General features: G+C 72.1%; 47 protein-coding genes and 1 pseudogene. 16 read left to right on the top strand and 32 right to left on the bottom strand.

Annotation, left to right across the window (positions count from 1 at the left end; all coding sequences use genetic code 11):
- Positions 1-14: 14 nt before the first annotated feature.
- Entirely contained in the window at positions 15-455 is a 441-nt protein-coding gene (locus AB0B35_RS33620) for a VOC family protein (RefSeq protein WP_361053329.1), read from the top strand.
- 72 nt (positions 456-527) lie between these two features.
- Here the strand turns inward: AB0B35_RS33620 and AB0B35_RS33615 are convergent, their stop codons facing one another.
- The gene (locus AB0B35_RS33615; RefSeq protein ID WP_361053326.1) at positions 528-1,559 is read right to left on the bottom strand and encodes a hypothetical protein; all 1,032 of its coding nucleotides are present in this window, start codon (positions 1,557-1,559) and stop codon (positions 528-530) included.
- A 239-nt stretch (positions 1,560-1,798) separates the two neighbouring features.
- On the opposite strand from AB0B35_RS33615, the gene AB0B35_RS33610 reads away from it, so the two are divergent.
- Positions 1,799-4,933 carry an AAA family ATPase gene (locus AB0B35_RS33610; protein WP_361053381.1) on the top strand — a complete coding sequence of 1,045 codons (3,135 nt, stop codon included), beginning with the start codon at positions 1,799-1,801 and terminating at the stop codon, positions 4,931-4,933.
- A 22-nt stretch (positions 4,934-4,955) separates the two neighbouring features.
- Here the strand turns inward: AB0B35_RS33610 and AB0B35_RS33605 are convergent, their stop codons facing one another.
- The 3 genes and pseudogenes from AB0B35_RS33605 to AB0B35_RS33595 form a co-directional block, all read right to left on the bottom strand.
- A complete protein-coding gene (locus AB0B35_RS33605; protein ID WP_361053323.1) occupies positions 4,956-5,804 on the bottom strand; it encodes an ABC transporter permease in 849 nt (282 codons plus the stop codon).
- A 67-nt stretch (positions 5,805-5,871) separates the two neighbouring features.
- The gene (locus AB0B35_RS33600; protein WP_361053320.1) at positions 5,872-6,861 is read right to left on the bottom strand and encodes an ATP-binding cassette domain-containing protein; all 990 of its coding nucleotides are present in this window, start codon (positions 6,859-6,861) and stop codon (positions 5,872-5,874) included.
- A 156-nt stretch (positions 6,862-7,017) separates the two neighbouring features.
- Positions 7,018-8,808: pseudogene (locus AB0B35_RS33595) on the bottom strand (family 43 glycosylhydrolase); the annotation flags it as partial.
- A 370-nt stretch (positions 8,809-9,178) separates the two neighbouring features.
- Between AB0B35_RS33595 and AB0B35_RS33590 the strand changes: the two are divergent.
- On the top strand, positions 9,179-9,853 hold the full coding sequence (locus tag AB0B35_RS33590) for an alpha/beta fold hydrolase (protein ID WP_361053317.1): 675 nt from the start codon (positions 9,179-9,181) through the stop codon (positions 9,851-9,853).
- Positions 9,854-9,907: 54 nt separating this feature from the next.
- On the opposite strand, the gene AB0B35_RS33585 is transcribed toward AB0B35_RS33590, so the two are convergent.
- The 5 genes from AB0B35_RS33585 to AB0B35_RS33565 all read right to left on the bottom strand — a co-directional run bounded on the left by AB0B35_RS33585 (position 9,908) and on the right by AB0B35_RS33565 (position 17,563).
- Positions 9,908-11,794: a hypothetical protein gene (locus AB0B35_RS33585; protein WP_361053314.1), complete on the bottom strand. Its 1,887-nt coding sequence runs from the start codon at positions 11,792-11,794 to the stop codon at positions 9,908-9,910.
- Entirely contained in the window at positions 11,779-12,522 is a 744-nt protein-coding gene (locus tag AB0B35_RS33580) for an ABC transporter ATP-binding protein (protein ID WP_361053378.1), read from the bottom strand. The genes AB0B35_RS33585 and AB0B35_RS33580 overlap by 16 nt, the downstream gene beginning before the upstream one ends.
- 26 nt (positions 12,523-12,548) lie before the next feature.
- Entirely contained in the window at positions 12,549-12,905 is a 357-nt protein-coding gene (locus AB0B35_RS33575; RefSeq protein ID WP_361053312.1) for a CU044_2847 family protein, read from the bottom strand.
- A 2-nt stretch (positions 12,906-12,907) separates the two neighbouring features.
- Complete coding sequence (locus AB0B35_RS33570) at positions 12,908-17,029, bottom strand: trypsin-like peptidase domain-containing protein (protein ID WP_361053308.1); 4,122 nt, start codon at positions 17,027-17,029, stop codon at positions 12,908-12,910.
- 99 nt (positions 17,030-17,128) lie between these two features.
- Complete coding sequence (locus tag AB0B35_RS33565) at positions 17,129-17,563, bottom strand: nitroreductase family deazaflavin-dependent oxidoreductase (RefSeq protein ID WP_361053305.1); 435 nt, start codon at positions 17,561-17,563, stop codon at positions 17,129-17,131.
- Between the two features lie 263 nt (positions 17,564-17,826).
- Here AB0B35_RS33565 and AB0B35_RS33560 point away from each other — a divergent pair, with 263 nt between their 5' ends.
- Complete coding sequence (locus tag AB0B35_RS33560; protein ID WP_361053302.1) at positions 17,827-20,184, top strand: FdhF/YdeP family oxidoreductase; 2,358 nt, start codon at positions 17,827-17,829, stop codon at positions 20,182-20,184.
- 3 nt (positions 20,185-20,187) lie between these two features.
- Here the strand turns inward: AB0B35_RS33560 and AB0B35_RS33555 are convergent, their stop codons facing one another.
- A complete protein-coding gene (locus tag AB0B35_RS33555; RefSeq protein WP_360535470.1) occupies positions 20,188-20,550 on the bottom strand; it encodes a helix-turn-helix domain-containing protein in 363 nt (120 codons plus the stop codon).
- Positions 20,551-20,662: 112 nt separating this feature from the next.
- On the opposite strand from AB0B35_RS33555, the gene AB0B35_RS33550 reads away from it, so the two are divergent.
- Positions 20,663-21,247, top strand: coding sequence for an NAD(P)H-dependent oxidoreductase (locus AB0B35_RS33550; RefSeq protein ID WP_361053299.1), 585 nt, complete (start codon positions 20,663-20,665; stop codon positions 21,245-21,247).
- 35 nt (positions 21,248-21,282) lie between these two features.
- Here the strand turns inward: AB0B35_RS33550 and AB0B35_RS33545 are convergent, their stop codons facing one another.
- The 3 genes from AB0B35_RS33545 to AB0B35_RS33535 all read right to left on the bottom strand — a co-directional run bounded on the left by AB0B35_RS33545 (position 21,283) and on the right by AB0B35_RS33535 (position 23,725).
- Positions 21,283-21,771: a hemerythrin domain-containing protein gene (locus AB0B35_RS33545; protein ID WP_361053296.1), complete on the bottom strand. Its 489-nt coding sequence runs from the start codon at positions 21,769-21,771 to the stop codon at positions 21,283-21,285.
- A gap of 130 nt (positions 21,772-21,901) precedes the next feature.
- Positions 21,902-22,396, bottom strand: a complete 495-nt coding sequence (locus AB0B35_RS33540) for a GNAT family N-acetyltransferase (protein WP_361053293.1) — start codon at positions 22,394-22,396, stop codon at positions 21,902-21,904.
- A gap of 219 nt (positions 22,397-22,615) precedes the next feature.
- Entirely contained in the window at positions 22,616-23,725 is a 1,110-nt protein-coding gene (locus AB0B35_RS33535; protein ID WP_361053290.1) for a hypothetical protein, read from the bottom strand.
- A gap of 105 nt (positions 23,726-23,830) precedes the next feature.
- On the opposite strand from AB0B35_RS33535, the gene AB0B35_RS33530 reads away from it, so the two are divergent.
- Together AB0B35_RS33530 and AB0B35_RS33525 are read left to right on the top strand one after the other, a co-directional pair.
- Positions 23,831-24,205, top strand: coding sequence for a PadR family transcriptional regulator (locus AB0B35_RS33530; RefSeq protein WP_361053287.1), 375 nt, complete (start codon positions 23,831-23,833; stop codon positions 24,203-24,205).
- A complete protein-coding gene (locus tag AB0B35_RS33525) occupies positions 24,202-25,569 on the top strand; it encodes a permease prefix domain 1-containing protein (protein WP_361053284.1) in 1,368 nt (455 codons plus the stop codon). Before AB0B35_RS33530 ends, AB0B35_RS33525 begins: the two co-directional genes overlap by 4 nt.
- Before the next feature lie 55 nt (positions 25,570-25,624).
- Here the strand turns inward: AB0B35_RS33525 and AB0B35_RS33520 are convergent, their stop codons facing one another.
- From AB0B35_RS33520 to AB0B35_RS33505, 4 genes are all read right to left on the bottom strand, one after another.
- On the bottom strand, positions 25,625-26,617 hold the full coding sequence (locus AB0B35_RS33520; RefSeq protein WP_361053281.1) for a tyrosinase family protein: 993 nt from the start codon (positions 26,615-26,617) through the stop codon (positions 25,625-25,627).
- A complete protein-coding gene (locus tag AB0B35_RS33515; protein WP_360535339.1) occupies positions 26,614-27,183 on the bottom strand; it encodes a hypothetical protein in 570 nt (189 codons plus the stop codon). Before AB0B35_RS33515 ends, AB0B35_RS33520 begins: the two co-directional genes overlap by 4 nt.
- Before the next feature lie 128 nt (positions 27,184-27,311).
- Positions 27,312-27,872, bottom strand: a complete 561-nt coding sequence (locus tag AB0B35_RS33510) for a GNAT family N-acetyltransferase (protein ID WP_361053278.1) — start codon at positions 27,870-27,872, stop codon at positions 27,312-27,314.
- Positions 27,873-27,933: 61 nt separating this feature from the next.
- Entirely contained in the window at positions 27,934-28,557 is a 624-nt protein-coding gene (locus AB0B35_RS33505) for a LysE family translocator (RefSeq protein ID WP_361053275.1), read from the bottom strand.
- A gap of 70 nt (positions 28,558-28,627) precedes the next feature.
- Here AB0B35_RS33505 and AB0B35_RS33500 point away from each other — a divergent pair, with 70 nt between their 5' ends.
- Positions 28,628-29,563, top strand: a complete 936-nt coding sequence (locus AB0B35_RS33500) for a LysR family transcriptional regulator (protein ID WP_361053272.1) — start codon at positions 28,628-28,630, stop codon at positions 29,561-29,563.
- On the opposite strand, the gene AB0B35_RS33495 is transcribed toward AB0B35_RS33500, so the two are convergent.
- Positions 29,558-31,561 carry a glycogen debranching N-terminal domain-containing protein gene (locus tag AB0B35_RS33495; RefSeq protein WP_361053375.1) on the bottom strand — a complete coding sequence of 668 codons (2,004 nt, stop codon included), beginning with the start codon at positions 31,559-31,561 and terminating at the stop codon, positions 29,558-29,560. The two genes, AB0B35_RS33500 and AB0B35_RS33495, sit on opposite strands and share 6 nt — an antisense overlap.
- A 126-nt stretch (positions 31,562-31,687) precedes the next feature.
- Between AB0B35_RS33495 and argG the strand changes: the two genes are divergently transcribed.
- Positions 31,688-33,139 carry an argininosuccinate synthase gene (gene argG / locus AB0B35_RS33490; RefSeq protein ID WP_361053269.1) on the top strand — a complete coding sequence of 484 codons (1,452 nt, stop codon included), beginning with the start codon at positions 31,688-31,690 and terminating at the stop codon, positions 33,137-33,139.
- A gap of 282 nt (positions 33,140-33,421) precedes the next feature.
- Here the strand turns inward: argG and AB0B35_RS33485 are convergent, their stop codons facing one another.
- A complete protein-coding gene (locus tag AB0B35_RS33485) occupies positions 33,422-35,713 on the bottom strand; it encodes a UvrD-helicase domain-containing protein (RefSeq protein WP_361053265.1) in 2,292 nt (763 codons plus the stop codon).
- A 318-nt stretch (positions 35,714-36,031) separates the two neighbouring features.
- Between AB0B35_RS33485 and AB0B35_RS33480 the strand changes: the two genes are divergently transcribed.
- A complete protein-coding gene (locus AB0B35_RS33480) occupies positions 36,032-36,544 on the top strand; it encodes a winged helix-turn-helix domain-containing protein (protein ID WP_361053262.1) in 513 nt (170 codons plus the stop codon).
- Positions 36,545-36,618: 74 nt separating this feature from the next.
- Here the strand turns inward: AB0B35_RS33480 and AB0B35_RS33475 are convergent, their stop codons facing one another.
- Positions 36,619-40,968: a S8 family serine peptidase gene (locus AB0B35_RS33475; protein ID WP_361053259.1), complete on the bottom strand. Its 4,350-nt coding sequence runs from the start codon at positions 40,966-40,968 to the stop codon at positions 36,619-36,621.
- A 365-nt stretch (positions 40,969-41,333) separates the two neighbouring features.
- On the opposite strand from AB0B35_RS33475, the gene AB0B35_RS33470 reads away from it, so the two are divergent.
- The gene (locus AB0B35_RS33470; RefSeq protein WP_361053256.1) at positions 41,334-41,831 is read left to right on the top strand and encodes a winged helix-turn-helix domain-containing protein; all 498 of its coding nucleotides are present in this window, start codon (positions 41,334-41,336) and stop codon (positions 41,829-41,831) included.
- Positions 41,832-41,970: 139 nt separating this feature from the next.
- On the opposite strand, the gene AB0B35_RS33465 is transcribed toward AB0B35_RS33470, so the two are convergent.
- The 5 genes from AB0B35_RS33465 to AB0B35_RS33445 form a co-directional block, all read right to left on the bottom strand.
- Complete coding sequence (locus AB0B35_RS33465; RefSeq protein WP_361053254.1) at positions 41,971-43,302, bottom strand: YibE/F family protein; 1,332 nt, start codon at positions 43,300-43,302, stop codon at positions 41,971-41,973.
- A gap of 144 nt (positions 43,303-43,446) precedes the next feature.
- The gene (locus tag AB0B35_RS33460; RefSeq protein WP_361053252.1) at positions 43,447-43,860 is read right to left on the bottom strand and encodes an arsenate reductase ArsC; all 414 of its coding nucleotides are present in this window, start codon (positions 43,858-43,860) and stop codon (positions 43,447-43,449) included.
- The gene (locus AB0B35_RS33455) at positions 43,857-44,606 is read right to left on the bottom strand and encodes an MIP/aquaporin family protein (RefSeq protein ID WP_361053250.1); all 750 of its coding nucleotides are present in this window, start codon (positions 44,604-44,606) and stop codon (positions 43,857-43,859) included. The genes AB0B35_RS33460 and AB0B35_RS33455 overlap by 4 nt, the downstream gene beginning before the upstream one ends.
- Complete coding sequence (locus AB0B35_RS33450; protein ID WP_360535316.1) at positions 44,606-44,923, bottom strand: metalloregulator ArsR/SmtB family transcription factor; 318 nt, start codon at positions 44,921-44,923, stop codon at positions 44,606-44,608. Before AB0B35_RS33450 ends, AB0B35_RS33455 begins: the two co-directional genes overlap by 1 nt.
- A gap of 91 nt (positions 44,924-45,014) precedes the next feature.
- Entirely contained in the window at positions 45,015-45,368 is a 354-nt protein-coding gene (locus tag AB0B35_RS33445; protein ID WP_361053247.1) for a metalloregulator ArsR/SmtB family transcription factor, read from the bottom strand.
- A gap of 90 nt (positions 45,369-45,458) precedes the next feature.
- Between AB0B35_RS33445 and AB0B35_RS33440 the strand changes: the two genes are divergently transcribed.
- From AB0B35_RS33440 to AB0B35_RS33430, 3 genes are all read left to right on the top strand, one after another.
- Positions 45,459-45,806: a metalloregulator ArsR/SmtB family transcription factor gene (locus tag AB0B35_RS33440; RefSeq protein WP_361053244.1), complete on the top strand. Its 348-nt coding sequence runs from the start codon at positions 45,459-45,461 to the stop codon at positions 45,804-45,806.
- 228 nt (positions 45,807-46,034) lie between these two features.
- Entirely contained in the window at positions 46,035-47,429 is a 1,395-nt protein-coding gene (locus AB0B35_RS33435) for an FAD-dependent oxidoreductase (RefSeq protein WP_361053242.1), read from the top strand.
- Positions 47,417-48,670: an MFS transporter gene (locus AB0B35_RS33430; protein ID WP_361053239.1), complete on the top strand. Its 1,254-nt coding sequence runs from the start codon at positions 47,417-47,419 to the stop codon at positions 48,668-48,670. Before AB0B35_RS33435 ends, AB0B35_RS33430 begins: the two co-directional genes overlap by 13 nt.
- Here AB0B35_RS33430 and AB0B35_RS33425 read toward each other — a convergent pair.
- The 4 genes from AB0B35_RS33425 to AB0B35_RS33410 are packed head-to-tail and all read right to left on the bottom strand — an operon-like array spanning position 48,624 to position 52,301.
- Positions 48,624-49,436 (bottom strand): hypothetical protein, encoded by an 813-nt coding sequence (locus AB0B35_RS33425; protein ID WP_361053236.1) that lies wholly within the window; start codon positions 49,434-49,436, stop codon positions 48,624-48,626. The genes AB0B35_RS33430 and AB0B35_RS33425 overlap by 47 nt on opposite strands.
- A 43-nt stretch (positions 49,437-49,479) precedes the next feature.
- Positions 49,480-50,202: an NAD(P)-binding domain-containing protein gene (locus tag AB0B35_RS33420; protein WP_361053233.1), complete on the bottom strand. Its 723-nt coding sequence runs from the start codon at positions 50,200-50,202 to the stop codon at positions 49,480-49,482.
- 28 nt (positions 50,203-50,230) lie between these two features.
- Complete coding sequence (locus AB0B35_RS33415) at positions 50,231-51,259, bottom strand: LLM class flavin-dependent oxidoreductase (RefSeq protein WP_360535302.1); 1,029 nt, start codon at positions 51,257-51,259, stop codon at positions 50,231-50,233.
- A complete protein-coding gene (locus AB0B35_RS33410) occupies positions 51,252-52,301 on the bottom strand; it encodes an LLM class flavin-dependent oxidoreductase (protein WP_361053230.1) in 1,050 nt (349 codons plus the stop codon). The genes AB0B35_RS33415 and AB0B35_RS33410 overlap by 8 nt, the downstream gene beginning before the upstream one ends.
- A gap of 88 nt (positions 52,302-52,389) precedes the next feature.
- On the opposite strand from AB0B35_RS33410, the gene AB0B35_RS33405 reads away from it, so the two are divergent.
- Positions 52,390-52,905 (top strand): MarR family winged helix-turn-helix transcriptional regulator, encoded by a 516-nt coding sequence (locus AB0B35_RS33405; RefSeq protein WP_360535298.1) that lies wholly within the window; start codon positions 52,390-52,392, stop codon positions 52,903-52,905.
- 64 nt (positions 52,906-52,969) lie between these two features.
- On the opposite strand, the gene AB0B35_RS33400 is transcribed toward AB0B35_RS33405, so the two are convergent.
- The 3 genes from AB0B35_RS33400 to AB0B35_RS33390 form a co-directional block, all read right to left on the bottom strand.
- A complete protein-coding gene (locus tag AB0B35_RS33400) occupies positions 52,970-53,368 on the bottom strand; it encodes a DUF948 domain-containing protein (RefSeq protein ID WP_360535296.1) in 399 nt (132 codons plus the stop codon).
- A 6-nt stretch (positions 53,369-53,374) separates the two neighbouring features.
- Positions 53,375-53,737 carry a hypothetical protein gene (locus tag AB0B35_RS33395; protein ID WP_361053227.1) on the bottom strand — a complete coding sequence of 121 codons (363 nt, stop codon included), beginning with the start codon at positions 53,735-53,737 and terminating at the stop codon, positions 53,375-53,377.
- 70 nt (positions 53,738-53,807) lie between these two features.
- Complete coding sequence (locus AB0B35_RS33390) at positions 53,808-56,210, bottom strand: MMPL family transporter (RefSeq protein ID WP_361053224.1); 2,403 nt, start codon at positions 56,208-56,210, stop codon at positions 53,808-53,810.
- 255 nt (positions 56,211-56,465) lie between these two features.
- Here AB0B35_RS33390 and AB0B35_RS33385 point away from each other — a divergent pair, with 255 nt between their 5' ends.
- Positions 56,466-57,464, top strand: a complete 999-nt coding sequence (locus AB0B35_RS33385; RefSeq protein WP_360535290.1) for a YihY/virulence factor BrkB family protein — start codon at positions 56,466-56,468, stop codon at positions 57,462-57,464.
- Positions 57,465-57,525 lie beyond the last annotated feature (61 nt).

Raw genomic sequence — 57,525 nt, 5'->3', positions numbered from 1 at the left:
GTTACGGTGCTGCGATGGAACAGCGGATCAGCATCGTCACGCTCGGGGTCGCCGATCTGCCCCGGGCCAGGGCCTTCTACGAGCGGCTCGGCTGGCGGGGCCAGGAGATCGAGCAGACCGTGTTCTTCCAGACCGGCGGCATCGCGGTCGTGCTCTGGGGACGGGACAAGGTCGCCGCCGACGCCGGGGTGCCGGACCGGGGCGGCGACGGCTTCGGCGGCATCACCCTCGCGCACAACGTACGCAGCCGCACCGAGGTCGACGAGATCATGGCGGCGGCGGCCGGGGCCGGGGCGACGGTCACGAAGCCCGCGCAGGAGACCTTCTACGGCGGCTACGCCGGCTTCTTCGCCGATCCCGACGGCCACGTCTGGGAGATCGCGCACAACCCGGGCTTCACGCTGGCCCCGGACGGCTCGCTGATCCTGCCCGACTTCGGCCAGGCCGCCGGCTGACCACCCAGCTCCGACCGAAAGGAAGGGCACCTTCACATCGCCATGCGTTGTAGAAGGTGCCCTTCCTTTCGGTCAGAAGGCGATGAAGCTGTAGAGGGCCAGGTGGTTGGACTTGGTGGTGGGCACGGTGTGGCCGATCGGTGAGGGCTGCACGGTGCCCCGGACGAACAGGTAGTCGATCTTGCTGGAGCCGTTGGTGGCCGCTGTGCCGTAGCCGGTCATGCCGTAGGCACTGAGCGTGCTCGCGGGGATGCCGGTGCGGTTGGCGTCGATGCCGACGATCCGGATCGTGGACGCGTTCAGCAGGGTGGTCGCGTCGGCGCCGAGGTGGATGCCGGTGCCGCCGATGCCCTTGTCGCCGTCGCCGGCGCAGGCGCTCTGCCGGTTCTCCTGCGGCAGGTGCATGGTCGCCACGAACACGCTGGTGCCGGTCGCCTTGATGGTGAACCGGGCGGCGATCGCGCTCGTGCGCTTCCACTTCCACTCGTTGGTACTGCCGTCGTCGTTGTTCGGCGGCTTGTAGAGGGTGCAGCCCGCGCCGTTGTTGTAGGACGTTCCCGGCTTGAGCCAGCCCGCGCTCCAGTACTTGGAGATGTCGCCGGAGGCCAGGCTGAGGCGCTGGGTGTTGTAGACGATGGCGTTGGTCTGCTTCTTCTTCAGGTCGCCCAGGGACTGGTCGTCGCAGCGGTGCGTGCTGCCCCACGGCTCGGGGTCGTCCCAGACCACGATCGCCTTGTACGTGCCCGCCGGGTAGCCGAACTTCGCCGACAGCTGGTCGGCGTACGCGGAGGCCTGCCCGGTGCCGCGGACCTGCTGCACGATGAGGATGTCGGGCGCGACGACGCCGCTGGTGCCGGTGCGCCCGGCGTCGTCGACCAGCATCGAGGTCAGGTGGTCCGGGCCGGAGATCCGGGTGCACGACCCGTCGGAGTTGTTGGTCACCAGGTTCTCGATGTTGTTGTTGTAGACCCGCAGCACGCGATCGGCCACGGCCGCTGCCGGTGCGGGGGCGGCCGACGACGCGGCCGGTGCCGCGACCCCGCCCGCGAGCAGCACCGCCGCGACCGCGGTTACCTGGACGAATCTGCGGTGACGAACCGGCATGGGCTTCCTTCCCGCCGTTGGACAGCCGACCGGCTCACGATGACGGCATTGCCTACATTCGCCCTACATCAGGGCTACAGCGCGGCAACCCCACGGGGAACGGCTCTCGGCGACGCCGCCGGGTGGCGGCCACGCTGTCGGGATGATGTCCGGCCTGGCGGATAGCCTGGTCGGTCTATGGGCATTCGGGGCAGCGAGCCGGCGAGGACCGCGTGGAGGCCGGCGTGAGCGCGGGGCTGATCGGGCGTGCGCATCCGGCGGCGGTGCTGCACGACGAGGTGTCCCGGGCGATGGCCGGGCACGGCGGGCTGGTGCTGGTCGCCGGGGAGGCGGGCATCGGCAAGACGTCCCTGCTCACGGCGGCCATGGCGCAGGCCCGCGCGTCCGGTGCGCTGGTCGTTGCGGGAACCTGCTGGGACGCCGAAAGCGCGCCCGGGTTCTGGCCGTGGACGCAGGTGCTGCGGGCCGTGCGTCGCGGCGTGGGCCAGGCCGACTGGGCGGCGGCGCGGCAGGCCGGCGGGGCCGGGCTGAGCGTGCTGCTCGGCGAGGGCGGCCCGGACGCGAACGACACGGCGCTCGACGGCGAGTTCCCCCTGTTCGACGCGGTCACGAGCGCGTTCGTGGCGCTGTCGCAGCGCCGTCCGCTGGTGGTGGCCCTGGACGACCTGCACTGGGCGGACGCGGCGTCGCTGCGGCTGCTCCGGTTCGCCGCGCAGCACACGTGGTCGGAGCGTGTGCTGCTGATCGGGGCGTACCGCGACGTCGAGGTGGAGGCGCCGAAGCATCCGCTGCGGGCGTTGATGGTGCCGCTGTCGGTGAAGGCGACCACGGTCACGCTGACCGGGCTGGGCCGCGACGAGGTAGCCGAGCTGATGGCGCGTACCACCGGGAAGGCGCCGGCCCCGGCGCTGGCAGAGGAGGTGCACCGGCGCACCGGCGGCAACCCGTTCTTCGTGGAGCAGACGGCGCGGTTGTGGCACAGCGGCGGCAGCCTGCTGGCGGTCGCGCCGGGGGTGCGCGACGCGCTGGACCGCCGGCTGGCGTTGCTGCCCGAGGACGTCACCGCGCTGCTCGCCACGGCCGCGGTGCTCGGCCGAGAGTTCCCGCGGCAGGTCCTCGTGGCGGCGTCGGGCACGCCGGACGCCGGGGTGGACCGGTTGCTGGCGCAGGCCGAGGAGGCCCGGCTGGTCGCCGTGCGCGGCGTCGGACGGTACGGCTTCGCCCACGACCTGGTCCGTGAGGCGCTGCACGACGGGTTGCCCGAGCGGACGCGGCAGGAACTGCACGCGGCGGTGGTGCGAGCGGCCGAGGCCTCGCCGGAGCTGGCCGTCCAGGTGCTGCCCGCCGATCTGGCGCGACACGCCTACCTGGCCGGCCCGCTGCTGGAGCCGGAGATCGCGGTGCGGCGGCTGCTCGCGGCCGCCGCCGACGCGGGCGAGCGGCTGGCCGCCGACGAGGCGATCTCGCACTACCGGCGGGCGCTGGAGCGGGTGCGCGAGCCCGCCCGGCGGGTGCGCGTGCTGATCGAACTGGGCCGCAGCGTCTACCACCTCGGCGACAAGTCGGAGGGCTGGCAGCTGTTCGAGGAGGCTGCCGCGATCGCGCGGGAGACGGGCGACGGCGAGCTGCTGGCCTGGGTGGCGCTGGTCGTGCACCCGCACGGCCGTCCCGGCGGCAGCCGGACCGAGCTGCGGCAGAGCCTGCTGCGGGAGGCGTACCGGCTGCTGATCGGCGAGGGCGCGGAGGCCGCGACCCCCGAGCAGCTGGCGCAGAGCCTGATCGTCCGCACCGAGGCCCTGGCCCGCACCGGTCGCGACGACGAGGCGCTGATGTTCAGCCTGTGGGCGCGCCACGATCTGAACTGGGGGCCGGGCGGCGCCCGTGAGCGTGAGGCGCTTACCGCCGAGATGGAGCAGGTGAGTCGTCGGGCGGCGGACACCGGCACGGAGGCGCTGGCCGCGTCGTTCCGGTGGGTGGCGCTGCTGGAGATGGGCGACCCGGGCTATCTGGAGCAGCTGAGCGTGTTCCTGGCGGCGGCCGAGCGCGACGGCAGCTTGCGGATGCGCATCTCGCAACTCGTCGACCAGGCCGTCATCGACACCATGCGGGGCCGCTTCGCCGAGGCGGAGGAGCTGCTGGCACGGCTGCGCGCCAGCGAGGGCCATCCGCACGCGGACTTCACGTTCATGCAGTACCACCTGGAGTGGGCGCTGGCGATGCAGCGCGGTCGATTCGCCGAGGCGGACCGGCTGCTGGCGCAGCTCGACGTGCAGGACCACCCGTACCTGCCGCTGGTCCAGGCGATCACGGCGGTGGAGCGCGGTGACGTCGGCGAGGCGCTGCGGCTGGTGGCGGCCGCGGAGGCGTACAGCAGGCACGACCCGTACCCGACCTCGGTGACCCGGTTGTGGCTGCGGCTGCGGGCGCAGCTGGCCGCCGCGACGGCGGATCCGGGGCGCTGCGCCGGGGCCCGCGAGGCGCTCGCGCCGTACCGCGGGGAGTGGGCGGTGTCGCTGTGGGGCTGCGACGTGGGCGGCCCGCTGGACCTGTGGCTGGCTGAGGTGAATGCGGCGGAGCGGCGCTGGGACGACGCGGTGGCCGAGTACACGGCGGCCGCGGAGTCGGCCGAGCGGATGCAGGCCGCGCCGTGGGCGGTGCGGGCCCGCGCGGGCCTGGCCCGGGCACTGGCCGCCAGGGACGCTCCGGGCGACGCGTCGACCGCCGCCCGGCTGCGGGAGAAGGTCGCCCGCGAGGCGGCCGAGCTGGACATGGCACACCTGGCCGGGCAACCGCCGTCCCCGCCCGACGGTGCCGCGCCGGAGGCAGGCGCCTGCGAATTCCGCCGGGAGGACGCCACCTGGCGGCTGCGGTACGCCGGCCGGACCGTGCACCTGCCCGACGCCAAGGGTCTGCGCGATCTGCACGAGCTGCTCAGTCACCCGGGCACGGACATCCCGGCGGTGGAGCTCGCCGACCCGCCGGGCGGCCCGGCGGCCCTCGCGGCCCGGCGTTTGGGTGCGGACCCGGTGCTGGACGAAACCGCGAAAGCGCGGTACCGGGAGCGGCTCGAACAGCTCGACGAGGCGCTCGACGCCGCGGCCCGGCGCGACGACCGGGCCCGGCGGGCGGCGCTGGAGTCCGAACGCGACGCGCTGCTGGCCGAGCTGCGGGCGGCCGCGGGGCTGGGCGGGCGTACCCGGCGGCTCGGCGACGACGGCGAGCGCGCCCGCAAGGCGGTCACCGCCCGGATCCGCGACACGCTGCGGCGGCTCGACGAGCTGCACCCGGAGCTGGCCGCGCACCTGCGGGCGAGCGTGTCGACCGGCAACGCCTGCGGCTACCACCCGGACCCGGCACCGCCCTGGCGGCTGTGAGCGCCGCCAGGGCGGTGGACCGTCACCTGCGGTTGTAGCGGTACATGGTCAGCGCGCCGAACACGGCGGTGCACACCACGCTCGCGACCAGCACCCAGGTGATCGCCCCGGCGTCGGGCGCACCGGTCATCACCGAGCGCACCGCCGCCACGAGGTGGGTGATCGGGTTGACGTCCACGAACGCCTGCAGCCAGCCCGGCATCGTGGTGGGCTGCACGAACACGTTGCTGAGGAAGGTCAGCGGGAACAGCACCAGCATGCTGACGCCCATCACCGACTTCTCGCTGCGCAGGATGAGGCCGAGCCAGGTCCAGATCCAGGAGAACGCGAACGAGAACACCACCAGCAGGCCGATCCCGGCCGCCACGCCCATCACGCCGCCGCCGGGCCGGAAGCCCAGCACCAGCCCGACGCCCATGATCACGAGTGCGGCCAGCACGTAGCGCAGCAGGTCGCCGAAGATCATGCCGACCAGCGCGGCGGGCCGCCACACCGCCAGGGTGCGGAAGCGGTCGAAGACGCCCTTCTCGATGTCGGTGTTCAGGCCGACCCCGGTGTACATCGTGATCATGACGACGCTGGTGACCATGATGCCGGGCAGCAGGTACTGCAGGTACTCGCGCGGCGAACCGGCCAGCGCGCCGCCGAACAGGTACGTGAACATCAGCGTCATGATGATCGGGAACATCGTGACGTCGAACAGCTGCTCGGGCACGTGCTTGATCTTCAGCATCGCCCGCCAGCCGAACGTCAGCGACGCCGACAGCGGCCCCGGCCGGCGCGGCTTCTCCCCCGGCGCCAGCACCGCGGCAATGGACTCCGCCGACGGCGTGTAAGCCGACGTCTCAGGTGCGACAGTCGTAGTGCTCATGCCTTCTCCTCGCTTCGCTCGTCGGCGGCATGGTTCGGCAGCCACATGATTCGCTCGCTGCGCTCGCTCATGCCTTCTCCTCCGTCCGGGCGGCCTTGTCGGTCAGGGCCAGGAACACCTCGTCGAGGCTGGGCTGGCCGAGGGAGAACTCGTCGACGACGATGCCCGCCCCGGCCAGCTCCGCCAGGGCCCGAGAACCGGCCGCGGCGGCGTCCACGGCCGCGCCCGAGCCACCGACGCGCGCGGTCAGCGCGACCGGGTCGGCCTCCTGCTGCACGGTCGTGTCCAGCACCTTCGCCAGCAGGCGCTCCGCCTCGGGGCGCTGGGCCGCGTCACGCAGCCGCAGGTGCACGGTGCCCGCCCCGATCGAGGACTTGAGCTGCCCCGGGGTGCCCTCGGCGATCACCTTTCCCTCGTCGATGACCGCGATCCGGCCCGCGAGCTGGTCGGCCTCGTCCAGGTACTGCGTGGTCAGCAGCACCGTGGTGCCCTGCGCCACCACCGCCCGGATGATCTCCCACACCTGGTTGCGGCTGCGCGGGTCCAGGCCCGTCGTCGGCTCGTCCAGGAACAGCAGGTCGGGGGTGTTCAGGATGCTGGCGGCGATGTCGATGCGCCGCCGCATGCCGCCGGAGTACTTCTTGACCTGCCGGTCGGCCGCCTCGGTCAGCCCGAAAGCCGCCAGCAGCTGCGCGGACCGCTCGCGGGCGGCCGGTTTGCGGTATCCGAGCAGCCTGCCCAGCAGGATCAGGTTCTCGGTGCCGGTCAGGTCCTCGTCGACCGAGGCGTACTGGCCGGTCAGGCTGACCCGGGTGCGCACCGCGTCGGCCTCGGTGCGCAGGTCGTGCCCGAACACCCTGGCTTCTCCCCCGTCGGGTCGCAGCAGCGTGGCCAGCATCCGCACCGCCGTGGTCTTGCCCGCCCCGTTGGGCCCGAGCAGGCCGTACACCGTCCCGGCGGGGACCGCCAGGTCGAGCCCGTCCACCGCCCGGGTCTTGCCGAACGTCTTCACCAGCCCGGAGGTCTCCACCGCCAGGCCGGTTCGGTTCACCGCCATCACATTCCTCTCGTCCACCACGTCAACGCGGCCGGCTCGCACGGTGCGGCGACCCCGCCACCCGGTAGGCGCCAGACGCCCCGCCAGATCGGATCTGGCGGGGCGCGGGTGCCCCGCCACCCGGACAACCGAGCAGGCGCGGCAGGCGGAAACGGGTCAGCCGAAGACGCGCAGCTCGTAGACGCGGGTCGCGATGTCGGTGTGCTGGGTGGGTGTGGCCACGTCCAGCCGGACGTACCGGCCGCTGACGGTGACGGGGTGGGTGCTGGTGGCCGCCGTGTTGGCGGTGACGTTGACGGCCTGGGTCCAGGTGACCCCGTCGGCGGACACGGAGATGCTGAACGCCCTGGTGTTGAGGGACGCCGACTCGCCGCCCGCCTGGGCGTGGGCGACCTCGAAGCGGTTGATCGCCCGCGTCGAGCCGAGGTCGACGCGCAGCCAGGCCCCGGTGACTGCGGAGCAGAACTTGTCGGTGTTGCCGCCGTTGACGGTGCCGTTCACGGCCTTCTCCGGGCCTTCGGCTGCCTGGCACGCGGTGGAGCCGGTCGCGGGGCGGCCCTGCGCCAGGTTGGTCCCGGCGCCGACCGGCGGGCCGACCGAGACGTTGTCGAAGGCCGCCGCGGCGTTGAACACCCGCAGCCCCGTGGCGCCGGTGGCGTAGGTGGCGTCCGTGACGTTGATCTTCGGCGTGGCCATGTCGTCGACGTACACCTTGATCGAGGATCCGATCGCGGTCACCCGCAGCCGGTAGGTCGTGCCGACGGCGACGGTCATGGCCGTGGCCTGCAGTTGCGTCCAGTTGTTGTTGACCCGGCCGAGCACGACCCGGCCCGCGGGACTGATGCCGGCGTAGTAGCCGGTGTAGCCGTCGGTGCCGGTGGAGGGGTTGGTGACCCGGAAGACGAGCCCGGCGTCGCCGCCGCCCGAGGTCACGGCCACGTCGGCGTCGTAGGTGAGGTTGCCGAAGTTGGTGTCCAGCAGCGCCTTGCCGCCCAGCGAGTTCGCCGCCGTGTAGCGGCCGCCGGTCGGCGACCAGGAGCCGCCGTAGGTGCGCCAGCCGAGGGCGTTGCCGTCGGCGAAGTTGTCGCGCACCCGCATCGTCACCGGGGCGATCGTGCCGTCGGCGTTGAAGGCCATCCGGTCGTACGCGAGCTGCCGGTGGTTGCCGTCGGTCTCGCTGAGCGGGCGGCGGTGGTAGACGATGTACCAGGTGTCGGTGCCGGGGATGTTGACCACGGAGTTGTGCCCGGAGCCGCGGGCGACGGCGGCGTCCTGGGCGAGCACCTTGCCGAGCCGGGTGAACGGGCCCAGCGGCGAGTTCGCGACGGCGTACGCAACGGAGTAGTCGGGGCCGGTCCAGCCGCCCTCGGACCACATCAGGTAGTACTTTCCGTTGCGCTTGAACATCTGCGGGCCCTCGACGTAGCCCGCGGGAGTGATCTCCTTGTAGACGGTGCCGTCGGTGTGCGTGCCGAGGCTGATCATGTCGGCGTTGAGCTTGACCACGTTCGCGTGGCCCCAGCCGCCGTAGTACAGGTACGCCTGGCCGTCGTCGTCGATGAAGACGTCCTGGTCGATGGGCTGCGCGCCGTTCTGGAACTGCGCGATCAGCGGGCGGCCCAGGGCGTCGGTGTAGGGCCCCTGCGGCTGGGTCGCCACGGCCACGCCGATGCCGCCCAGGCTGCTGTTGTTCTGGATGTCGTTGGCCGCGAAGTACAGGTAGTACCTGCCGTTGCGCTGGATCGGCGCGGGCGCCCACATCGCGTACGCCGCCCAGGAGACGTTCGCCTTGGTCAGCACGTTGGGGTGCTTGGTCCAGTTGACGAGGTCGGTGGACGAGAAGGCGTCCAGGTAGGTCTGCTCGGCGTAGCTCTTCGAGGTGGTCGGGAACACCCAGTAGCGGTCGCCGTAGACGACGGTGTCGGGATCGGCGTACCAGCCGTCGGCGAACGGGTTGCCCGCCTCGCTGGTGGTGTAGTCGGGCGGCACGGCCGAGGCCGCGGGCGCGCCGAGCAGCATCCCGGCAAGGATGGCGAGCACGGTGGCGGCGGCGATGCGGCAGGGACGGTTGCCCATCGGCGGTCTCCCATCAGTGGATCGGGTCGGCTTCGTTCACGTCCGATCCCGATTCAACGGAATCGAACACCCGGGAACGCGAGTGGCCGCCGTGCCACCGGTCGTCACTATACGTCGACACATCGTCACCTGACGATGCCCGAGGTGGATGGCGGACCGGTGATTACACCGATGCAGACGGCGGGGCGCGGCTCCGATGCTCGTTGGCACCACCCGCACCGTCCCGACGAAGGGCTCCCCCATGCGTATCCGCCAACGTCTCATCGCCGCCGGCGCGGCACTGGTCGCCGCCGCGGCACTCGTGGTCGCCCCGGCCTCGCCCGCGAACGCGGCGACCAGCACGCCGGTGATCTTCGTACACGGCTTCATCGGCAACTCGTCGAACTGGACGACCGCCCTGTCGGTCTTCCGGGCCGGCGGCTTCACCCGGCTCTACACGTACGACTACAACTGGGCCGGTTCCAACCAGATCAGCGCCGCCGGCCTGCGGGACAAGGTGAACCAGGTCAAGGCGCAGACCGGCGCGTCGAAGGTCGCCATCGTGAACCACTCGATGGGCGGCCTGGTCACCCGCTGGTACCTGGAGGAGCTGGGCGGCTCGGCCAACGTCAGCCACGTCGCCTCGATCGCCGGCGCCAACCACGGCACCACGTACGCCGGCGCGTGCCTGATCAACGTCTCGTGCATCGAGATGTACCCGGGCTCGCTGTTCCTGCTCGACCTCGCCGACGGTGACGAGACGCCCGGCAGCGCCAGGTACGGCACCTGGTACTCGGCCTGCGACGGCATCATCATCCCGTACACCAGCACCCGCCTGACCGGGGCGAGCAACAACAACGTGCTGTGCGAGACCCACATCGGGTTCCTCACCAACACCAGCGTGCTGACCCAGATCCGCAGCTTCATCGCGGCCTGACCGGCCCGTCGGCGCCGCCCTGCCCGGGGGCGGCGCCGACGTGTGCCGCCGTGCTCAGACCGATTCGAGCTGCTGGTCCTGGCCCGGCGTCGCGCGCGGTTTCCGGCTCGCCTTGATGGCGAGGAAGTACAGGTAGCTGCCGAGCAGGACCATCACGGTGGCGATCGGCCACGCGTACGCGCCGGGCACGTGCATGGCCAGGAACCAGGACTTCACGTCCACGCCGACCAGCAGGAAGATCATCGGCACGAGGCCCTGCGGGAACAGCGCGATCGAGCCCAGTGTCCAGCCGAGCAGCGCGGTGCGGGCCGCACCCTTGGACACCTCGGCACGCTTGGGCAGCTCCGCGCGGGCCGGCCTGCTGCGGCCGGTGCGCATCAGGAAGAGCAGCTCCGGCCCGCCTGCCCGCAGCCGCCCGACCGCGACCCGGCCGAGCCACCAGGCCAGGAAGACGCCGGTGGCCACGCCGACCGGCACACCCGCCCAGAGCAGGAAGACGTCGTCGTACACCGTGCCGAGGGCGAGCACCGTCGCCGCCGGGATGCCCGGCAGCAGTCCGCCCCAGAACATGAGATTGGCCTGGCCGGTCGTGTCACCGTGTTCGAGGGGGTTCTCGGGACGCTTGTGGGCGTCGGGGCCCGGCGCGAGCGCCACCACGGACAGCAGCGCACCCAGCCCCGCACCGCCGCCGAGCATCGCCGGCACGAGGGCCAGCACCCAGGGCCACGCCCAGACCAGCCCGCTCCACGCGGTGAACCCCACCGCCACCGCGAGCGTGACCGGCCCGAAGATCAGCAGGTATGCCAGTTGACGGCCGCGCAGGTCGGCCCGCTCGCTGCCGGTGAGCAGGGTCAGCCACAGCGCCGTGCCGTCCTGCCCGTACAGGTTGGCCACCGACGCGCCCGCCATCAGCGCGAGCGCGGGCGCGGCCCACGGCAGCAGCACCTTCTCCCCGAACGTCAGCGGCAGCGCAGTCGTGCCGAGCGCCCAGGCGAGCGGCACGAACACCGACTGCGTCCGCTGCGGATCGCGCCACCAGGTGCGCAGTTCCTTGCGCAGCACCGCGCCGGTGCGCCCGGCGAACAGGCCCCGGCGCGGCGCGGCAACCCGACGGGAGCCGCGGATGGTCACCCGCGCTCGGCGCGGGGTGCCTAGGCTGCGGCTCCACGCGAGCAGCAGCAGCACGATCAGCAGCACCAGCCCGATCAGCGCGCCCACCGCCGACCACCAGCTGCCCCGGGCTGCCGACTCGACGGCGACCACGCCCCAGCCGGACGGGACGGCGCGCACCGTGCGGGCGAAGCCCGGTCCGAAGCCGGTGTCGAGCACACCGGACACCTGGATCGCGACGGCGACCATCCAGCCGGACTGGGCGAGCACCATCATCGCCGCGATGAGCACGCCGGTGAACGCCGCGCCGGTGCGCGACTTGGCCACCACTCCGAACACGACTGTCGCGACCCTCGACAGCAGCACCACGAACACCAGCTGCAGCACGACCGCAGGGAGCGCGACGAGCACGGATGCGGGGCTGAGCCGGACCGCGTAGCCGACCAGGCTGAGGAACGCCAGCAGGGTCACCGCGGCGGTGACGCCGACGAAGGCCGCGGCGAGCAGGCCGACGGCGAGCCGCCGGCGCGGCACGGGCAGCAGCCCGAAGTGGTCGGCGCGCAGCAGCGTCGAGCCGCCCCAGACCGGCCCGACCACCCAGCCCAGTGCCCACATGAGGTATACGGCGGCGAGCAGGTCGGCGACCACGGTCGGCTGGGCGGGCAGGGCCAGGCCGAGCCATATCGTGGCGGCCGCCAGCGCGAGCCCGAGGACCCCGCCGACGATCATCCAGGCGGCCTTGCCACCGGTCATGGAGTGGCGCATGATCGCCAGTTTCATCCGGATCAGGATGCGCGCCTCGGCCGGCAGGGCGCTCAGGACGCCAGCCACGACAGGCCCTCCCGGTCGCCGGTGTCGACGCCGACGAGCCGGACGAACGCCTCCTCCAGCGTGCCGTCGCCGCGTACGGCGTCGAGTGGGCCGGCTGCCACGACCTGGCCCTTGGCCATCACGGCGACCGTGTCGCACAGCTGCTCGACCAGTGCCATGACGTGGCTGGACAGGATCACCGAACCGCCCGCGGCGACGAACCGCACCAGGATCGACTTGAGCGCGGCCGCCGACACCGGGTCGACCGCCTCGAAAGGTTCGTCGAGCACCAGCAGCCGCGGCCCGTGCAGCAGGGCCGTGGCCAGGCCGATCTTCTTGCGCATGCCGGTCGAGTAGTCGACGACCAGGGTGCGTTCGGCGTCGCCCAGCTCCATGACGTCGAGCAGTTCCTGGACCCGCCCGGTCAGGACGTCGGCGGGAATGCCGCGCAACTGGCCGAGGAACGTCAGCAGCTCCCGTCCGGTGAGGCGTTCGGGCATGGCGAGCCCGTCGGGCAGCACGCCCATGAGCGCCTTCGCCCGGTCCGGGTCCGACCAGACGTCGACGCCCAGCACCTGCGACCGGCCGCCGTCGGGCCGCAGCAGGCCGACCGCCATCGACAGCGCCGTCGTCTTGCCCGCGCCGTTGGGTCCGACGAGCCCGAAGAACGACCCCTGGGGCACGGCCAGGTCGATGTGGTCGACGGCGACGGTGTCGCCGAACGCCTTGTGCAGTGCCGTCAGCCGCAGCGCCGCGGCCGGTTCCGTCTCCACGGTCACTCCCCCGGCTGCCGCGGACCCGGGACCGGGCCGCGCTCCGGGCCGGACCACTCCATGGTCAGGGTCAGATGGCCCTCGCTGGCGGCCTTGGCGATCACCACGCCGGACTCGGCCGTGATCTTGATCCCGATCTCGACGGTGAACTTGTCCGGCCGCCGGGGCAGCGAGCTGACCTGGTCGGTCACCGTCTGGATGACCGGGCGCAGCCGGCTCATCATGGTCTGGAAGCTGTCCCGCGCGGTGGTGATGTGGTCGCCGACCCCGGCCTCGACCAGCTCGTCGCGCTCGCCGTCGCTCGGCTCGACCAGCAGCCGGGTGCCGTCCTCCAGGGTCACTTCGATCAGCGGTTGCATGGTCAGCCTTTCCAGCCGGGGCAGATGTCTTCGTCGTCGGGTTCAGCCGCGGCGGCACGTCGTTCGTCTTCGGTCAGTCCGCGGCCGACCACCTCGCACAGGTGCCGACGCCACTCCTGCGGGTCGAGGACGAACCGCCGCAGGCCGAACTCGACGCCGCTGACGGTCATGGTCGTCGCCGCCCCATCGATGGCGGTGCCGCCCTGCCGGTACTCGTCCAGGTCGTCGGATGTGGGCAGCACCAGTGTGTAGCGCACCGTCGGCCCGGTCACGTCCCAGACCGCGAACTGCTCGCCGCGCTGCAGGTAGACCGTGTCGCCGTGGAAGCTGTGCAGCCGGCAGCAGGCGTTGGCGAGCTGGGGGTTCGCAGGCGGCGCCAGCGTCGCGACGAGCTTCAGCTGTGCGAGGTCGACGATGCCGACCTGGCCCCGTTCGCTGGAGACGGCCAACCGTTCGCCGCGATCGTCGAAGGCCAGCTGCATCACACTGCGGAACTCGTCGAACCGGAACGGGGAACCGTGCTGCTTGCCGGTCTCGGCATTCCACAGCGTGACCACGCCGCCTGACGTGTTCACCGCCAGCAGCTGCCGCTGCTCGTTGTAAGCGCAGGTGCCATTGGGGGCCCGGGTGTCGATGCCCGGCTCCCCGCCCAGATCGACCGGATCCAGCGGGCGCAGGCTCGGATAGTCCCAGCGGTGGATCACACTGCCGTTGAAGTGCACCAGTCTGGTCGCGCTGCGGACCACGCAGGCCCAGCCGAGCCGGGCGCTCGCGGCCTCGCCGGGCCCGCTCGGCGGGGTGGTCAGCTTATGCCGCACCACCGCCGGATCGTGCAGATCGCGCAGCGAGAGGGTGGCGTTGCCGGCGTCGGCGGTGAAAAGGTAGCGGTCGTCGGCGATCAGCACCCGCTCAGTGGGCGGCAGTGCGCTCTCCACACGGCGTCCTGACGGCAGCTGCCACAGCCGGGCCGGAGTAGCCTGCCGGTCGACGGCGAACGGGCCGATCGGGAACGCCCGCCGCGCGCCGGGCGCGACGAGGTCGGCACCCAGTTCGGTGAGCGCGTTGCGCGGTACGTCGGACAGAATGACGCCGCCGTCGGCCGCGTACGCCACGAGCCAGCCGCCGTCGTGCGGCACGGCCACCGGCACCACCCGCTGGTCGGGGCGCTCCCCGCCGAGTCGCGGCAGCGCCAGCACGCCGGTGTCTCCGCTGCCGGTCGCGACGACCTGTACGGCCTGGCTGGCGGAGGTGGCCTCCCACACCAGGCTCAGCAGCACCTCGCCCGCGGGGTCGAAACCGAGCTGGTTGCCGAACACGGCGTTGCACGGTGTCGTCAGTTCGCGCACCTGCCGCATCGCGGGCAGTTCGAACAGCCGCATCGTGCCCTTGCTGGAGAACTTCGGGCAGCGCACCAGCTGCTTGCCATCCGGGCTGACGCCCACGACGTCGTCGCCGATCTGCGCGGTGGCCTTGCCCGCCTTGACGTCCCACACCACGGTGTCGCCGGACGCCGAGGACCTGAGCAGCACGGTGTCGGCGTCGGGGCCGAACCAGGCGTACTGCACCTCGGTCGGCGGCAGCTCGGTCTCGGTGTCGTCACCCAGGTCCCAGATCATCGCCCGGACGGGATCGTCCGCGTGCCGGCTCACCAGCAGCAGCAGCCGCTGACCGGACGGGTCGAATCGCGCGAGCCCCACACCGGTGTACCTGCCGAGCGCCAGGCTCTTCCGGTCACCCTTCTCGTCGATGACCGTCACGCCTTCCGCGCTGCGGTAGGCGATGCGCGTGCCGGTCCGATCGGTGATCACGTCCGAGGCCGACTCGTCGAGAAGGAGGGAGACGGGTCGACCACTGCCGTCGAGCTGCCAGCGGCGCAGCTGGCCGTCTGCGGTGAGCAGCGCCGGCGGGTCGGCGGCGAAGGCGAGGCTGGTCACGTTCGCGGTGTTCGGCAGGATGCGGCTGACCTGATGGAGTTGCGCGTACACCTGGAACAGCGCGCTGGTCGACTCCGACAACGGTTTGTCGTGGTAGGCGGCCAGCGCGGTCAGCGCCGCCTTGTTGAGGTCGATCGAGGTGTACCGCAGCGCCTGCGCCGCCTGGTCGCGCGCGCTTGCATCACGCAGCCGCGCCAGCAGGTCGTCGCTCTGCTCCTGCAGCCGCACCGCGAACACGACCGTCGCCGCCAACAGCAGCACCAGCACCCCGGCCACCGACCGCCACGCCCAGGCGAACCGGCGGCTGCGCTGGCGGCTGGCCAGGATGAAGTCCCGGTCGTCCTGGGTGAGGTCGTCGCCGTTGCTGCGCAGCCAGTTTCGGGCCGCCTCCAGCCGCGAGCCGCGCAGCGGCTCACCCTGCTCGCGGCTGATGCGCAGGGTCTCGTACCACTGCCAGAACTCGGCCGACTCCTTCAGCCAGTCCTCCAGGCGCTGCCAGCGGCGCGTCAGCGCGTCGTGGGTCAGCTCGTAGGTGACCGCCCCGGTGTCGCGGTCCTGCGACGTGACGACGAGCCGGGCGGCGGCCAGTTCCCGCGCGACGGCCAGCATCGGCGCGGTCAGGTCCTGGGCGCGCACGGGACGCCGCAGCGCGGTCCCGGCGGCGGTCGGCTGCACCAGTCGCAGCATCAGCGAGCGCACCGCGGGCAGCTCGGCCTTCGGGACGCGTTCGCGCAGCACCTCCTCGGCGTAGCCGGCGATGACGCCGCCGACCCCGCCGAGGGCGTCGTACGTCTCGTGGGTGAGCACGTCGCCGGGTTCGGACCGCCACAGCCGTTCGAGCAGGAACTCGACCATCGGCAGGGCGCCGGCGGTCGCGCCCGCGTCGGTGAGGATGCGCTCCACCAGCCGAGGTTCGGCAGCGCGGTCCGCCGCCGCGAGCGGCCCCTCGACCGCTTCGCGCAGCGCGTCGCCGGTCAGCGGGGCCAGGTAGGTGATCGCGTGCGTCCACGCCGGGCCGAGCCCGGACAGCGCCGCGGCCTGGTCCAGGAAGTCCGAGCGCAGCGTGACGATGACCCGCACGGTGCGGGTCGACTCCCACAGCGCACGCAGCAGCGCGAACAGCTCGGTGGCCTGCGCGGGGTCGTGGCCGACCAGTTCTTCGAGCTGGTCGACGACGATGACGAGCCGCTGCGCGTACGCCCGGTCCAGGGCCCGGACGACGAGGTCGCCGACGCGCCCCGCGCGCAGGTCGGCGGCGATCTCGGCGGGGGTCGCGTCGGGCAGGTCGAAGGCCCGCGACAGCGCCCGGGTGAGCACGCCCTCGGCGGTGACGCCGGCGGCGACCCGCAGGCCGACGATGACGGCTGGCCGCTCCCGCAGCCGGGGCAGCACTCCGGCGGACAGCAGCGACGACTTGCCGGTGCCGGACGCGCCGTTGAGCACCGTGAACGGCTCCCGCCACACGGTCTCGGCGAGCTCGGCCGCCTCGGTGGCGCGTCCGAAGTAGAGCGAGGCGTCCTGCTCGCGGAACGGCTCCAGGCCGCGGAACGGGCTGTCGTCCCACCGGCCCGGCGGCTCGGCCCAGCCGGCCAGCTCCGGTGCCGCGGCGAGCAGCACGGCCGCGGGCTGGGCGTATGCCGTACGCCGACCGGCCAGCGCCTCCGTCGCGACGATCATGCCGGTCACGGCCTGGCGGTCGTCGTCCCAGACGGGGCCGCCGCTGAAGCCTTGCGTGGCCCAGAAGCCGGCGTTGCGGTCGTCGTCGATCTGCAGCCAGCCCGTGCCCTGCCGGCCGTGCATCGTGCCGACGGCCCACACGCCGTCCGGGTGGTGCTCCGGGAAGCCGAACATCCGGCACCGGTGCCCCCAGGCGTCGGGTTCGTCCACGAGGCGGACCGGTCGCACCCCGTCCGGCGCGGGCGCGGCCAGCCGCAGCACGGCGATGTCGGCCTCCCGTGCGGGCCGCCACACCTCGACGACGGCCGTGCCGGTGGTGCCGGTGGCCCGGAAGCGGACCTCGATCCGCGTGCCCACGCCGGGCTCGGCGGTGCCGCGGGCCAGCAGCTTGGTGAGCACGTGGGCGGCGGTGCAGACCAGGTCGGGCGCGGCCACGAAACCCGCGCCGACCGGGTGGCCGTTCGGGAGATCGATCGACACCACGCTCGCGTGCAGCCGTTGCTCGGCGGACATCCCCGCTCACGCCCCCTCCGCGCCGGTCGGCGGCCCGGCCCGACGAAGGCTCCATATTAGAGGCTCGTCAGGCCGGGCGCGGTCCCGGAGGGCGTACGCTCAGGCCGGGTCGAGGACGAAGACCGGGATCTCGCGGGTGACCTTGCGCTGGTAGTCGGTGTAGGTCGGGAACGCCTCGACGGCCCGGTCCCACCACACCCGACGCTCGTCACCGGTGGCCAGGTGCGCCGTGTACGCCCTGCGGTCCGGCCCGTCCTGCAGCATCACCTCGGGGTCGGCGACGATGTTGTGGTACCAGTCGGGGTTGCTCGGCCGCCCGCCGACCGACGCCACGATGGCGTAGCTGCCCCCGTGCTCGACCCGCATCAGCGGGGTCTTGCGGATCTTCCCGGACCTCGCGCCGCGCATCGTCACGATGACCACGGGCTTGCCCATGATCGTGGTGCCCTTCGTGCCACCGCTCGACTCGTAGGTCTCGACCTGCTTGACCGACATGTCCCAGGTTCCGGGTACGTACTCCCCTGTCAGCTCCATTCGTCACACTTTAGGGCGGACGCAGCCGATCGCGCGGCCGGTGCCCGGGGCGCCATCGGTGTCCTGCTCCGGCGCTGGACGGCCTGGCGAACGGCTCGGTCAGGGCGGGTTTGGCCGAACCTGCCCCGAACCGGGCCGGCGGGCATAAAGTGATCTCCATCTGCGCCGGTCGCCGCCCTGAGGAGGCGGGCCGGTGGCCCGAGTCATGGCACAGACCTCCGGCGCCGACCGGTCCCGGCGGGCGCGCGAGGAAGGCGGATCCGATGGCACCGTCACCCGACCCGGCAGCCGACACCGAGCAGCTGATGATGGGCGCCGTGCCCGGCGCGGCCGCGCTGGGCCGCGGCCCGGTGCCGGACGGCGACCACTCGCGGCACGAGTACCACCACCCGGCGGCGGGCTGGGGTGCGGCGCGCAGTGTCAGCAAAGTGCTGCTGGGCAGCCCGGAACCGGTGGAGGGCATCCGGGCGCTGCTGGTGATGAACCAGGAGGACGGCGGGTTCGACTGTCCCGGCTGCGCCTGGCCGGACGACCCGACCGGCCTGCGGCTGGACATCTGCGAGAACGGCGTCAAGCACGTCACCTGGGAGATGACACCGCCCCGGGCCGACCGCGACTTCTTCGCCGCGCACACCGTCGCCGAGCTGGCCACGTGGACCGACTACGACCTGGAGGCGGTCGGCCGGCTGGCCGAGCCGATGACCTACGACCCGGACACCGACCACTACGTGCCGATCTCCTGGGAGGACGCGTTCGCCCTGGTCGGCAGCACTCTGCGCGGCCTGGGCAGCCCGCACGAGGCGGCGTTCTACACCTCCGGGCGGCTGAGCAACGAGGCCACGTTCCTCTACCAGCTCTGGGTACGCGAGTTCGGCACGAACAACCTGCCGGACTGCTCGAACATGTGCCACGAGGCCAGCGGCCGGGCGCTGACCGCGGCCATCGGCTCCGGCAAGGGCACCACCGACCTGGAGGACTGGGAGCAGGCCGACGCGATCTGGCTGATGGGCGACAACGCGGCCAGCAACGCGCCCCGCATGCTCACCTGGCTGGCCGAGGCCGACCGGCGCGGCGCGGCGCTGGTGCACATCAACCCGCTGATCGAGGCGGCCTCGCGGCGCACCATCGTGCCGCACGAGTTCGTCGACATGGCCACCTTCCGCACCACCCGCACCGGCACCCGTAACGTCCAGGTGCGCATCGGCGGCGACCTGGCCCTGATGCGCGGTGTCGCCAAGGCGGTGCTCGAAGCCGCCGACCGCGACCCGGCCGCGCTCGACCGGGAGTTCATCGACACGCACACGTCCGGGTTCGAGCAGTACCGCGCGGTCGTCGCGGCGACGCCGTGGGCCGACCTCGTGCAGGGCTCGGGCATCGCCGAGGCCGACATCCGCTCGCTGGCCGCGTCGTACCTGGCCTCGCAGCGCGTCATCATCGCGTGGTGCCTCGGGCTGACCCAGCACGAGCACGGCGTGGACACCGTCCGCGAGATCATGAACGTGCTGCTGCTGCGCGGCAACATCGGCCGCCCAGGGGCCGGTCCCGCACCGGTCCGCGGGCACAGCAACGTGCAGGGCAACCGCACCTGCGGCATCGACCACCGGCCGACCCCGGCGTTCCTGGACAAGCTGGCGCAGGTGTGCGGGATCGACCCGCCGCGCGAGCACGGCCTGGGCACCGTGGCGGCGATCGAGGCGATGCAGCGCCGCGAGGTGAAGGTGTTCGTCGCGCTGGGCGGCAACTTCGTGCTGGCCGCGCCCGACCTGCCGCGCACCTTCGAGGCGGTGCGCAACTGCGACCTGACCGTGCAGGTGAGCACCAAACTCAACCGCAGCCACGTGGTGCACGGGCGGCGCGCCCTGATCCTGCCGTGCCTCGGCCGGTCCGAACGCGACGAGCAGGCCGCCGGGGAGCAGGGCGTCACCGTCGAGGACTCGATGGCGATGGTGCACATCTCGTACGGCATGAAGGACCCGGCCTCACCGCACCTGCGCTCGGAGTGCTCGATCCTCGGCGGCATGGCCGGCGCCACCCTGCCCGACAGCCGTACGCCCTGGCAGGACTATGTGGACGACTACGACCGCATCCGCGACACCATGGCACAGGTGCTGCCCGGGTTCGAGGACTTCAACGCCAAGGCCCGCCGCCCGCACGGGTTCCGGCTCGCCCAGCCGGCCCGCGAGCGCACGTTCCTGACGCCGTCGGGGCGGGCCGAGTTCTGGTCCGGGCCGCTGCCCGACGACGTCGACCCCGGCGAGGGCCGGCTGATGCTGACGACGGTGCGCTCGCACGACCAGTTCAACACCAGCATCTACTCCAACGACGACCGCTACCGCGGCGTCAAGGGCATGCGCACGGTCATCTTCATGAACGCCGACGACATGCGCGAACGGGGCCTGTCCGACTTCGACCTGATCGACGTGACCAGCTTCTCCAAGGACGGCACCCGGCGCACCCTGTACGGCTACCGGGCGGTCGAGTACATGGTCCCACCGGGCAACGCGGCCGGCTACATGCCGGAGCTGAACGTGCTGTGCGGCCTCGCCGACATGAGCAGCCAGAGCGAACAGCCGGTCACCAAGCACCTGGTGGTCGAGGTGGTCAAGCAGGCGGCCGCCTGACGGTCACTCCTGGTGTGTGAACACGCCCGGGTTGCGGGCGGTCCAGTCGAACAGCGGCTGCAGCGCGTCCATCAGCTCGACGCCGCGGGCCGTGGGCGTGTACAGGATCTGCACCGGAGTGCTGGGAATGACCTGCCGCTCGACAAGTCCGTGCTGTTCGAGTTCGCGCAGGCGCTGGGTCAGCACGCGGTCGGAGATGCCGTCGGCGAAGGCGCGGTAGTGCCCGAACCGGCGTGCCCCGCGCCGCCCGGCGAGCATGATCATGCCGACCCACCGGCGGCCCAGCAGTTCGAGGACCGGTTGGAAGCCCCGGCAGGCGGCGTCGCTGGCGTCGTGGTGGTCGGGCACGTAGGCGGAGAGCTTCATAGTCACTTACCCATGGTAAGTAGCTAACCCGAGTTTTGCCCACTCGTGCCGACCCCGGCCAAGCTGGGGAAACGCGGTGATCAAATGCCGCGAGGCCACGAAGGGACAACACATGCTCATCCAGGTCATCAACGGAACGACCCGCGAGGGACGGTTCAGCGAGCGGATCGCCCACTGGGTGCTGGACTTCGCCCGGCAGTACGAGGGGGTCGCGTTCGAGCTGGTCGACCTGCGCGACCATCCCCTGCCGTTCTTCGACGGGGCCGCCCCCATGTGGACCCCTCGGCAGTACACCGACGAGGCGGTGGCACGGTTCGGCCGGACGGTGGACCGCGCCGACGGCTACATCTTCCTGACCGCCGAGTACAACCACGGCTACTCCGCGGTGCTCAAGAACGCCCTGGACTGGACGTACGCCGAATGGCACCGCAAGCCGGCCGGTTTCGTCGGCTGGGGCGGCGTCGGCGGAGCGCGGGCGATCGAGCAGCTGCGCCAGGTCACCGTCGAGTTCGAGATGGCACCGCTGCGCCACGCGGTGCACATCGCGCCCGAGATCTACCTGCCCGCCCGCGACCAGGCCGATCCGACCGACACGGCGGTGTTCGCCCCGGCCGAGCCGTTCCTGAAGCTGCTCACCGACGACCTGCTGTGGTGGACGGGCGCGCTGCACGCCGCGCGCGCCCGCGACGCGTCCTGACCCGGAGCCGGGGTGCGGCCCGCGCCGCACCCCGGTCAGCTCACGTGGTCACGGAACCGGAACACCATGTCGGTCCAGCCGGTGTCCGCCACGCCCTGGTCGAGAGCCTCGCCGAGCACGCGTTCCTCGTAGGCGAAGTGGGATTCCATGATCGCCGTCAGGCCGTCGAGCTCGCGGCCGATCGCCTCCGGAGTGCCCTCGCGCGAGCCGACGGCTTCGGCGAGTTCGGCGACCCGGGACAGGATCGATGTGATCATGCCGTGGTCCTCGACGAGTTTGGCGACGGTCGGGGCCAGGTCAGGTCGGTCGCGGAGCATCGCGGCGAACAGCCCGTCGTCCTCGCCCTGGTGATGTGAGGTCAACGCGGCGCAGAACGCCAGACAGTGGGTGACGAGCGCGTCGTGGACCACCTCGCGGCGGGTGATGCCCGATCTGATCTCGTGGACGCGCCGCCGCAGTTCCTGATGCGCTTGCGCGAGCTGGGTGCTCAAGGCGACCGCGCGGTCGCCGGCAGGGGAAGCCACCGGGGCCGGTCCCTTCGGTTCCGCACCTCCATGTCTGGCGCAGTCCGCCACCGGCACGCGATGCTGCCGCCATCCGATCATGGAACAGGCGGGTTGGGCAACCCGGGCGCTTCGGCACCCGTCAGCCGGCCTAGGTCGCCAGGTCCTTCGCCATGATCTGCTCGCGGCGCACGCCGTCGGGCATCAGGTCACCGAGCTGCGCGGTGAGCTCGAAGCCGTTTCTCCGGTAGAGCCCGGCGGCGGCGGCGTTGCCCTCGACCACGGCCAGCTTCAGGACGTCCGCGCGCACCTGCCGGGCCCACTGCTCGACCGCCGCCAGCAGCCGGTCCCCGACGCCGTGTCCACGGGCGTCCGGGTGCACCCACATCGAGATCAGCTCGACCACGCCGCGGTCCTCCGTCGGCACACCGCTGGCCATGCCGGCCAAGCGGCCGTCGAGCAGCGCGACGAGATTGTACGAGCCGGTGATCTCCAGCCGGCCGCGCCACCGCTCGTCACGATCACCGTCGCCCTGCCAGTCCGTCAGCCGGGACCCGAAGGCGTACGGCGCCTCGGCCAGCGCGGCGAGCCGCAGTTCCCGCCAGATCGGCCAGTCGTCCGGGGCCAGCACTCGCAATTCGATCATGGCGAGCAGTCTGCCTCGGGACCCGGTCACTCGCCACCCCTTTGTCGCGGGCCGCGCCACACCGTTCGGAAGCCAGACCCAACGGCAGCGGCAACAACTGGGGCGTCACCATCCAGCACAACGGCAACTACACCTGGCCGACGGTCTCCTGCGCCGCGGGTTGACCGGGATGGTCCGCTGGGGCGCGACGGCTCATGGACCGCCGCGCCCCAGCGCAGCTCACACCCCGCGCAGCCGGGTGACGAGGTCGGCAGCGCGCCGCCACCAGTACTCGTACCGGCCCGGGAACTGCCCGTTCAGCCGGTCCAGGCGCTCGAAGGCCTCGGCGGCGTAACCAGGGTCGTCCTCGGCGTCGCCGATGAGCAGGCAGACGTTGGCCAGTGAGCCCTCGACCAGCAGCGGCGCCTGCTCGGCGTACTCGCGAAGGATCGGTTCGACCCGGCGCGCGGTCCGTGCGGCCTCCTCCCGGCGGCCCTGCGCCAGCAGGATCTCGGCCTCGGTGGACAGCGGCATCGCCCAGCGGCGGCGCTGCACGGCGGTCGCCGGTTCGCCGTCGGTCTCCCGCAGCACGTCTTCGGACTCCTCGACCGTGGCGAGTGCCTCGTCGAGCCGGCGGGTGCGGGTCAGCGTGGTGGCGTGGTTGGCCAGCGCGGTGGCGAGCAGGTGCCGGGCGGCCCGGCCGGTCTGCGTACGGGCCAGCGCTATCGCCTCCGTCTCGGCGGCCGCGGCGTCGGCGAAGCGGCCGAGCAGGGTCAGCGACGTGCCCTGCAGCACGAGCAGCTCGATCTCGATCTCGCGGTGGCTGTCCGGAGCGGTCGTGCGCAGCACGTCGAGGGCTTCGGTCAGCGGTGCGAGGGACGCGGCGGTGCGGCCGAGGTCGGCGAGCGCGGCGCCCCGGTTGAGCAGCAAAGGCACCCGGCCCACGGCGGACAGCACCTCCGGCGCGGTCTGCTCCAGCTCGGCGAACAGGTCCAGGGCCTGCTCCCCCGCCGCGAGGCTCTCGGCGGCGTGCCCGAGCTGGCGCAGCACGAAGCTGCGCAGCGACATCAGCTCCGCGCCGAGCACGTGCACCATCTCCGAGCCCTGGACGGCCGGCGATCGCCAGACCTGCTCGGCCTCGTCGAGCGTGCGCAGGGCCGCGGGCCGGTCCGGCTCCTCCTGCACGGCCAGCCAGCGGGCCATGCACAGGCGGACCCAGACGAGCATGGTCGCGCCGTCGTCGCCTTCGCGCGCGTACAGCGTCTCCAGCTCGCGGGCGAAGCGGAGCGCGCCCGCGTGGTCGCCGAGGTTCGCCAGCCGCTGGGCCGAGGTGAGTGGATCCTGCTGCACCCGCCCAGCCTGCCACACCATGATCACGGGCTGCCGGGCGACGTTGCGCCGCGCCTATACCTAGAACTAAGATGCATAGCAGTTCAAGGTATAGGCGGTGTCCTCGTGCACATCACGAAAGATCTCGTCGCGGCCTCGGCAACCCCCCTCGTGCTGGGCATCCTGGCAGAGGGCGAGAGCTACGGCTACGCGATCCTCAAACAGGTCAACGAGCTGTCCGGCGGACAGCTCGAATGGACCGACGGCCTGCTCTACCCGCTGCTGCACCGGCTGGAGCGGCTCGGCCACGTCGAGGCGACCTGGCACACCCCGATCGAGGGGCGGCGGCGCAAGTACTACCGCATCACCGACCAGGGCCTGAAGGAGCTGGCGGAGCAGCGCCGCCAGTGGGCCGCGGTCGTGGACACCCTGCGGGGCGTCTGGAACGCCGGTGCGTCGCTGCGCCCCATCCCCGCCCCGGCCTGGGGCGTGGCCGGATGACGGTGGACAGCGGCAACGAACTCGAACAGCAGATCGCCGAGTGGCGGGCTTACATGCGCCGCCGGCGGGAACTGCACTCCACCGACGCCGAGGAGCTGGAGGACCACCTCCGCGACCGGATCACCGAACTGACCGAGGCGGGCCTGCACCCCGACGAGGCGTTCCTCATCGCCGTCAAGCGCATGGGCAGCCTCGACGAGCTGTCCCGGGAGTTCGCCCGGGAGCACTCCGAGCGGCTGTGGAAGCAGCTCGTGCTGACCGGCGACGCCGCCGCCGCACCCAGCAGCGGCAACCGGCGCGAGCTGGTCATCATGATCGCGTTCGCGGCCGTGGCGGCACTCGGCATCAAGGCGCCCGCGCTGTTCGGGGTGAGCATGGAGGGCCCCAGCACCTTCTACGCCCGCAACCTCGGCCTGTTCGCGCTCGCCCCGCTCGCGGCCTACTTCGCCTGGCGGCGGCGGCTGGCACCTGCTGTGATCGGCGTGCTGGCGGCGCTGTTCGCCGTCGGCGCGGTCGCGGCCAACGCGTTCCCGATGGCGGAGGACTCGCAGACCATCGTGCTCAGTGCGATCCACCTGCCGATCGCGCTGTGGCTCGTGGTGGGGGTCGCCTACACCGGCGGCGACTGGCGCAACGACCGGCGGCGGATGGACTTCATCCGGTTCACCGGCGAGTGGTTCATCTACTTCGTGCTGATCGCCCTCGGCGGCGGCGTGCTGACCGCGTTCACCGTCGGCACGTTCTCGGCCATCGGCCTGGACGCCGAGACGTTCGTCGGCACCTGGCTGGTGCCGTGCGGCGCGATGGCCGCAGTCGTGGTCGCGGCCTGGCTGGTGGAGGCCAAGCAGAGCGTCATCGAGAACATGGCGCCCGTGCTGACCCGGGTGTTCACCCCGCTGTTCACGGTCACCCTGGTGGTGCTGCTCGGCGCGATCGTCTGGTCGAGCAGCGGCATCGACGTCGAGCGCGACGTGCTCATCATCTTCGACCTGCTGCTGGTCGTCGTGCTGGGCCTGCTGCTGTACGCGATCTCGGCCCGCGACCCGGCCGCCCCGGCCGGCGTCTTCGACAAGGTGCAGCTCGCGCTGGTGGTCACCGCGCTCGTCATCGACGTGCTGGTGCTGGCCGCGATCACGGGCCGGATCACCGAGTTCGGCTTCACCGCCAACAAGACCGCCGCGCTGGGCGAGAACCTCGTCCTGCTGGCGAACCTGTCCTGGTCGGCGTGGCTGTTCCTGGGCTTCGTGCGCGGCCGGCTGCCGTTCGGCCGGCTGGAGCGCTGGCAGACCCGCTACCTGGTGGTGTACGCGGCCTGGGCCTGGATCGTGGTGCTGGTGTTCCCGCCCCTGTTCTCCTTCGCCTGAGCCGACGACGTGCGACGGCGCGGCCGATCCGGCCGCGCCGTCGCGCTGTTCACGGTCATCCGACCCGGTCGTAGCTGTACCAGGCGGACGGGTCGAGCACCTGGGACGGGGTCAGCGGCTCGCCGAGCAGCGTGACCATGATGTCGTCGGGGCCCTGCCCGGTGGGGCGCTGGTCGTCGCCCGCACCCGGGGAGTAGGAGCGCCCGCCGCGGGTGAGCCACGCCTCCCACAGCCGGTCCACGTTGCAGTGGTTGAGGTAGAACAGCGGGTCGTTGGGCGAGCTGCCCGGACCCATGTCACCGCCGACCCACACGTGCACCCGGTTGTGCATCTGCGGGCTGCCGGCCTGGCCGATCCGGCGCGGGTCGATCCAGCCCTCCACCCGGTTGCGGAAGCCGTCGGAGCTGACGTCCCAGGGCGCGCTGTCGTAGCCGAGCCCCTCTTCCAGCGCCCACTTGGCGTCCTCGGCCGTCGGCAGGCCCGGCACGTCGGTGTCGGTGCCCGCGTTGCGCTGCAGCGGGCGCGGCGCGACCGACCACAACTGCGTGCCGTAGCCCATCAGGCGCACGCGCATCGCCGCCAGGGGGCCGCTGACCACGTCGCCGCGCGCGTCGCCCAGCGCCGCCGCGCCCCACAGCGAGCTGGTGTGCTGCTGGTCGGTGGGCAGGCCGCCGTCAACGGTCCAGTCCCAGTACGGCAGGCCGGCCTCGGGGTCGCCGGTGACCCGCTGGATCTGCTGCTCCAGGCGCAGCAGGAACAGACGGTGCCAGGGCAGGAAGATCGGGCCGCCGTGGGCCAGGTTGCGCATCGGGCGCTGCGGGCTGCTCGGCATCTGCATCGCCACGAAGTGCCACAGCACGAACAGGTCCCAGGTCGTCAGCTGTTGGTCCACGCCGTACAGCCGGAAGCCCGGCAGGGACGGTGACAAGAGCTGGTTGAGCTGCGCGGTCGTGTAGCCCGACTGTTCGGCGTTGAGGGCGACGACACCGGCCAGGAATCGTTCACGGGCGGCGTCGGAGGTCTGGATGTCGGCGCGGACGGCGGTCACCGGTGCCCCTCCCCGTGGTGCTGGTGCTGGTCGTGGTCGTGCGGTTGCGGCTGCGCGGGGACCGGCCGCGGCGCCTCGGGCTCACCGTGCTGGTGCTCACCGTGCTGGTGGCTCGTCCCGTGCTCGTGGTCCGTGCCGTGCTGGTGGTCCTGGTCGGGCACGCAGCAGGTGGTGCCGTTGCCGCAGTGCTCGCCGTGCTCGCCGGTCAGGCAGCCGAGCTCGTCGACGGCCGGCGGCTCGGTGCCGAAGTAGTCCAGCACCCGCTTGCACATGTCGATCGCCGACGGCAGCGCGTACTGCGGCAGCCCGTGGTAGTGCACCGCGCCGTTGTCGAGGACCTCCAGCCCGCCCTCCAGCGGCTTGCCGTCAATAGTGATCTTGTATGTGGTCTCGATGCGGATCTCCCGCCCCCGGTGCACCGCCGTGCGCACCGACGTCGACACCCCGTCGACGCCGTGCGCGTGCCCGTGCCCGGCCGTCGACGGGTCGGGCAGCCCGTACCCGCCCGCCTCCAGCGCGGCGGTGAACCCGGCGGGCGCCGGACCGTCGTCCTTGGTCAAACTCACTTGTCCTCCACCGTGCCGCGACACCCGGGGCGAACACCGCCGCGGGCCAACGCACTGTGGCACCGGCGCGAAGCGCCCGCCAACGGCTCGACGCCATTCCGACAGGCACGCCACCCGGACGGCGGAGGTCAGCCCTCGGCCGACCGCCACTCGCGGTCCAGGACGGCGAAGACGAGCTGGTCGGCCCACTCGCCGCGGAACAGGTAACTCTCGACGTGGCGCGCCTCCTGGCGCATGCCGAGCCGCGCCATCAACCGGGCCGACGCCTCGTTGCGGGCGTGGCAGCGGGCGTAGACCCGGTGCAGACCGAACTCGCCGAACGCCCAGTCCAGCAGCGCTCGGGCGGCTTCGGTGGCCAGCCCGCGGCCCCCGTGGTCGGGGTGGAAGACGTAGCCGAGTTCGGCCGTGCGGTCAGCCTGGCTGCGCCAGACCAGTTCCACGGTTCCGATCACCCTGGCCTCGGCGACGACGGCCAGGGTCAGGCAGTCGCCCTCGGCGCGCAGCGCGTCCTCGGCCACCATCGCGGTCACCGACGCTCGGGACTGCTCCCGGGTGCGCGGTCCCGCGCCGAGCATCCAGCGCACGACATCGGGCCGGCTCTGCCAGGCGTACACGTCGTCGAGGTCGCCCGGCACCATCGGGCGCAGCGTGAGCCGTGCGGTGCGCAGCGGGTACGTCGGCTGGAACATCAGGTGATCTTAGGCGTGGCGCACGTCCGCGTTCCCGGCGCGGCTCACCCTGCCGCCGGGTTCACCAGCCCAGGGCCACGGCGGCGCCGAGGCAGACGAGGGTGCCGCCGGTGAGCAACTGCAGTCTGCGGTGGACGGCGGGCTGGGACACCAGCGTGCGGCCGCGGTTCACCGCCCAGGTGAACAGCACGTACCAGGCGGCGGTGACCAGGGCCCAGAGCGCGCCGAGCGCGACGCTGGAGGCGAACACCGGGCCGTCCTGGGTGACGAACTGCGGCAGCAGCGAGATGGCGAAGACGCCCGCCTTCGGGTTGCCGAGGTTGGTGGCCAGCCCGGCGGTGTACGCGCCCCAGCGGCCGCGCGAGCCCCGCTCCGGCGGCGACCCGAGATCGGTCGGCCGACGGCGCAGGGAGAGCAGAGTGCCGATGCCGAGCAGGGCGAGCACGACGCCGCCCGCGAGCCGTAGCAGGGTGTACGCGTCGGGGTTGGCGAGCAGGACGGCCGACAGCCCCGCCGCGGCGGCGACCGTCCAGACGAGCAGGCCGGTGCAGGTGCCCGCGATGCTGGCCCAGGCCAGGCGCGGTCCACCGTGCAGGGTCTGGCGCAGCATGAGCGCCTGTCCGGCGCCGGGCAGCATGGCCAGCAGCCAGGTGGTGCCGACGAACAGGGCGACGTTGGTGGGCATGGCTCCAGGATGGCCGCGAACCGACATGCAGAGAAGTTAAAGATCAGGTGTGCTGGCTTAAGATCAGTGAATGCTCCTGGGTCCGGAGGCTCTGCGGCTCCTCGCCTTGATCGAGCGGCACGGGTCGCTCGCGGCGGCGGCGCACGCGCTCGGCATCACCCCGGCCGCGGTGACGCAGCAGGTCGCCAGGGCGGAGCGGGACTGCCGTACGGCGCTGGTGCGCCGCGGGGCGCGGGGTGCCTCGCTGACCGAGGCCGGGCAGGCACTGGCCGGGCACGGCCGCGTCATCGACGAGCAGACCGCGGCGGCCGCGCACGAACTGGACGGCCTGCTCGGGCGGCTGTCGCTGCGGCTGCGCATCGGCGCGTTCCAGGCCGCCGCGCTGCACGTCCTTCCGCCCGCGCTCACGGCGCTGCGGCACCGGAATCCGGCCACCGATCTGTCGATCATGGACATCACCTCCGACCGGGGCGTGCCCGCGGTCGCCGCGGGCGAGCTGGACGTGGCGGTCATCGCGGCGTGGGACCGGCCGCCGGTGCCGCCTGAGCACGTCCGGCTGCATCCGCTGCTGACGGACCCGATGGTGATCGTGCTGCCGGACGACCACGCGCTGGCTCGGGAGACGGACGCCGCCATCGAGCTGGGCGGGCTGCGCGACGAGGCCTGGGTGACCATCCGGGCGGGTCACGCGGCACGCGCCCAGTTCGACCGGGCCGCCGCGGCGGCGGGGTTCACGCCCCGCATCCGGTTCGAGACCGAGTCGTACGACGTCGCCCAGGCGTTCGTGGCGACCGGCGTCGGCGTCGCCCTGGTGTCGCGCCTGGCCCTGACCCGCCTTCCGGGCACCGCGCACCGCGAACTCGCCTCGCCGGGCCTGGCCCGCGACCTGTACACCGTGACCCTGTCCGACCACACCGCCACCCCCATGGTCGCGACCTTCCTCCACCTGCTCCACGACGTCGCCACCGACCTCACCGGCCCATGGCCGACCGGCGGGGCGTCATAGGTCGATGGTGTGGCGGTGGCCACGGACCAGGACGTTGTCCAGGCGCATGGGGCCGTCGAAGGCGGCGGGGCGCTCGGCCCAGCGCAGGGTGCCGTCCTGCACGTCGAGGCCGAACAGGGTGCGCAGCACCAGCAGCACCGAGCCCGCCGACCAGGCCTGCGGCGAGGAGGGTGTCGGGTACTCCACCGGCTTGTTGCCCTCACGGTCGAAACCCGCGAAGACCTCGGGCAGCCGGTATCCGAACGCGGCCGCGGCTTCGAGCAGTTTGACCGCGAGTTCGACGGCCTCCTGGCGGCGGCCGTACCGGCGCAGGCCCTCGGCGATGATCGCGGTGTCGTGCGGCCAGACGGTGCCGTCGTGGTACTCGATCGGGTTGTAGCCGTGGTCGGCGCTGGACATGGTCCGCACGCCCCAGCCCGACGACATCCGCGGATCGAGCAGCAGCGCGACGGTCGCTTCGGCGTGCTCGTCGTCGACGATGCCGCTCCACAACAGGTGCCCGATGTTCGAGGTGGCCGCGTCGACCTGGCGCTTGTCGCCGTCGAGGGCCAGCACGAAGTGGCCACGCTCGGCGTGCCAGAAGTCGTTGTTGAACCGCTGCCGCAGCGCGGCCGCCTCCTTTTCGAGCTGCTCGGCCAGGTCGGGGTCGTGCCACAGTTCCCGGGCCAGGCGCGCGGTGCGGATCCGGGCGTCGTAGGCGTACCCCTGGATCTCGCAGGTGGCGATGGGCGGGGTCGCGATCCGCCCGTCGGCGAACATGATCGAGTTCCAGGAGTCCTTCCAGCACTGGTTGACCAGGCCCTGCGGGGACCGCGTCCGGTACTCCAGGTAGCCGTCGCCGTCGGGGTCGGCCGGGCCGCGCATCCAGCCCACCGCCGCGCGAGCCGCCGGTTCGAGCTGCCGGACCAGGGTGGTGTCGGCGGTCCACCGCTCGTACTCGTCGAGCAGGATGAGGAACAGCAGCGTCGCGTCGTGGGTGCCGTAGTACGGGCTGTGCGGGGTGCGGCCGGTGAAGGTCAGCTCGCCGTGGCGCAGCTCGTGCGGGATCTTGCCCGGGTCGGCGTCGCGGAAGTCGTCACTCTCCTTGGCCTGGACCATGGACAGCGCCTGCAGGGTCGTGCGGGCCAGCCGGGGATGGAACGGCAGCGCCTGGTACGCGGTGATCAGGCTGTCCCGGCCGAACAGCGCCATGAACCAGGGCGCGCCGGCCGCCGGGACCGAGTGCGCGCTGCCCTTCAGCGGGCGGAAGCGCAGCGCGGCCAGGTCCATCAGGGCGTGCCGGTACGCGTGCCGGGCGGGGTCGAACGTGGTGTGCAGGACGGGGGCGGCGTCCAGCCACTGCTGCATGGTCTGCGGCATGTCCGGCTCCAGCTGCCCGAAGCCGCCGTGCCCGACCCGCAGCGGGTGCTCGCCGTCGTTGTCGGAGCAGGTCACGTCGATGCACGTCATCCACTCGCCGTGGGCGGGCAGCCGCACCGCCCACCGCATGCGCGTCGGCCGCAGCTCGCCCGGCTCGCTGAAGACGACGGTCGTCGCCCGGGTGAAGCCGCCATTGCGGTACGCGAAGGTCACCGTGTCGCCCGCGACGGTGGCGTTCACCTGCCGGGGGCCGATCTTCGCGTCCTTGACCTCGAAGATGTCGGCGAAGTCGGCGTCCAGCGACAGTTCGAGGACCAGTTCGCACACCTCGTCGCCGTAGTTCTGCACGATGACGTCCTCGTGCACGCCGGTGGACACGATGCGGTCGCGCCGGACGGACAGCGCCGGGTTGACCCCGACGCTCGCGCTGGGCAGGGTCGTGTGGACGCGCGCCGAGTAGTACTGGGGCGTGTCGAAGCTGAGCAGGCGCAGCTCAGCGCCGTTCAGGGTCAGCCGCCAGGTGGACAGGTGGCGGGTGTCGGCGAAGTAGAGGCCGTCGTCGGGCCCGCCGGTGTCGCCGAGGCCGTTCGTGGTGAAGAAGGTGCTGCCGTCGAGCAGTGTCAGCCGTTCCTGCGACATCGCCACCACCACAGGCTAGACCGGCCCGGGTGTGCTCCCGGCCAGGTCAACCGGATGGGTGAGTGCCGCGACTCACTCACCCGCGCAACTTGCATAGTCATACGGCCGTGTGCATATACTTTGCAGGTGTCCAAGGTCCTAACGTCCCTTCCTGTCGGTGAACACGTCGGCATCGCCTTCTCCGGCGGGCTCGACACCTCCGTTGCTGTCGCGTGGATGCGCGAAAAAGGTGCCATTCCGTGCACCTATACCGCAGACATCGGCCAATATGATGAACCGGACATCGCGTCGGTTCCCGGTCGTGCCCACGCGTACGGCGCGCAGATCGCTCGGCTGGTCGACTGCCGCGCGGCTCTCGTCGAAGAGGGCCTGGCCGCCCTGGCCTGCGGCGCGTTCCACATCCGCTCCGGCGGCCGCGCCTACTTCAACACCACCCCGCTCGGCCGCGCCGTGACCGGCACCCTGCTGGTGCGGGCCATGCTGGAGGACGGCGTGCAGGTCTGGGGCGACGGCTCCACCTTCAAGGGCAACGACATCGAGCGGTTCTACCGCTACGGCCTGCTGGCCAACCCGTCGCTGCGGATATACAAGCCGTGGCTGGACGCCCAGTTCGTCACCGAGCTCGGCGGCCGCAAGGAGATGTCCGAGTGGCTGCTCGCCCGTGACCTGCCCTACCGGGACAGCACCGAGAAGGCGTACTCCACCGACGCCAACATCTGGGGCGCGACCCACGAGGCCAAGTCCCTCGAGCGGCTCGACACCGGCATCGAGATCGTCGAGCCGATCATGGGCGTGCGGTTCTGGGACAGCTCGGTGCAGATCGAGCCCGAGGACGTCACCATCGGCTTCCAGCAGGGCCGGCCGGTCACCATCAACGGCAAGGAGTTCGGCTCCGCCGTCGACCTGGTGATGGAGGCCAACGCCATCGGCGGCCGGCACGGCCTGGGCATGTCCGACCAGATCGAGAACCGGATCATCGAGGCCAAGAGCCGGGGCATCTACGAGGCCCCCGGCATGGCGCTGCTGCACGCGGCGTACGAGCGGCTGGTCAACGCGATCCACAACGAGGACACGGTCGCGGCGTACCACAACGACGGCCGCCGCCTGGGCCGGCTGCTGTACGAGGGCCGCTGGCTGGACCCGCAGTCGCTGATGCTGCGCGAGGCCCTGCAGCGCTGGGTCGGCTCGGCGATCACCGGCCAGGTCACCCTGCGGCTGCGGCGCGGCGAGGACTACTCGGTCCTCGACACCACCGGCCCCACGCTGAGCTACCACCCGGACAAGCTGTCCATGGAGCGCACCGAGGACTCCGCGTTCGGCCCCGTCGACCGCATCGGCCAGCTGACCATGCGCAACCTCGACATCGCCGACTCGCGCGCCAAGCTGGAGCAGTACGCCCAGCTCGGCATCGTCGGCGGCGGCCCGCACCTGCAGGTCACCGCCGCCGTCCCGCCCGGCCCGCACCAGCTCATCGGAGCCCTCCCCGAGGGCGGCGCCGACACGATCGCCTCCCGAGGCCACGCCCCCGGCGACGACGAACTGCTCGACAACGCCGCCATGGAATCCGGCACCGACTGACGCCCCGGACAAAGGAAGGGCACCTTCTTATCGCTCCGCGTTACAGAAGGTGCCCTTCCTAACATCAGACCGGCTTTGACCAGGGCGGGCGTGGCGGCGAACTGACAGCCTCCGTCGCCTCGGCGGACCGCGCCGTCACCAGCGCAGCCATCGCCGCACAGCATCGGGACACGATGGTGTGCGCGGCTACATCTTTTTTGATGTGGGCACATCAAAAAAGATGTAGCCGCCGTCGAGCCGACCTTCGCGCGGCCCGACACCCCCTACGCGGACCGGGCCGGCTCAGCACACCAGATCGGGCGGCAGTGGCAACCGGTGCACGACCTCCAGACGGGCGACCGCGCGGGTCAGCACGACATAGAGCCGCTGCTGTCCGCGGGGTTCGGCGTCCACGATCTCGGCGGGCTCCACGACGATCACGTGGTCGTATTCGAGGCCCTTGACCAGGCCCGCCGGGACCAGGGCGACGTGCGCCGCGTCGGCCAGCGGGCCGAGCGCCCCGATCATGTGGTCGGCGGCGACGACCGCGACGCTGCCGTCACGCGGCGCGTTGCGGGCCGCGTCCCGCACGGCGGCGGCCAGGTCGTCGACCTGCCGCACCGACAGCTCGCCCCCGGGCCGGTACGAATGGGTCGGCGCGATGCCCGGGGCGAGCATCCGCGCCGCGTAGTCGGCGAGGGTCTGCGGCACCCGGTATCCGGTGCGCAGGTCGAGCATCCGCGCCTCCCGCCGGTCGAGCCGGGCGAGCAGGTCCTTCCACGACGCGGCGGCCAGCGGATGGGTGGCCTGGCCGAGGTCGCCGACGATCGTCATCGACGCGTACGCGGCCCGGCGCGCGATCATCCGGCACTCCATCGGCGACAGGTCCTGCGCCTCGTCGAGGATCACGTGGGCGTAGTCGTCCCAGGTGGCCGAATCCTCCTCCGGCTCGGCCACCGGCAGCGGCTCGGCCAGCACGGGCACGTAGCCGTCCTCGCCGTACGGGTCGTGCCCGTCGATCCAGCTGACGACCTGGTGACCTTCGCGCAGGATGATCGCGGCGGCCCAGCGCTGCGCGGCGGCGATCGCGTCGTTGTCGATCGACTGCCCGGCGACGGCCATCGGAGTGGGCAGTCCGGGGGCGTACAGGCTCCAGCCGTCGTGCAGGCCGAGGCTGAGCACGAACGTGTCCACCAGCTGCGGGCCCATGGTCAGTTCACGCAGCCGGGCGGGTTCGACGCGGACCGCCGGGGCGGCCGGCGGCTCGCCGAGCAGCTCGGACAGCTCGTCGAGCAGCGGCACGTCGTCGATCGACCAGTCCGCGCCGCCACGGTAGGAGGCGGCGACGATCTCGGCCGCGTCATCGCCGAGCACGCCGCGCGTTCGGTCGGCGTCGGCGAGCCACGCCAGCACGTCCGGCGGGCTGAGCCGGGGCCACCAGGCGAAGAGGAAAGCCCGGAACTCCGGGCGGTCGCCGACGTCCTCGACGAACAGATCCCGGTCCAGGTGGTCGCCGTCGACCTCGGTCCACGACGCCTCCAGCAGCGCTTTCGCGGCGAGGGGCCGGGCGCTGTTGGGCAGGGTCCCGGTGGCGGCGGCCGCGGCGCGGACTCGCTCGCGCACCGCGGACAGTTCAGCGGGGCCGAGCTTCAGGACCTGGCCCGCGTACACCAGTTTCAGCTGGTCCGGTGCGGTCGGCGGGGTCTGCCAGATCAGCTCGCCCAGCACCGCGTCCATGAGCCGGGTGCTGCCCTTGATCTCGGCGACCGGCGCGGGGTCGCGGCGGACAGCGCTGACGCCCTCGACCAGCTCGCCGAGGGCACGAAGCTGGATGCTGTCCTCGCCGAGCGCGGGCAGCACCCGGCTGATGTAGTTGGTGAAGACGGTGGAGGGCCCGACGACCAGGACCCGGCCGTCGGCGAACCGGCCCCGGTCGGTGTAGAGCAGGTACGCCGCGCGGTGCAGCGCGACCTGCGTCTTGCCGGTGCCGGGCCCGCCGCTGATGAGGGTGACGCCGCGGGCGGGCGCGCGGATCGCCTCGTCCTGCTCGCGCTGGATGGTGGTGACGATGTCACGCATCTGCGGCCCGCGGGCCCGCTGCAGGGCGGCGAGCAGCGATCCCTCGCCCAATACTCGCAGTTCTCCGGCGTCGTCCGGGGTCAGCAGGTCGTCGTCGAGGTCGACGACCTCGCGGCCGCGGCTGATGATGACGCGGCGGCGGACGACGCCGAGCGGTTCGCCGGGTGTGGCCCGGTAGAAGGCCGCCGCGGCAGGGGCCCGCCAGTCGATGAGCAGCGGCTCTCGGTCCTCGTCGCGGACACCGAGGCGGCCGATGTGGTAGGTCTCGCCGTCGTCGAAGTCGAGGCGGCCGAACACGAGCCCTTCGGCTTCGGCGTCCAGCGCCCGCAGCTTGCCCGCCGCGTGGTGGACCATCGCGTCGCGTTCCACGAGTCCGCCCGCGGGCCCGGCGGCGGCGCGACCGTGGCCCTCGCGGACCAGTTGCCGGGCCTGGGCGCGCATGGCCTCGGTCCGGTCGTAGACCCGGTCGACGAGCTGCTGCTCGGCGGCGATCTCCTGCGTTCTGACGTCAGGCACAGTGCTCCCCTGGAGTGGCGGCTGGGGTGGAGTTCACGAGCATATGTGCGGCTGAGCGCACAAAGATCGTCATTCGGGCCGATTCGCCACAGGGGTGGCACCGGTTAGACTGGAACCGCGGGAGGGACAAGCGAGGGCTTGGTTCACCTCCCGTCGCTGTTTCCGGCGAGCGCGGCGGAGCATGCCACGATACTCGTACCGGCAGATATTTATCCCCATCGAGGCCGTTCGTCGGTTAGGGTCAGTGCGCCGATTGCGGATCTATCGGTCGGCTCTGCGGAAACCGTCCAGACCATAGGCAACCGGAGGTGTCGGGAGATGCGGGGAATCCCGGCCGCCTCCCTGGTCATCGGCATCGCGTCCTCGCCGGCCGAGCGCTGCCACCTGGCCCGCCTGCTCGGCGGCAGCGCCGCCCTGCTGATCGTGTCGAGCGTCGAGCAGGCCCGGGAATTCCTGGGCGTCGCCGGAACGCCGCCCACCGCCCCGGCCACTCCCCCGCTCCCGGCTGCGACCGCCCGGGTTCCCGAACGTCCGCTGCCACCTCCTTCCGACCTGGCCGTCGACTCCGACCGGCGGGTGCTGCGCTGGCACGACCGGGAGGTCGCCCTCACCCGCCTGGAGCACGACTTCCTGCTCTGCCTGGCCGACGTCCCCGGTCAGGTCTGGACCTACGAGCGGCTGCACCTGGAGGTGTGGGGCAACAAGCACCTGGGCCGCGGCTCCGACATGCACTCGGTGGTGCGGCGGCTGCGCCGCAAACTCGCCCGGCTGAACGCGGCGGTCACCGTCCACGCGGTACGCGGCGTCGGCTTCCGGCTCGCCCCGGTCTGACCACCCGCCCCGGACAATGATCCGGCCCGCCCGGTCGGAGGACCAGGCGAGCCGGATCAGCTAGCGGTCAGCCGTCAACACCGGATGGGAGACAGTGCGAAGTCCTCCACCGTGGGTGTGCTGGTGTTGATCCTCGTCTGACGGGTCTGGGGCTTCCAGCCGTCCTTGGCGACGATCAGCTGCAGCGGGTTGTTGCGGCGGTCCATCCAGTAGGCGTACTTGCCCTGGGCGTCGGTCGCGAACGTCCACGAGTTCGCCCACGAGTCGACCTGGACCACCGCGCCGACGATCGGTGCGCCCACGCCCTGGCAACTGGTCCCGGTGACGGTGCCCAGCAGCTTGCCCCAGGTCTTCGGCGGCGTCACATTCATCGTGACGGCCACCGGAGCCACCGTGTACGGCGTGTTCTCCTTGATCCCGACCGAGGCGGTGTACGTGCCCGGCTGGTCCACGTTGGCCGACATGCCGACGGTGACGGTGACCTTCGCCCCCGGCGCCAGCGTGACGGCGGCCTTGTCGATCGTCAGCCAGCTGACGTCGGCGGCCGCTTCGGCGCAGCCCTCCAGACCCGGCAGCACCTCGCTGTCCGGCATCGCGCTGAAGTTGCCCGACGATCCGCCGATCTTGTAGAAGCCGCACGCCGCGCCGCCGCGGTACCGGGCGGTGTTGGCGTTGGGCAGGTTCGACCACGAGTTGGTGGCCGGGTCGTACGCGAAACCGGCGTTGCTGATGGCCCCGCCCAGCGAGCCGCCGACGACGAGCAGCTTGCCGCTCGCGACGGCGAACGAGCTGGCCCAGTTGTCGGTCGGCGCGTCGGCGATCGCCGTCCACGTGTCCGCGCCCGGGTCGTAGGCGTAGCCGGCCTTCTGCGCGGCGCTCCCGTCGTTGCCGCCGGTGCAGTAGACCGTGCCGTCGATCCCGCCGCAGGAGGCGAACGCCACCGACTTCGGGTAGTCGGCGACCGCCGCCCAGGTGTTCGTGGCGGGGTCGTAGCGGACCACGTCGTTCGACATCGGGGTGCAGCTGGCGGTGGTGCAGCCGCCGATGGCGTAGAGCTTGCCGTCGACGACCGCCTGCCCGGCCGCGGCGCGCGGCGCGGGGTTGTCGGCCTTCTCCGTCCAGGTGTTGGCCGCCGGGTCGTACGACCAGGTGCTGCCGTCGGGACCGGAGTCGCCCCAGCCGCCGGTGGCGATGATCTTCCCACCGATGACGCCCACGGTCATCGCGTTGCGGGCCCCGGGCAGGTCGGCGATCGCCGTCCAGGTCTGCGCGACGGGGTCGTAGACGAAGTTCTTCGTCGAGGAGTCCGTGCCGTCGCCGCCCGCGATGGAGTACACCTTGCCGTCGAGGCTGACGACCCGGTTGTCCATCACGTTGGCCGGGTAGTCGGCGATGTCGGTCCACGGCTCGGCCTGCGGGCCTACCGCGGGCGAAGCCGCATTGGCCGACTTGCCGGCCGCCGCCTTCGCCGCGAACGACGTCGGCGTGTTGAGCCGCTGCTCCGGCGCGCCGGCACTGCCGAGGACCTCCTGCCTGGTCAGCCGCGAGCCGTCGGCCCGCAGCAGTTCGAAGCCGCCCTCGCGCTCACTGAACTCGACCTGCACCGGCGCGCCGCCGGTGTTGGTCACCGTGAACGTCTTGCTCGCCTTGCCGGTCGGCATCTGCACGGTCGCGTTCACCGCGGCCGGATTGACCGTGAGCTTGCCCGCCGCCAGCACGAAGTTCGCCGCGGTCGCCCAATCGGTCTGCACGGTGACCGACTTGCTCAGGCTGACGTAGTTGCCGGCCCGCGCGGTGAACTTGTGCGCGCCGGTCAGCGAGGAGTACATCCAGTAGAAGCCGTCGGGCAGTTCCGGGTCGTCCGGGGTCGCCACGGTGGTGGCCTTCTCGGCCGGCTTGTCGTCGCTGGTGACCGTCGCGCCGTTGATGTAGGAGTTGTCGTTCTTGTCGCGCACGTGCCCGAGCACCAGCCCGCCGGGGACCGGGGCGCAGGTGACCTGGCTGCCGATCAGCACGTTGTCGACCGACCACCACCACTCGTACGAGGCGTCGTAGTAGTGGAAACGCACCTGGACCTGCGACTGGCCCGCGGCCTGCGGGATCGGGATCTCGGTGGTCCGCGGACCGCGGAAGTCGGCGGCCTGGCGCAGCAGGTTCGTCCAGGTCGCGCCGCCGTCGAGGCTGAGGTCGACGTCGGCCCGGTCGGAGCCGAGCTGGTTGAAGTCCTGGTTGAACCGGATGACCGGGGCGGTGACCGCGGTCAGGTTGACCACCGGGCTGACCAGCGAGCTGTCCTGCGCGCCGCCGAGCCCGTAGTCGTCGCTGTCGATGATCGCGAAGCCGCCGGTGCCGCCGGTGAGGTTGCCCCGGTTGCCGTCGTCGGTGAACTTCCAGACCTGGCCGTTGCCCTTGTTGTCGACCACGGACCAGCCCGGCGGCACGGTCGTGCCGTCGAAGGTCTCGTACTCGCCGTCGGAGCCGTAGGCGTAGCCGGGCGCGGCGGTGCAGCTGTCGGCCTTCACCGGCACGGCGACGTTCGCCACGACGTTGCCTGTGCCGACGACGACCTGCTTGGTCACCGTCTGGTAGCCCGGGTACTGCGGCTCGACCTTCAGGCTGTACGTCGCCCCGGCCGGCAGCCGCAGGGCGTAGCGCCCGTTGACCGGCGTGGTGTGGTCGTAGACGCCCGACGGGCCTTCCACGGTGACCTTCGCGTACAGCGGCCAGCCGTGCCCGGAGCCGTCGGTGACCGAGCCGGTGACGTCGACGCTGGGGACAGGGCTCAGCGCGACGTCGACCGTGGTGGTCGCGCCGTCGGTGACGGTGGCAGTGCGCGTCGCCGCGGTGTACCCGAACAGTGCCACGGCGACCTGGTAGTCGCCGACCGGCAGCAGGGTGGAGAACCTGCCGTCGGCCCCGGTGGTCACCTCGCGGTCGACCGAGCCGGTGATGGTCACCGTCGCGCCCGCCAGCGGGCTGCCGGTGGTGGCGTCGGTGACGGTGCCGGCCAGCGTGCCGGTGTCGCCGATCGGCGCGGAGTTGAGCAGCACCAGCGCGTCCAGGCGACCCTCGCCGTAGACGTTGTTGTCGGCGGTGGTGCCGCCGCACTGGGCGTCGGCCTTGTCGATCGCCGCGCCGTTGAGCAGCGCGCGGGTCGCGTCGATGTCACCGACCAGCGCCGGGGCCGCCGACCACAGCAGCGCGATCGCGCCCGCGAGGTGCGGGGCGGCCATCGAGGTGCCGCTGATGCTGGCGTATCCGTCGCCCGGCACGCTGGACCGCACGTTCACGCCGGGGGCGGAGATGTTCGGCTTGATCTCGCCGTTCTGCCCCGCGCCGCGGGAGGAGAAGCCGGCGATGTTGTTGTTCACGTCGTACGCGCCGGTCGAGTAGTTGCTGACCAGGCTGCCCGGCGAGCCGCTGGTCTGGCAGCCGGAGCCGTTGTTGCCGTTGGACCAGGTGCCGAAGATGCCCGAGGCGGCCCAGGCCAGCGTCACGTCCTCCATGAACGGGTCGTTGGACGGCAGCTCGGTGCCCCACGAGTTGTTGATGATGTTGGGCCGCTTGCTCGCGTCGGGGTTCTGGCCGTCGAGGTCGGTCGGCTCCAGCATCCACTCGCCGGAGGTGATCAGCGCGGCGTCGCTGGGGCAGCAGCCGTTCGCGGCGATCCACTTCACGCCCGGCGCCACGCCGATCTGGTTCGCGCCGTCGGCTCCCGCCATGGTGCCCATGGTGTGCGTGCCGTGGCCGTCGTCGTCGCACGGCGTGTCACAGGTGCCGGCCGCGTTGAACCAGTTGTAGTCGTGGTCGAACGTGCCGTCGCCGTTGTTGCCCCGGTAGGAGGCGACCAGCGCCGGGTGGTCGAACTGGACCCCGGTGTCGATGTTGGCGATGGTGATGCCCTCGCCCTTGACACCGTACTGCGCCCAGACGTCGTCGGCGTTGATGTTCGCGATGCCCCACTCCAGGGCGTTCACGGTCTGCTCGTCGGTGCCCTTGGTGGTCTCGGGCACCTGGTAGACGACCGGGGCGTAGAGGCCCTCGACCTCGGCGTGGGCGGCGTACTTCTGCGCCATGGCCAGGGAGCCGCTGCTCACCTTGATGGCGTTGGTCGCCCAGAACGTCTGGTATTTCACGCCCGCGGCGTCGAGGTCGGCGCGGACCTTCTTCTGACTCTCGGCGGCGGTCTTGCGCAGGGCCTGGGCGACCGCGGTGCCGCGTTCTGCCCATTCCTTGACGGCCTTGGCCTTGCTGAGGTCGGCCCGGTCGGTGAACCGGATCCAGAAGTCTCCCTCACTCTTGGCCGCGAGCTGTCTGGCCAGCTCGGGCCGGATCTTGTCGGCTGCGGCCTGCGCCGCCTGTGCGGTCGAGCCGGTGCCGACCAGTCCGGTCGCGGCGAGCAGAACTGCCGCTCCGGCGCTCACCAGCGATCTGGTGGCACTGGTTCTCCATTGTGGACGTCTGAACATCGGTGCTGCCTCCCTCAGAACGACCCCGATTGAAACGAGCCAAAGTGAGGGTGCGGGGGCGTCCCGGTTCGATGGAGCCGAGCCGACGACTCCCTCAGTGACACCCCCATACACCGCGCGGGTCACGCCGGTTGCCCGTTTGGACACTATGATCGAGCAGAAAGGACGATCAATAACTTGACGTGAGCAACTTGTCGCTAGCGGTTGCCAGGTTGGCGGTGAATTTGCCAATCACTGTCAGGACCCCGACGAGAGCTGGTCAGCATGTTCACCACATTCGGGCGGTAGCCGTGATCGAGGACCAGAAAAGCGCATCGCAGGTGTCCGATCCGGACACCGAGCCGTTCCCCTTGCTGATAGCGGTCGCTCCATCGGCCGCCGAGCGGATCCGGCTCGCCGAACGCCTGGACGGCATCGCCCCGCTGCTGCTGGTGGCCGACCTCGACGAGCTGCGCCGGCTGATCGCGGCTCCCCAGCCGCGGGCCGAGACGGCCCCCGCCATAGGCGACAGCTCCCTGGTCATCGACTCGGCGAGGTCCACGGCGCGCTGCCGCAGCCGCGAGGTCGACCTGACCCGGCTGGAACTCGACCTGCTGACCTGCCTGACCAGCGAGCCCGTCCGGATCTGGAGCTACGCCGAACTGCACCGCATGGTATGGCGCGACGAGGCCCTCGAAGGCAAGGCCGACGTCCAGTCCGTGGTCAAGCGGGTCCGCCACAAGCTGCGCCGGCTCGGCACCGGCGCCACGATCGACGCGGTGCGGGGCGTCGGCCTGCGGCTGACCGACCGCCGGCAGCCACAGATCGGGCGTGCCTGATTCCTGCCCGAAACAGGCACCTGTTCGGCAGCGCGGGGACCGCATACGCCACCACCGGCGCTGCCATCGACACGTCCGAATGCCGACACGCTGCGGCACCGCCTCGCAGCGGTAGCGCCCGAACCCCGCCGATCGCAGGTCAGCCGTGGTCGTGCCGGGCCGGTGCCGGGTGCCGGAACGCGTCCGCCTCCGGCGGCAGGCCCCAGGCCTGCTCCAGCGCGTCGGCCTGACGTGGCCGGGTGCGGCGCGGCGTCGCGAGCTTGCCGTCGCCGCGGCTGCTGACGAGGGCCGCCAGCGCCGTCGTGATCGGCACCGCGGAGATCAACCCGATCGTGCCGACCACCGAGCGCACGATCTCCTGCGCCAGGAACTCGTTGGTCAGCATCTCCCCCAGCGGCGCGCCGCCCGCGGTGAGCAGCAGCAGCGTCGGCAACGACGCGCCGGCGTACGCCAGCACGATGGTGTTGATCACCGAGGTGATGTGCGCGCGCCCGACCCGCGACGCCGCCCGGTACAGGCCGCCGAAGCCCAGGTTCGGATTGGCGTTGGCGAGTTCGGCGACCGTGTAGGCCTGCGTGACGGTGACGTCGTCGAGCACGCCGAGCGCGCCGATGAGGATGCCCGCCAGCAGCAGGCCCGGCATGTTGATGTCGGCGTTGACGAACGTGACGTACAGCGACTCCTCGCTGGCCATGCCGGTCAGGTGCAGCAGCGACACGGACAGCGCCGACAGGCCGCCGGTCAGCGCCAGGGCGGTCAACGTGCCCAGCACGGCCATCGACGTGGGCGCGTTGAAGCCGTGGGTCAGGTAGAGCACCACCAACATGATCAACGACGAGCCGACGATCGCGACCAGCAGCGGCGAGCTGCCCTGCAGGATGGCGGGGACCACGAACATCAGCAGCACGGCGAAGGTGAACGCCAGCCCGGCCAGCGCCGACACGCCGCGCCAGCGGCCGAACGCGATCACCGCGCCGACGAACGCCAGCACCAGCGCCCACAGCCCGTCGGTGCGGTCGTGGTCGGCGATGTCGTACTTGATGACGCCGTCCTGCTCGAACGACTCGGTCTCCATCACCACGACCTTGTCGCCGGCCTCGACCTCGGGCGCGCCCGGTCCCGACGGGATCGCGGTGGTGACCACCTTGCCGTCGGCGAGCCGCACCACGACGTCACCGCATACCGGCGGCGCTTTCTGCTCGGGGGTCTGCACGGGCGGCTCGGCGGCGTCGGCACAGTCGATGATCCGTACGGACGCCACGACGCCGTCGTGGTTGACGGCCCCGGTCCACGGCTCGGTCTTGAGGTCGCCGGGCCACAGCAGGAACAGCCCGACCAGGGTGAGCACGGCGGCGGGGATCAGCGCGGCCAGGGTCAGCCGGGTGGCCCGCCGGGAGACCGGGACCGGGGCGTGGGAGTGCGCGTGCCCGGCGTGGCCGTCGGCGGTGTCGTGGTCGTGGGCTCGGCTCACCGGATGCTCCTCGGCGGTGGTCGACGCCACGGCACCCGGGGTCGGTGGCGCGGTGGCGTCGCTGGCAGCGTCCGGCGAAGTGTAGTCGCTGCTCCGACCGTCCCCACCGTGAGCCGCGCCGGGCCGTCGCGGCCCCGGAGCGCTTCAGCGTTCGGCGGCCATCAGGTCGTCGAGCAGGACCTGGACCCGGTCCCGGATCTCGTCGCGGATCGGGCGTACCGCCTCGATGCCCTGCCCGGCAGGGTCGTCGAGCTTCCAGTCCTCGTGGCGCTGGCCCGGGAAGTACGGGCACACGTCACCGCAGCCCATCGTGATGACCACGCTGGACGCCTCGGACGCCTCCGGGGTGAGGATCTTCGGGGTCTGGCCGGTGATGTCGATGCCGACCTCGCGCATCGCCTCCACGGCGACGGGGTTGATCTGATCCGCCGGCGCGGAGCCCGCGGAGCGGACCTCGACGGCGTCACCGGCGAGGTGGCGCAGCCATCCGGCGGCCATCTGGGAGCGGCCGGCGTTGTGCACGCACACGAACAGCACGCTCGGCTTGGTGTCGGTCATCGCTTCTCTCCTACGGTCACTTGTTCGACAGGTCGTCCCGCTCGGACGTCGATGTCGTCGCGGGTGGCCCGCACCGCCGGGAACAGCGCGGCGACCAGGCCGACGCCGATCAGGGCGCCGAGGACCTGCGCGGCGATGTACCCGGGCACGGAAAAGGGTGTGATCCCGGCGAAGGTGTCGGTGAACGCGCGGCCGACGGTGACGGCGGGATTGGCGAAGCTGGTGGAACTGGTGAACCAGTACGCCGCACCGATGTACGCCCCGACCGCAGGCGCCGCCAGCGCCGCGCGGCCTGTACGGACGAGCGCGAAAATGAGCAGCACCAGGCCGGCCGTCGCAACGACCTCGCCCAGCCAGAGCTGCGGCTTGTCGCGCACGGTCGCCGACAGGCCCTGCGCGACCCCGAACATCGCGTTCGCGAGGACCGATCCCGCGATCGCGCCCAGCGTCTGGGCCGCGATGTAGGGCGCGATGTCCCGTGCGGAAAGACCCGCCGGGTCATGGCGGTCAGACCACCACGCGGCGACGGTCACCACGGGGTTGAAGTGCGCGCCGGACACCGGGCCGAGGATCAGGATCAGCACGGCGAGCGCGAACACGGTCGCTGTGGAGTTCTCCAGCAACTGCAGGCCGGTGTCCTCCGGTGACAGCCGGGTGGCCATGATGCCGGAGCCGACGACCGTGGTGACCAGCAGCATGGTGCCGAGCAGTTCGCCGAGCAGGCGGCGGGGCAGGGTGGCGGGCATCAGCACTCCCTGCGGTTGTCGGAGGTGGCCCGCGCCCGCTCGGCCAGTTCGGAGAGGTGTGCCGCGGCGGCGTCGAGAGCGTCGGCGTTGAGGTGGTAGTAGGTGTAGCGGCCGTACGGTTCGGCCTTGACCACACCCGCGTGGCGCAGTGCGCGCAGGTGATTGGACACGTTCGGCTGCGACAGGCCGAGGTCCTCGACGAGATGGCAGGTGCAGGCGGGGCCTGCGGCGAGGGCGTCGACGATGGCAGCTCGGGCCGGGTCGGACAGCAGCCGCACCACCTCCGCCGGGGCATCACCGGAAACTGATATCACCACGCGGTAATCAAACAGCCCTGCCGGTCAGGGCCGCAACTTCGCGATCATGAACATTGGATGACGCGGGCTGTTCACCCGATCCGCGCCCGGTTCAGGCGGTGGTAGCGATGTCCAGTACGGCGGACAGGGCGGCCATGCGCGAGCGGTTCGCCCGGTACCAGACCCAGGTGCCGCGGCGGTCGGACTCGACCAGACCGGCCTCCCGGAGCACCTTCAGGTGGTGCGAGATCGTGGGTCCCGTCAGGTCGAACGCGGGGGTCAGATCGCAGACGCAGGCCTCTCCCCCGTCGGCGGAAGCGATCATCGACAGCAACTGCAGACGCACCGGGTCACCGAGGGCCTTGAACGCGGCCGCGAGGTCCGCGGCCGCCTCGGCGGGAACGGTGGCAGCGGCCAGGGGTGCGCAGCACACCTCCGACTCAAGAACCGTCAACTGCTTCGACATTCCCCTAGGTTGACAGCTTTCGAAGCAGACGGCAACGCAAGTTGTCGCAACTCGCTCCCTCAGCTTATCATCGTTCATCGGCGATGTACGATGATGTTGGAGGATGCGGTGGAGAACCTGCTCGACCGCGAGGTCGCCCAGCGGTATGCGTCCTGGTTTCGAGCTCTTGCCGATCCGACCCGGGTGCAGATCGCAGAACTGCTCGCCCGCCGGCGCGAGCCGATGAGCGTCGGGCAGATCACCGCCGCGGTGGGACTGGCCCAGTCGACGATCTCCCAGCACCTGAAGATCCTGGCCGAAGTGCGCTTCGTGCTGGTCGAGGCGTCGGGCAACGCGAACCTGTACCGAATCAACGAGAACTGCCTGGAGTGCTTTCCCACCGCCGCCGATGTGGTCATGGGCCGACCGGTCGCCGCACCGGGAGAGACACCGTGCTGACCATCCGGCCCATGACCGACCGCGACGCCGACGCGGTGCTGAGTTGACAGATCTCTAAGTAGACGGCACTCTAAACACATCGCTTAGAGAAACTTCGAAACAAGGAGTCGCCGCCTGCCGAGCCGAAGCCGCCCGCACGCGCGGCTACCAGCACTTCACCGCCACCGGCATCCGCTTGTGACCCCCGCCCTGCAGCGCAGATCCGAACTGATTCAGAGGAGAACGACGATGAGCACACAGGACAGCCTCCCGATCGTGGTGGTGGGCGCGGGCCCGGTCGGCCTCGCCGCCGCCGCGCACCTGGCCGAGCGCGGCCTGGACTTTCTCGTCCTGGAGGCCGGTGACGGTCCTGCCGCGGCCATGGCGAGCTGGGGGCACGTACGGGTGTTCAGCCCGTGGCGGTTCAACCTCGACCACGCGGCCCGCCGCCTGCTGGAGGCCGACGGCTGGATCACGCCAGACCTGGCCGAGCTGCCGCTGGGCGCGCAGATCGTCACCGACTACCTGGAGCCGCTGACCAAGCTGCCCGCGCTCGCGGGCCGGGTCCGCTACGGCGCGAAGGTGGTCGCGATCAGCCGCGACGGGCTCGACCGGGTCCGCACCACCGGGCGCGCGGACACCCCGTTCCTGATCCGCCTCGCCACCGGCGAGGAGCTCACCGCCCGAGCGGTGATCGACGCCTCCGGCACCTGGCCCACCCCCAACGTGCTCGGCGGCTCCGGCCTGCCCGCGCACGGCGAGCCCGAGGCCGCGGCGTACGTCGACAGCGCCCTGCCCGACGTGCTCGGCGCGGATCGCGACCGCTTCGCCGGACGGCACACCCTCGTCGTCGGCGCGGGCCACTCCGCCGCCAACACGCTGCTCGCCCTGGCGCAACTCGCCACCGAGGCACCGGGCACCACGGTGAGCTGGGCCGTCCGCACCGGCGCGGCCACCCGCACGTACGGCGGGGGCGACGCCGACGCCCTGCCCGCCCGCGGGGCGCTCGGCACCCGGGTGCGGGCACTGGTCGAATCCGGCGCGATCACCCTGCACGCCGGGTTCTCGGTGCGGGCCGTGTCAGTCGACGGCGGCTCGGTGACCGTGACCTCCCGCGGCGGCGCGAGCGTCACCGCGGACCGGATCGTGTCGGCCACCGGCTTCCGGCCCGACCACACGATCGCCTCGGAGCTGCGCCTGGACCTCGACCCGGTCCTCGGCTCGACCCGCGCCCTGGCCCCGTTGATCGACCCGAACCAGCACTCCTGCGGCACCGTCCCGCCGCACGGGGTCGACGAGCTCGCCCAGCCCGAGACCGGCTACTACGCCGTCGGCGCGAAGTCCTACGGCCGCGCGCCCACCTTCCTCATGGCCACCGGCTACGAGCAGGTCCGCTCGGTGGTCGCCGCCCTGGCCGGGGACTGGGACGCCGCCCGTGACGTACGGCTGGAACTGCCCGAGACCGGGGTCTGCTCCTCGTCGGCGGCACTCAGCGCCGACGACGACGCCGCCGCGTGCTGCGGCACTCCCGAACCAGCCGCCGCGCCCCGCGGCCTGGCCACCGGTGTCGCCGGTGGGCTGCTGACCCTGCCGGTGGTCCAGGCCGCCCCGGGCGAGACCGAGACCGGCGGATGCTGCGGCTGACGTTCCCCACGCCGGCCTCCACCACGGAGGCCGGCGGCCCACGTCGCCTGCGACCGGTCGTGGCCGCGCTCGCCGTCACCCAGACCATCGGGTACGGCGTGCTGTACTACGTGTTCAGCGTCTTCCTCGTGCCCATGGCCGCCGACCTGCACACCACCACGGCGGCGGTCACCGGCGCGCTGACCGTCAGCGTGCTCGCCACCGCGGCGGCCGCCGTCCCGATCGGACGGTGGCTGGACCACCACGGCGGCCGCGGCCTGATGACCTTCGGGTCGGTCCTCGGCACCGGCGCGGTCCTCGCCTGGTCGCGGGTCACCGACGTCAGACAGCTGTACGCGGTGTTCACGGTGCTGGGCGTCGCCTCGGCGATGGTCCTCTACGAGGCGGCGTTCGCGGTCGTCGTCGCCACGAGCACCGCGGCGCAGCGGGCGGGCGCACTGCTGACGATCACCGTGGTGGCCGGATTCGCCAGCACGGTCTTCCTGCCCACGGCCGCCGCGCTGCAGGAGCACCACGGCTGGCGGACCGCGCTGGTGGTCCTCGCGCTGGCCTACGCCGTGATCGCCGTCCCGCTGCACTTCCTGGCCGTCCCGGCACGACCCCGTGGGCATCCGGCCGCAGCGGCGGTCGACCACGCGGCGCGGCGGGCCGCGGTCCGCGACGCGCTGCGCCACCGCGGGTTCTGGCTGCTGACCGCCGCGTTCGTCGTGCACGGCAGCGCCGTCTCCGTCGTGTCCGTACACCTGATCAGCTACCTGATCGGCCTCGGCCACCCTGCCGCTTTCGCCGCTGCCGTCGCCGGGCTGCTCGGGGTCATGTCCGTCACCGGGCGGATCGTCACCACGGGCCTGACCCGCCGCCGCTCCACGGCCGCCGTGACGGCGGCCGTGTTCGGCATCCAGGCGGCGGCCGCCGCCGCGCTGCCCGTGCTCGGCCACACCCGTCCCGGCGCGGTCTGCTGCGTCGTGCTGTTCGGCACCGGTTTCGGCGTCGGCACCATCGCCCGCCCCGCGCTGCTGGCGCAGCGGTACGGCACCACCGGCTATGCGACCATCGCCGCCGCCCTGACCGTGCCGACCACCGTCGCCAAGGCGGGCGCGCCGCTGGCCGCCGCCGGCCTGTACCTCGCCGTCGGCACATACACCCCGGTCCTGGCCGTGGTCAGCGCCGCATGTGCCGTCGCGGCCACCTGCCTCACGCTGGCCGCGACTCCGGCAGGATCACCGCGTCAAGATCGGTGAACAGCTCCCGGGGAACCTCACCGCCGTGACGCTCGGCGAGCGCGACCCAGAACCGGCGGCCGCAGGCCCATGCGGTGGCGATGGCCTCACCGACGGCACCGGCTTCGGCTGCGGTCACGGTCCGGCGGAGCGGTTCGACCAGCTCCGTGCCGAGATCGGCCTCCGCCCGGCGGGACGGCGTCAGCCAGTGTCCGGTCCTGCCCTCGGTCAGGCGCGCCATCCAGAGCAGGTGGCGCTGGGCATGCGACAGGGCGTCGACGGCGCGCAGCAGCTCGCCGCGCTGCGCCACGTGGTGGGCCAGGACGAGCCAGTTGGCGAAGCGTCCGCACAGCTCGTCGACCTCTTTCGTGCTGGTCGGCAGGTGTGGACGGGCGGGCAGCGCGTCCAGGGCCTGCCGCAGCGCGCCGGTGCGGTCGAGCACGATCATGCGGTCGACAGGCGCGCTGCGAGCCGGCCACCCGGCGACGGAGGCGATGTCGTCGGCCGTCGCGAAGTGGAACTCGCCGCGGATCAGGTTCGGAAAGAACACGACGTGCGAGCCGAACTCGTTCACCACCACGTGACGAACGGGGCCGACCCGGTCGAGCCAGGCGCGGTGGTCGAGCGCTCGGGCGTGGTTCGCGCCGAAGAACAGCCAGAACTCGACATCGCTGTGCGCGTCGGCCTCGCCTTGGGCGAACGAGCCGTACGTGAGCGCGGCGACGAGGTGTTCATCGGCCTGGCAGAGTTCCCGAACGCGGGCGATCAGATGTTCTTGCGGCAGCACCGGGTGACCCTAGCCGCCTCGGCACCGCCCCGGCTGCCCGGTTTCAGAACCCCTGTTCGGTGCGGAGCAGCTGCCCCCGTGCCCGGGCGACGGCGCGGCCGCGTGCCGAATCCGGGAAGCGGTCGAGGCGGGCCCGCACCTCGGCGGCGTCGACGTCCGCGCCGAAGAGTTCGGTGCCCGGTTCGAAACGGATGCCCTCGGCCAGCGGGCCGGCCACCACCGGGTCGAAGCCGAGCGCGTCGACCAGCGCGGCGACCGCGGCGACATCGGCGGGGCCGTCTCCGGCGATCGCGACGGCGGTGCGACCGGCCTGCCCGGCGGGACGGGCCTGGTCCTCGATGTCGTGGTAGCCGACGTGGTTGAACGCCTTCACGACGCGGGCCCCGGCCAGGTGGGCCTGCACGGTCTCGCTGGAGGACGTGCGCGGGTCGGTGAGGTCCTCCCGGATGCCGTCGACCTCCCACCAGTAGTTCATGGCGTCGACGACGAGCTTGCCGCGCAGCGGGTCCGGGTCGACGCCGCGGTACTTGCCGAGCGGAAGTGCCAGCACGACGATGTCGGCGCGGGCCGCGGCGTCGCGGGCGGTGGTGGCGACCGCGCCGGGGACGAGTACCTCGACGGTGAGCGCGATCTTGGCCGGGTCGCCGGAACCGGCGATGAGCACCCGGTATCCGGCGGCCACGGCGAGCCGCCCGAGGACGGTGCCCAGCTTGCCCGCGCCGAGGATGCCGAGGGTCCGGGGACCGTCCTGAGCGGTGTCGTTCATGTCGTGCCCTTCAGGGTCGATGCGGGAATCAGGCGAGCAGGTCGCGGACCATCGGGATCACCTTCGCGCCGTACAGCTCGACGGCGCGCAGTCGGGCGCTCACCGGTTGCGCGCCGGCCGTGTAGATGAGGTCGAACCGGCCGACACCGAGCGTGCGGACCGTGTTGGCGATCTTGCGCGCGACGGTGTCGGGCGAGCCGATGTACAGCGATCCGTGCTCGACCTCGGCGTCGAACTCGGCGCGGCGGATCGGCGGCCAGCCGCGCAGCGCGCCGATCCGGTCCCGGATGACCCGGTAGTGCGGCCAGAAGATCTCCTTGGCCTGCTCGTCGGTGTCGGCGACGAAGCCCGGCGAGTGCATGCCGACCGGCAGCGCGGTCGTGCCGAGCTGCTCGGCGGCGCGGCGATACAACTCGATGTAGGGCGCGAAGCGGCCGGGCTGCCCGCCGATGATCGCGAGCATGAGCGGCAGCCCGTAGCGGGCGGTGCGCACCACCGACTGCGGCGAGCCGCCGACACCGACCCAGGTGCTCAATCGCCCGGACTCGGTCTTCGGGAACACGTCGGCGCCCCGCAGCGGGGCGCGGACCGTGCCGCTCCAGGTCACCGGCTGCTCGTCGAGCAGCTTCACGAACAGGTCGATCTTCTCCTCGAAAAGCACCTCGTAGTCGGCCAGGTCGTAGCCGAACAGCGGGAACGACTCGGTGAAGGAGCCACGGCCGAGGATGACCTCGGCGCGCCCGTGCGACAGCGCGTCGACCGTGGCGAAGCGCTGGAACACCCTTACCGGGTCGTCGGAGCTGAGCACGGTGACGCCGGAGCCGAGGCGGATGCGCTTGGTGCGGGTCGCGATCCCGGCCAGCACGGTCTCCGGCGTCGAGACCGAGTACTCCGGCCGGTGGTGCTCCCCGACGGCCAGGGCGTCGACGCCGAGGTCGTCGGCGATCACGGCCTCGTCGACGACCTGCCGGATCGCGGCGGCGTAGGAGACGGGGTGGCCGGTGTCGTCGTCCGGCACGTCGCCGAAGGTGTCGAGGCCGAACACGAGATCAGACATGGGTGGGCTCCTTCGCGAGCAGTTCGCGCACCCGCGGGGCGACCTCGCGGCCGAACAGCTCGATGCTGCGGGCGCGGGCCGCTCGGGGCAGGCGCATGATGTCGTACTTGAGGTCGAAGCGGCTGAGCCGCAGGTCACGTGCCATCGTCGCGATCTTGCGGGCGACGGTCTCGGGGGAGCCGACGAACAGGGCGCCGCCGTCGAGTTCGGCTTCGTAGCGCTGGCGCGTCGGGGCGTAGAAGCCGCGCTCGCGGGCGAGGTCGGTGACGACCGGCTGCCAGTAGCGCCACCAGGTCTCCACGGCCTCTTCGTCGGTGTCGGCGACCAGGCCGAGCGAGTGCTGCGCGATGGGCAGCGGGGCGTGCCCGAACTGCTCCAGCGCGCGCAGGTACAGCTCGACGTTGCCGGCGAAGCGCTGCGGCCGGCCGCCGATGATCGCCATCATGAGCGGCAGCCCGTAGCGAGCGGCGCGCAGCACCGAGTTCGGGCTGCCGCCGACGCCGATCCAGGTGGGGATGCCGCCCTCGGGCATCCGCGGGTGCAGCCGCTGCCCGGTCAGCGGGGTGCGCACGGTGCCCGACCAGGTGACCGTGTCCTCGCGCTGAAGCCGCATGAACAGGTCGAGCTTCTCCTCGAACAGGCGCTCGTAGTCGGCCAGTTCGTAGCCGAACAGCGGGAACGACTCGGTCGCCGAGGCGCGGCCGAGCACGAGCTGGGCGCGGCCGCCGGACACCGCGTCCAGCGTCGAGAACTCGTGGTACAGCCGGACGGGGTCATTCGTGCTCAGCACGGTGACCGAGGTGCCGAGCCGGATCCGCTCGGTGGCCCGCGCGATCGCGGCCAGCAGCACCGGCGTCGCCGAGTCGGTGAAGCCCTCCCGGTAGTGCTCGCCGACACTGAACACGTCGAGCCCGACCGCGTCGGCGAGCTGCGCCTCCTCGACGATGAGCCGCAGGGTCTCCGCGTCGCTCAGCACCCGGTCGCCGTCGGTGGCCACCTCTCCGAACGAGTTGAGGCCCAGTTCGAAGCGTTCGGTCGTCATGGTCTCCCCCTCCGCACCGCGCCGCGCACGGCTGATTGACATGTCAATTAGTAGCCCCGGTATGATTGACATGTCAATTGGAGGTGGGATGACCCAGGACACACCTCGGCCACGCCGGGCACGCCGGCTGCCGACCACCGAGGAGCTGCGGATCTGGCGCGACTTCATCGAGACCGCGGAGGTCCTGCGGTCCGCGCTCACCGCGCGGCTGCAGAGCGAGTCGTCGCTGTCGTCGGGCGACTACGCGGTCCTGCTCGCCCTCAGCGAGGCCGAGGGGCACCGCATGCGCTCCTCCGAACTGGCGGCGCACATCGACTGGGAACGCAGCCGCCTCTCCCACCACCTGGGCCGGATGGAGCGGCGCGACCTGATCCGCCGGGAGGAGTGCGCCGCCGACAGCCGGGGCGCGGAGATCGTGCTGACGGCCACCGGCCTGCGGTCGTTCCGGCAGTCGACGGTGCCGCACCTGACCGCAGTACGCGAGCTGTTCGTGGACGCGCTCAGCCGTGATCAGATCGTCGCGGCCGGCGACCTCGCCGCCACGCTGCGAGCCCATCTCGAAGAATCGGGCAGGCGGCGGGGCACGCCCTCGCAGACCGGCTGACCCGCGAACGAGACGTGGCCGGGCCCGAGTGCCGGGCCCGGCCGTTCACGTCACCGGCTGCACGTCACTGCCGGTGGTTGCGCGCGGCAAGCGCGCGGCGGATACCGAAGGCCAGCGTGGCGGCCTTGCCGACCGGCGTCGTCGACGCGCCGGTGATGGCGTCGGCGACCTTGGCGATGTTCGCCGCCGCCGACGACAGCGGCCCGGTGACCGCGTCGACCCGGACGAGCTGGACGTTGATGCCGTCCAGCGTGGTCTGCACCTGCCCGACGGTGGTGTTCACCTCGCCGACGGTGTTGTTGACGTTCTCCAGCAGCGGGCCGGTCTTGGCGGTCACCTCACGGATCATGTCGGTGGTCGCGTCGACGGTGCGCCGCAGCCGCAGGATCGGCACGGCGAGCACCAGCACCAGCATCGCGAAGGCTCCCGAGGCGACCAGCGCCGCGATCTCCGTACCTGACATCGGCGGTTACTTCTTCGACCCGGCCGAACTGCGACCCAGCAGCCAGCCCACGAGGAACACCGCCGCACCGGTCGCCCACGGGGTGGGGTTGCGGCGGATGTTGTCCAGCAGGCTCCGCCCTGCGGCCTCCCACTCGTCGGCGGTGTGCGGCAGGCGGTCGTTGACCGCGGTGAGGGCCTCGGCGGCCGCGTCCTTGGCCACCACGGCGGTGTGGGCGACGTTGGCCTTGAGCTCGCCCGCGCCCGCGGCCAGGGCGTGACCGGTGTCGATCGCGGCCTGCTTGGCCTCGGCCGCCTTTTCGACCACGACCGCCCCGGCCGTGTTCAGCGCGTCCTGCGCGCCGGCGATGGCGTCGTCCTTGCTTGGCATGTCATCTCCCCAAGTGGTGTGTGGTGTTGGCAGGCCGATACCCGCTCGCCCGCGGCGTATGCCACAGCGATCAATCGGCCGCGGCCTTGGCCGACGCGTCACGCGCCACCGGCTCGGTCCTGACCGGCGCGTCGTCCGCCACCGGCTCGGTCGTGGCCGGCGCATCGCCCGCCACCGGCTCGGTCGTGGCCGGCGCATCGCCCGGGACCGGCTCGGAAGGCCGCCCGTGCGGCTGCGAGAGGCGGCCGAACAGCCGCCGACCCGGCCATTCGCTGGCCGATCCGAGCACGGTCAGCAGCGCCGGGGCGAGGATCGACCGGACGATGAACGCGTCGATGAGGATGCCGATCGCCAGCGCGAACGCGAGTTCCCGGAACGGGCGCAGCGGCACCATGGCGAGCAGGCCGAAGCTGACCGCCAGGGTGAACGCGGCGATGCGGATCGCGTGCGCCGACTGCGGCAGCGTGATCGCGAGCGCCTCGCGCAGGGGACGTCCCCGGGCCTCCTTCCAGGCGGGGCCGATGCCGAAGATGTTGTAGTCCGAACCCAGCGCGACCAGCAGCACCGCGGCGGCGAACGGGACGTAGAAGGTCAGGCCGTCGGCGTGCAGCACGTCCTGGAACAGCCAGGTGGTCAAGCCGAGCGTGGCCCCGATGGCCAGCACGCTGCAGGCGAGCAGGCCGATGGGAGCCACCAGCGCGCGCAGGAACAGCACCAGGAACAGCAGGTTGGCCGCGAGCGCCGCGAGCGCGATCCGGCCCAGGTCCTGCTTGGTCTGGTCGACGATGAGCTGCGCGATGGCGGTGTCGCCGCCGAGGCTCGTCCGCACGTCGGTCAGCCCGGCGGCCCGCACCAGGCCGGGCAGGTCCTGCTGCAGCCGGGACAGGGTCTGCACGGCGCGGGCGCCCAGGGGCTCGTCGGCCAGGACCACCAGGAAACGCGCCGCGGTGCCGTCGGCCGTGCGGAACACGTGCAGATCCTGCGGGATCGCGTCGTCGGCGGGGCCGAGCACGGCGGCGACCCCGGGTACCTCGCGCAGCGCGTCCTGCAGGCCGGCGAGCTCCTTGGTCCGGGAGCCCACCCCCTGGCCTTCCAGGAGCACCTCGGTCGGCGACAGGATGCCCTCGGCGAAGCCCTGCTGCGCCTGTGCGGCAGCCTGGCGGGTCGGATGGTCGGCGGGCAGCGCCTCCACGAACGACACCCCGAGCGCGAGGTCGCGTACCGGAAGCGCGGCCGTGACCAGCCCTGCGACGCACAGCAGCAGCACCGGCGCGGCGACCCAGGGACGGGTCAGCAACCGCGACCAGCGTCCGCTGCCGACCTCGGGCTCCGGGGTGCTCGGCGCGGCGGCCCGGCCGCGGCGCGGCGACCACAGCACCGCCCGGCCCAGGATGGCCAGCAGCGCGGGCACCAGGGTGACCGACACCAGCATGCCGATCAGCACCGCCAGCGCCATGCCCGGCCCGAACGCCCGGAACGCCGCCGAACCGGCCACCACCAGCGCACCGGTACCGGCCGCGGCGGTCGCCCCGGCGGTGGCGATGATCGGGGTGAACCGGGCGGTCGCGGTCTCGGCCGCCTCCAGCCGATGCGCGCCAGCGGCGAGCTGGGTGCGCGCCGCGGCCAGGTAGAACACGACGTAGTCGGTGACCACGCCGAGCAGCAGCGCCACCAGCAGCGGCTGGGTCTCCTGCGGCACGGGCACGCCCAGCCGGTCGGCGAGCGCGCCGCCGACGTGCAGGGTCAGCAGGATCGCGACCCCGGCCACGCCCAGCGCCAGCAGCGGCGCGATCAGCGACCGGAACGCGATCGCGACGATGATGAACACCGCGGCGACGGTGACGGCCTCCAGCCAGGGCAGCGTCGACAGGACGAGGTCACCCTGCTCCACCCGGGCCGGGACCGAGCCGGTGATCCCGACGACGGCGTCGTCGGCGTCGTAGTGGGCGGCGACGAACTTCTCGGCGGCGGCCAGCTGGCCGGCGAAGCTGACGTCGGGCGCGGTGAACAGCATGGTGATGACGGTGGTGCCGTTCTCCTGCGAGCCCGGCATCAGCTGCAGCGTGTTGGTCACCGGCACCGCGCCGAGGATGGGCGCGGCGTCGGGGTATTCGCCCTGGGTCACGGCGCGGGCGCGGGCGACGGCTTCGGCCTGGACCGCCAGCGGCAGGCCGTCGGGGTTGCGCTGCACCACGGAGACCCGGCTCAGTAGTGGGAACCCGAACTTCTCGAAGGAGCGGACCTCGCTGCGCACGGCGGCGTTGTCGGTGGCCACGAGCTGCCCCAGATCGCTGCCGCCGTGACCGATGGCGGGCAGGTACAGCACCGACGCCGCCACGGCGGCGATCCACAGCGCCACCACGACCCACCGCAGCCACACCACCGAGATCGCGTAGTACTCCAGCAGCCGGCTCGGCCGCCAGCGGCTGCGCACCGGCATGTCCTCGCCCGACGGCGACGCCGCCCCGCTCACGGGTGCACCCGCTCGGCGACGACCGGGTCCGACTGCCTCATCCGCATGGCGTTTCCTCCTGTGGCGACACCTGTCGAGCCGCCACGCGCAGCCCGGTGGGGGCCGTTGCCGCGGGGCGGTTCGGCAGGGTGGGATTTCGTGAGTCGGGTACCCGGCCGACCGCGCGGCAAACGACGACGACCCGAGCCGCCCACACCCGCGTCGGGCGCGCCGCGGGCGCGTTAGCGGCGGCGCCGGCGGCGGTATGGCAGGGGCATGACCTCCGAAGATCCCCACCCGGCGAACGCCGTGCCCGCGCCACCGCCGGACGCCGGCCCGCGCAGTCCCACCCAGCTCAGCCTGCGGGCCTGGTGGCAGGTGCTGCGCCGGACCGCCAAGGAGTTCGACACCGACAGCCTGCAGGTGTGGGCCGCCGCCCTGACCTACTACGGGGTGCTGTCGCTGTTCCCCGGCATCCTGGTGCTGGCCGCGGCCGTCGGCCTGTTCGACGACCGGCTGGTCGACGACGTGCTCGACGACGTCACACCGATCATGCCGACCGCGGTGCGCGAGGTCTTCACCGCCGCGCTGGACAACGTGCAGGCCGACGACAGCAAGGCGGGGGTGGCCGCGATCATCGGCCTGGTGGTGGCCATGTGGTCGGCATCGGGTTACGTGGACGCGTTCATGCAGGCGTCCAACGCGATCTACGACGTGCCCGAGGGCCGGCCGCTGTGGAAGCGGCTGCCGATCCGGCTCGCGGTGACCCTGGCGACGGGGGTGCTGCTGGTCGCGAGCGTGCTCATAGTCGTGGTGAGCGGGCGGCTGGCCGAGGCTCTCGGCCGGGTGCTCGGCCTGTCCGGGCCGATGGTGACGGCCTGGCAGATCGGCAAGTGGCCGCTGCTGGTCGCGCTCATCGCGCTGCTGTTCGCGATCCTGTACTGGGCGTCGCCCAACGCGCGGCAGGGCGGCTTCCGGTGGATCAGCCCCGGCGGCCTGGTCGCCGTCGTGCTGTGGATCGCCGCGTCGGTGGGCTTCGGCTTCTACGTGACCCACTTCGGCTCGTACGCCGAGACCTACGGCAGCCTCGGCGGCATCATCGTGTTCCTGGTCTGGCTGTGGATCTCGAATCTGGCGATCCTGTTCGGAGCCGAACTCGACGCCGAACTCGAACGCCAGCGCGCCATCGCCGCAGGCCACCCCGCCGACAGCGAGCCCTACCTGCAGGTACGGGACAGCTCGGCGATCGACCGCGACGACAAACAGCACCTCTGACCAGCGCACGCCCTCGCGGCCGCGACCGGTTCGGCGAACACGCCCGGAGCCCGGTCGCGGC

It is taken from the genome of Catellatospora sp. NPDC049133 (genome assembly GCF_040648455.1).
In the GTDB taxonomy this organism is placed as follows: Bacteria; Actinomycetota; Actinomycetes; order Mycobacteriales; family Micromonosporaceae; genus Catellatospora; species Catellatospora aurea.
The sequence above is the reverse complement of the archived record's forward strand: the minus strand, read 5'-3'. Positions and strand labels throughout refer to the sequence as shown.

Coding starts and splice junctions, on each gene's coding strand:
- AB0B35_RS33620 (WP_361053329.1), top strand. CDS start 15: ATGGAACAGCGGATCAGCATCGTCACGCTCGGGGTCGCCGATCTGCCC.
- AB0B35_RS33615 (WP_361053326.1), bottom strand. CDS start 1,559: ATGCCGGTTCGTCACCGCAGATTCGTCCAGGTAACCGCGGTCGCGGCG.
- AB0B35_RS33605 (WP_361053323.1), bottom strand. CDS start 5,804: ATGAGCACTACGACTGTCGCACCTGAGACGTCGGCTTACACGCCGTCG.
- AB0B35_RS33600 (WP_361053320.1), bottom strand. CDS start 6,861: ATGGCGGTGAACCGAACCGGCCTGGCGGTGGAGACCTCCGGGCTGGTG.
- AB0B35_RS33590 (WP_361053317.1), top strand. CDS start 9,179: ATGCGTATCCGCCAACGTCTCATCGCCGCCGGCGCGGCACTGGTCGCC.
- AB0B35_RS33575 (WP_361053312.1), bottom strand. CDS start 12,905: ATGCAACCGCTGATCGAAGTGACCCTGGAGGACGGCACCCGGCTGCTG.
- AB0B35_RS33570 (WP_361053308.1), bottom strand. CDS start 17,029: ATGTCCGCCGAGCAACGGCTGCACGCGAGCGTGGTGTCGATCGATCTC.
- AB0B35_RS33565 (WP_361053305.1), bottom strand. CDS start 17,563: ATGGAGCTGACAGGGGAGTACGTACCCGGAACCTGGGACATGTCGGTC.
- AB0B35_RS33560 (WP_361053302.1), top strand. CDS start 17,827: ATGGCACCGTCACCCGACCCGGCAGCCGACACCGAGCAGCTGATGATG.
- AB0B35_RS33555 (WP_360535470.1), bottom strand. CDS start 20,550: ATGAAGCTCTCCGCCTACGTGCCCGACCACCACGACGCCAGCGACGCC.
- AB0B35_RS33550 (WP_361053299.1), top strand. CDS start 20,663: ATGCTCATCCAGGTCATCAACGGAACGACCCGCGAGGGACGGTTCAGC.
- AB0B35_RS33540 (WP_361053293.1), bottom strand. CDS start 22,396: ATGATCGAATTGCGAGTGCTGGCCCCGGACGACTGGCCGATCTGGCGG.
- AB0B35_RS33525 (WP_361053284.1), top strand. CDS start 24,202: ATGACGGTGGACAGCGGCAACGAACTCGAACAGCAGATCGCCGAGTGG.
- AB0B35_RS33510 (WP_361053278.1), bottom strand. CDS start 27,872: ATGTTCCAGCCGACGTACCCGCTGCGCACCGCACGGCTCACGCTGCGC.
- AB0B35_RS33505 (WP_361053275.1), bottom strand. CDS start 28,557: ATGCCCACCAACGTCGCCCTGTTCGTCGGCACCACCTGGCTGCTGGCC.
- AB0B35_RS33500 (WP_361053272.1), top strand. CDS start 28,628: ATGCTCCTGGGTCCGGAGGCTCTGCGGCTCCTCGCCTTGATCGAGCGG.
- AB0B35_RS33495 (WP_361053375.1), bottom strand. CDS start 31,561: ATGTCGCAGGAACGGCTGACACTGCTCGACGGCAGCACCTTCTTCACC.
- AB0B35_RS33480 (WP_361053262.1), top strand. CDS start 36,032: ATGCGGGGAATCCCGGCCGCCTCCCTGGTCATCGGCATCGCGTCCTCG.
- AB0B35_RS33460 (WP_361053252.1), bottom strand. CDS start 43,860: ATGACCGACACCAAGCCGAGCGTGCTGTTCGTGTGCGTGCACAACGCC.
- AB0B35_RS33455 (WP_361053250.1), bottom strand. CDS start 44,606: ATGCCCGCCACCCTGCCCCGCCGCCTGCTCGGCGAACTGCTCGGCACC.
- AB0B35_RS33445 (WP_361053247.1), bottom strand. CDS start 45,368: ATGTCGAAGCAGTTGACGGTTCTTGAGTCGGAGGTGTGCTGCGCACCC.
- AB0B35_RS33440 (WP_361053244.1), top strand. CDS start 45,459: ATGATGTTGGAGGATGCGGTGGAGAACCTGCTCGACCGCGAGGTCGCC.
- AB0B35_RS33435 (WP_361053242.1), top strand. CDS start 46,035: ATGAGCACACAGGACAGCCTCCCGATCGTGGTGGTGGGCGCGGGCCCG.
- AB0B35_RS33430 (WP_361053239.1), top strand. CDS start 47,417: ATGCTGCGGCTGACGTTCCCCACGCCGGCCTCCACCACGGAGGCCGGC.
- AB0B35_RS33420 (WP_361053233.1), bottom strand. CDS start 50,202: ATGAACGACACCGCTCAGGACGGTCCCCGGACCCTCGGCATCCTCGGC.
- AB0B35_RS33415 (WP_360535302.1), bottom strand. CDS start 51,259: ATGTCTGATCTCGTGTTCGGCCTCGACACCTTCGGCGACGTGCCGGAC.
- AB0B35_RS33410 (WP_361053230.1), bottom strand. CDS start 52,301: ATGACGACCGAACGCTTCGAACTGGGCCTCAACTCGTTCGGAGAGGTG.
- AB0B35_RS33405 (WP_360535298.1), top strand. CDS start 52,390: ATGACCCAGGACACACCTCGGCCACGCCGGGCACGCCGGCTGCCGACC.
- AB0B35_RS33400 (WP_360535296.1), bottom strand. CDS start 53,368: ATGTCAGGTACGGAGATCGCGGCGCTGGTCGCCTCGGGAGCCTTCGCG.
- AB0B35_RS33395 (WP_361053227.1), bottom strand. CDS start 53,737: ATGCCAAGCAAGGACGACGCCATCGCCGGCGCGCAGGACGCGCTGAAC.
- AB0B35_RS33385 (WP_360535290.1), top strand. CDS start 56,466: ATGACCTCCGAAGATCCCCACCCGGCGAACGCCGTGCCCGCGCCACCG.